Here is a 57,671-nt window from a genome sequence, read left to right on the forward strand (position 1 = left end):
CATCAACCCGACCGACCGCGAACAGCGCGTGCCGCCGATCCTCGCCGAGCTGCGCGATGCGCAGGGGACGATCGTCTATAGCTGGACGATCAAGCCGCCGGTGCGGATGCTGCCGCCCAACGAAAAGGTCAATTTCAGCGAGGCGAAGCTCGACATTCCGCGCCGCGCGACGCAATTGACCGTCAGCTGGGCGCTACCAAAGAGCTGACATCCCAACAGCTTGTCGTGACGTCACGGCGTCACAGGCTGAGCGCGGCGGCGAGCGAGAGCAGGAAACTCGTCAGCGTGGCGACGATGATCGGCGCGAAACTGCGCCATCCCTGGTCGAGCAACAGATGGAGCCGTGCCTTCATCGCCGTCGCGACGATGGCGAGCAGCAACAGCGCCTGCGCGCCCGTCGCAGCGGCATCCTGCGCCTGCTTGGGGATGGCGATCAGCGAATTGAGCGCCGCTATGCTAAGGAAGCCGAGAATGAACCATGGGAGGCGCAGCGGAATCCGCCCTGCGCCGTCGCCCTCGCCGCTGCGGCCGAGCCAGAGCGCGACGAGCATCAGCATCGGCGCGAGCAGCGCGACGCGCGTCAGCTTGACGATCGTCGCGACCTCGCCCGCCGGCTGCGAGAAGGAAAAGCCGCCGCCGATAGCCTGCGCGACGTCATGGATCGACGCGCCGATCAGGAAGCCCGCCTGAGCATCGGTGAGGCCGAGCTCGGCGGCGAGCACCGGATAGAGCGTCATCGCGAGCGCGCTCGCGACGGTGATCCCCACGAGCGTCAGCGTGAAACGCGCCTGATCGACGCGCTTGTCGCCGATCAGCGAATAAAGCGCGAGCGCCGCCGATGCGCCGCAGATCGCGGTCGCGCCGCCCGCGAGCAGCGCGGCGTGGCGATCCTGCGCGAACAGCCGCGCGCTGGCCACGGTGACGATGATGACTGCCAGCATGATCAGAACGAGCAAGGCGAAAGGCAACGGTCCGAGTTCGACGAGCTGTTCGGCGGTGATTCGCGCGCCGACGAGCACGATCCCGACGCGCAGCGCGGTCTGCGACATCAGGTCGAGCCCGGCGTGGGTGCGCTTGTCCTGCGACAGGAAGCTCATCGCGAGCCCGATCAGCAGCCCCATCAGCACCAGCGGCGCGGCATAATGGTCGGCGAGCCACGCCGCGGCGAGCGCGGCGATGGCGGTAACGAGGACGCCGGGCAGATAATCGCGCCAGCGGCGGTGCGCCGGCGGATGCGCCTCGAGCTGCATTTCGCCATAAAGGTCGGCGGCCATCGGCCAGCTTTGTTCGGATGGCGTCACGCTATGTCCCCGATGTCCATGGCGCCGCTTCGCACATCGCCGCGCGCCGGTCGATAGGCCATTGCTGGCAAGGCGCGGGCTTGCTAGAGGCCGCGCTCTATCAGCACCCGTAGCTCAGCTGGATAGAGCGCTGCCCTCCGAAGGCAGAGGCCAGGGGTTCGAATCCCTTCGGGTGCGCCATTTCTCTTTACATTTCATATACTTGAAGGTTCCCCGGATAGGGGTGTTGAAGCTTGGATTTTGCCAAGTAAGCATCTCGCTCGTTGCGGGAGCCCGCTACGCGCTGAATTGGTCCCGTTGTCAATCGAATCGAAGGAAGCGCTGGTTCGTGATTTCAATGCCTTAGAGGTATTCTCAAGGCCTTTGGGGATCGGCCACTGCCTTCTTCGGAAATGCTTCCGAACACATCGGCTGTTACCAATCATGATCGCCCGATCGCCGGGAACTGTGCATGCTCAGACGTGGCAGCTTTGCGTCCAAAACTGGGCCGTCGGTACTTACGCTAAATCGATGGAAACAGCCGTGGTTTGGTGGAGGGATGTCCGGAGCGATCAAGAAGAGCCGATTTGGTCAAAGCTAAGACAAGTGCGGATCCTGCTCGAACCTACGTGTAGAACGCCAGTTGGTCCAAGGTGAGCAGCGCGTGTAGCGCGCGAGGCATCGTGTAGAGGTCGCTCGCTACAGCTCCATGGCTGACGGCGTGCCGGGAACCCGCTCTCCCAATGTCGCCCGGACTGAAGCCGGCGTAGGTATAATTCTTCAGATATTGCCCGAACTCGACCGGGAAGAAGAGGGTGTCACTCCCGCCGGCTCGTTGCTCGGCGAGTGTCATCATGAACTCCAGTAGTTTCGGGATCTTGTGCGTCCGGATGCCGTTCGCCTCGTAATGGGCATCCGACATCACCCCTTCGATCTCGCTCAGCACAATCTTGATGACGGTGACCGGCTCTTTCGCGCCGAAGGCTGCGATTGCAGGTCGCAATATGGCTTCGCGAGATTTCAAATGCGGCCGGCCCATCCATCGATCGAACATGCGGTCGAGCCGCTCCGCGTCGAACTTCTCGATAAGAGCATGCTCGGTATCGTCGAGCTCGAAGCCAGCCTCCTGCGCGTCGAGGAGGCTGCGAAATTCTCCTTTCATCAACTCAAGGAAGGGGAACCACCCTGCGGCGACAATCGAATCAAAGGTCGGCTCGTGGGCAAGCGCCGCATACAGATCCGCGTAACGCATTTTCCGGACCATTCGGCCGATCGAGCGCTTGGCGTCCTCGATGGATAGTTCTTGCCCTTCGCTCCGATCGAAATCGAAGAACAGACCGAAGCGCCATCCCTCGCGGATGATGCACAGGATGCGATCCGCCGGGCCGATGTCGACGCGAGGGAACCAGATGCCGGTGATATCAACCGTATCATTCTCGAACAGCACCGTGCCGGCCTTGATCGGCCCGGGGCGCTTCAACGTCGTAGACATCGTCATCGCCGCACGATCGATCCAGAGTTCCGCGCTATTGTCAGGCTTGATTACGAGGAGGACCGTCGAAGCCCGTTCTAGCCGATCGTAAGCGCCAGCTGCCTGGGCGCGGTTCTCGATCGCAGCAGCCACGTTGGCGATGAGCTTGTGGAAGAGTGCCTCGTCCGACGTAATCTCCATCCGGGTCCAGACCGTGACCGTCTCGTCAGCTCGCGCCGCAGTTGCCGAGATACCGGCGAAGTTCACATCCGTCAGCAGGATCGGTTCGCCGAGATTGCCCACCTTGAGTGCGGTGTTGCCGGACCCCTCCTCCGGGACCGCTTCTGTCATTGGAAAACTTTCATCTGTCTAAGATCCATCCGGAAGAGCCCCCTCGAACAAGCTGGCCTTGCCCTCGATCGTCTGTCGCAGCGGCAGCAGGAACCATGGCGTCCGATCGGGAAACAACAGGCTGGCGGCAAGGGCGGTCATTGCCACTCCCGGACCGTCGGGGGCGGGGTTACCAGGCCAGGCGGCCTCGATGTCGGCAACGCTCCAGACATCATGGCCAATTTGGAATACGGCATTTTTGCCACCCCGGATGATCGCGTCGCCAAACTCCTGGAAGTTCTCTGGCAGATAGGCATTGAGGGCCAGATGATCGACCTGTTCGAGCGCGGCGTCGAACTCATCGGCGAGGTCGAAATGCGGTGCGGCGCGAAGGAGGGCGAGCATGAGTTCCGTCGGCCTAGCGATGAATTTCGCGCGAACCCCACCGGGCTGAGCCGCCCGGGCAATCAGATATCCGAGAATTTGATCGGGCTCGAGATGGGCCAACGCAACCTTGCCTTTATTGGCAATTGAAGATGAGAAGAGATGGCCGAGGAGCTGTTCGCCCTGATCGCGCAGGCCGATCCGCGACATGGCTGAAATAGTGCTCATGACGGCTGGCGATTGGGCGTCGCTCATTGCCACCAGAGAAAGGGAATAGGTCTCGAAAATGCGTGACAGCAGCGACGTGAAGCGGGCTGCGGCAGCCGAACTATCCTCTCCATTCCAGAGCCGGGTGTGGATCGCAAATCCTGCCCAGCCGAGAAGCTGCGATATCCGGATCGGGAGATGATAAAGCTCGTTCAGTCCGCCTGTCACCAGCGAGAAGCGGTAGTTGTCGAGCGCCGCCACCGCATCGGCGATCATCGTTTCGACCAGCGACGCGATTCCGGAGCAAGCCGCGGAGAGATGGTCTGCAACGGCGGCTTCGCGGGACCAGGGCAGCAGCGCGACGGCGCATGCCGCGCGGACCTCGATCTCCCTCCCGCGATCCGCAGATTGCTGGGCTTGCACGGCGCAGGCCTGAGCCATTCGCTGCGCGAAAATGACCTGCGCTTCGGGTTCGCCTTTCAACTCTTCGAGGATCGCGCCCAACCGGTCAACGAATTCGCGAGCGTCCCACCGGTTTGATATGGTGACATAGGGTGCCCACAGTTTTGGCAAACCCTCGCGGATGGATGAACCGATCTTCGCGTCGGGCCATCCGGCCTGAACGCTGCGGAGCGGCGCGTCACCGGTCCCGGCATGCGGATTCTTGCAGAAGCCGGCTGGTCCATAGAGGTTGAGGCCCCAGACGACGGGCGTCTGTTCCCCCGCGGCGCTGACGCGCTGCGAGACGGCGCGGCCGATTTCGACGAGGTCGAGTGTTGCGCTCGTATCCTGGAGGAACATGTCGCCCCTGATGCACTCCATCAGGGCCGTGGTTCCGACCCCCCTGCCGTCAATCTCGATCGCCGACTGGTCGGATGCCGATGTGGCGAGCAAGCTCACTCCCGGCGTCCCGAACTCGCCCATGACTTCGGATTTCAGGATGACGTTGAGGTCGGAGATCAGGCCACCCGACTGACAGGCGTCGATAACGATATAGGTTTGCCGCGGTGCGGCCTCGGAGATCATGCGGAAAAGATCGGCAAGCGATAGCGCGGTGGCGGACAGGGCATCTGCCCGGCTGTCGCGCATGGCCATGTAGAAGCTGCCGCTGCCGACGGCGCCATGACCAGCAAAGACCACCGTGAGGGTGTCCAGCGTCTCGCCCGTGAACAGGGTCGAGGTCAGTGCCTCGCGGACTTCGCCGAGGGTCGGAGACCGAAGGAGCTGCGAGTTGCCGACGTCATAGTCGCCAACCTGCGGCGCGATCAGCAGATCGAATATCCCGGAGGCGTCGGCCTCGGCGCCAAGCAGCGGCGCCAGATGATCGTAACGGTCGCAGCCGATTGCGAGGAGCGCCCTGCTGCTCACGGCTTGGCCGTCTTGAATCTGGCCTTGCGTTCAGCCTCCTTGTGGAGCGCTGCTTGAACCTTCTCCGCCTTGACCCTCTCGAATTCAGCTTCAAGTTCGGGCGACACATTTTCGAACTCCGACTTCATGCGTTCGAATGTTTCGGCGCTGACATGCGTCTGCGGCATGCTGACATTGCCGTCGCGGTCGACACCCAGCTCGATCTTCTTCATCATTTCCAGCATCGACTGGGGAAAGGATCCGGCGGCGCGCGCGTCGACGACATTTCCGACCTTCTCCGCAGCTGCGCCGACAACGCCATACATATTCTCGGCGAACTGCCGCTGCATACCCTCGCTTATCGGAAGGATGGAGCGGGCGATGAGGCCAAGGTCGTTGTCAGCGAGATCCTTGAAGGGGATCACCCACTCGGCCGAAATCTGGTGCATCGTCGTGTCCGGATCTTCTTCGCGAGCCGAATGGATCCAGCCGGCGCCATGGTTCATTCGAAGGATATTCCCTTCATCCACGAACATGGCTTGCGACTGCATCTGCAATTTTCCGAGCAGCTTGGCGACCGACTTCTCGACCGCTGCCGCCTCATCGGGGCGCTCGAAGCAGCGAAAGCGCGGGTCGGGCTCGGGTGATGTCGTGTCTGCGTCGTCCATATCCCGCTCTATCATGTTCCGCGGTGCCGCGAAGCAGGTCAGGCATTGAGGTGCTGGAAATCGTGACCGTTTTGATCCGGAACTCCGACATCATTTCTGATGGGGCGTGATGGCCGGCAGATCCTTCAGCTTGTCGAACACCGGGTCGATGCCCGGCGCTTTCAGCACGGGCTTCCTCCGCCCGGAAAACTCTCCGAAATTGTCCGCCTCGCATGCGATCGTCCGGTGCAGGAAGATCTGGCAGACGCTCATGCCCGGGTAAATCTCCAGCGGCACTTCGCCCACATTGGCGAGTTCGAGCGTGAGGCATCCCGAAAACATCGGGTGCAGCCCGGCGGCCGTCTCGATGACGAGACCGTGACGGCCGAGCGAGGATTTTCCTGTGACATAACCCGACAGCGTTCGCGGCAGGTGAAGCCATTCCAGCGTGACGCCGAGGACGAAGCGGCCCGGATGCAGGACATAGCTTGAACCGAATGGCACGAAATGCTGCTTGGTTGGCGACTCTTGCGCGGCGCCGCTTCGCTCCTGGATCGGAAGGGCGACCAGCGACACCGACTTGGTGCTCGTCTGACGGAATGAGCGGAACCACCGCCCGAGGCGGAGATCGATCGAGGTCGCGCCGCGTGCTCGAAGGGCATCCGGATCGGGACCCGGAACGACGGTCAGCCGATCGTCGGTATCTGCATCGAGCGCGTCGATGATCTGTTCGGCGCTAAGCATGGCCCAACCTCAATCTATATTCCGATACTTCGACCGACTTCAGCATCAGCTCGTTCAGCATGCCAAGTTCGGGCTGGTCGGTTTCCGTGGACAGGCCGCCCTTGCCGCGAAGGTGCAACCAACCGGCCGTCACGATTTCTGCGAGAGTCGCCCCGTCGCCGTCGGGGATGCCAATCGTAAGCGCCCCACGGACACGGTCGACGGCCGCATCGCGGCACATGGGAACAGAGGATCGCTTGAGAATGTCGAACGCCAGATCGCGCACCATGGGGAACATCGCCTCGACCGCGTCATCGGCAAAAAGAAGAATGTCGCCAGCAATCCCCACCCGCAGCGACGAGTCCTGCCAGTTGGCAAAGAGATCGTCATCGACCGCAAACTTCAGCTCGCGAACGCCGTCGAGCAGATATCGCACGCGGTTGAGGCTCGAGGGATAGGTAACGCTCCGGTTGCTTTTCCCGGGCGCCAGGAAATATTCGTAGGCGAACGCAAAGGAGGGGCCGAAGACGTAGAGGGCGAACATGTCGCAGAAGATCTCTTCGAGCTGCTTTGCCGCGGAAGCAAAGCATTGATGTTCGAGCCAGGACAGATCATGCCCGTCGCGAGCCAGCTGCGACGTGAGGCGGTCCCTGTCGTCGGGACGGTTCGCGATGGCCTGCGCGATCGCGGCGATGAGCCGCGGGGTAATCTTGAGCGCTATGTCCGCCTGGCGCCACGCCGAATGGCCTATCTCATGGCCGGCGAGCGGGATGATCAGCACATTCCCCGATTCCGGCGCGGGTCCGCCGACGAGGACGAAGTCGCCGAGGACATCGAGATTCATCGGCCATGTGAACGGAACGAAGTTCCATTCGGACGACATGATGAGCTTCGCCTCTTCTCCGATCACGCGCTGGATGAGGCGCTTGAGCGGAAAATGGACCTCGAAGGCGTTGCGCACGTTCGTCGAGCGCAGGATGAAACCGAGAATGTCGGTATAGCGCTCAAGAAATATGCTGGTGTCGGCACAGACTTCGTCGACCGTGGCGTCGGAAACAGTGTCTGGGATCCGGCCGAGCGAACGCTGCCGAAGTTCGAATTCCCGTTTCAGGAGCGCGAGCGCCTCCTTGCCGTCGGGGTGAGGAAAGTCTGCATTCTCGAGCTCAGCGATCTGGTCGAGAAAGGCCCGAACCCTACGACGCGCGGACGCGAGTCGAAGCGTTTTCGTAGACGGACGGCCAATCGTTGACGTCAAAGGCGACCTCCGAGTTGATCTCCTGTACCAGTTCGCGGTGGAGCCTCGTGCACGCGGGGATGAGCTTGCCCACCGGGGCGGCATCGCCTCCCACGACGAGGGACAGGTCGTCGCTCATGCTCTTGATATATGCCTGGATCCGCTGAACCTTCGGCTGACCCGCCGGACCGCACTCGCGCACGATGCGCTCATAGGGCTCGTAGAGGCTGGGCTCGACAAAGGTGAAAGCCGCGGTGCCGGTGTTTTCGCCCGAGCTCTCCAGCAGTGCGGTCGACAGATGGGCAAGAACGTCGGTCTCATAATCGAGACCGGCATTCGCCCTCTCAAGCTCGATCATCGAGCGCAGCGTCAGATCGGTGAGCGCATATTTCGAAGGTGACTGAGCAAGCACTCCCATGAGCTATCCCCCTTGCGGCGACTCGAAACATTGTCGGTCGCCGCACTGTACTTGGTCGAACCGCTACTACAGTACGAATTAACGGATGCTATAGTTTGACTCGATTTGAGTCAAATCTTTAGACTCAATCCGAGTCAAGGTGGCTAAGCGATTGCTTTAGCCAGATTTCGGAGAGCTCGGCCCGAAACAAGATGCTCGCAGCGATGCCGGGGCGCAATTTGTGACGCTGTGCTGCAGCTTCGAACGCCGTCTTGGTGGACTGGTCTGCGACGTGTGCCGTAATCTTCATGCATTGGGCACGCGGTACATCGTGGCGATACTTGCCGAGGTCGCCGAGCCGATCGAGCAGGAGTTCGCGCTTGATGAGCAGATTGGCGAGGGAGCTTTTGTCGATGCCGAGCGATGCGGCATAAAGATGGAACTGCTCGGCTTCCTCTTTCGCGATATAGGCTGTGATCTGGACCGACATCAGATCAGCAGCAACTGGCGATCGGGAACGATGATTTGCGGCGCGATGGCATCGGTACAACTGATCAGCATGATGAAGTGGCGCGACGTACGAAAGCCTTCGCCTAGAAATTCATGGCGCACCCCGTTTGCGTCGGCCATTGCGAACGAGCGCTGCAGTGTCATTCGCTTCGTCGGGATGAGGCGTCCCAGCCCTTCTTTCGCCGCGATCCATTCAGGCCAGGCATAGTTGCCGAAGCGCTTCGCAAAGGCGGGGGAGACGGCGACCCTGCGAATGCGGGCGATCACGCCAAGGTCTGCGTGAATTTCGAAGGGATCGAGAATGACGGCCGCACACGCGCGCTCGTGGGTCGCCGCGTAGCGCCGGGCGGTCGCATAGATGGATGCCCCATAGCGCTTTGCGAGCGCGAGGATGGCGTTGATCCCGAATGGAAGGTCACGTGCGTCGCGTGCGAGACCGTCGATCTGGAAGAGCGCGTCTGACGCAAAGACATTCGCTTGGCGCTCGAACTCATCCTTGATCTCGGGCGAGAGGGTTTTGCGGCAATCCTCGAAATGGCCGAACACGCTTTGCCAGGGAAGCAGGGCATGCCCGCTCTCATGAAGCTTGAGAAAAGGCAGCTTCTCCGCCGGCGTCTCGGGGTCGATATAGGCAATGCGCGCGTGCGGATCGAAGACACCCCATAGTTTCGACAGCGCGGAAAGGAGCGCCTGGCTTGCCCGTTCCGCCCGCTGGCGAAGCCAGGCAAGCCGCCGTTCGTCGATCGCGATCGGCACCACCTCGATCTTCGCGGCGTCCATGATCTGGTCGACCGGGGTCGGATAAATGCCGAACGCATCCGCGTTCAGAAGGGCAAGCCGCGCTTGGCGGGCGACCTCCTCTCTTTCGTCTTCGGGAAGGGAGGAGTCGTCCGCCAGCACTACTTCTTCTGGCTCCGTAAAAAGCTCAGATATTGAAGCAACTGTTCTTCTTCCTCGTGTGAAAGCTCACCGAGGATCGAAGTTGCGACCCGATTGATCGGCGTCGCCGATTCCGTGACGAAGCCGGCGTGCTCCATCAGCGTGTTATAGTCGACAGCGTAGGCGCTCGCGAGACGATGAAGCTTCATCGCGGAGGGCTTCTCGATGCCGCCTTTTTCGAGCTGGCTCAGATAGCCGTTCGAGATTTGCCCGTCCGTAATTCTCTCCACATCCCTTAGCGTGAATCCTCGCGACTTTCGTATGTCATTGAGAATTTTTCCAAATGTCGCACCCCTGTCAGTCTCCTCATTCGTTTTGGTCATAGGTCACCCAATTCTAGCCCTCCAGCAGTTCGGTTCTGATAGCAGATTTGCTAAGTTTAGCAAGCACTACTTAGTGCACTTGACACTTAGCGGCGCTAAGCATACTTAGCAGGCGTCGGGTTCATTTCGGCCCGCGAATCGAAGGAACGACCATGGAACGCCCTGGTAAGAACGAAGAAGATGTGGTGATCATCCACGACAAGGTCGGCGTCGACGTCGAAGTCGAAGTCGAAGTCCGCCACGAGAACGGCCGCGACATCATCGAGGTCGACATCGTCGACATCGAGGAATGCGGCCGCGAAAACCGCTGCCCGCCGCCCGCGCGCCGCTACCGCGTCAAGATCGACCACAACCACTATGTGATCGAGAAGCGCTTCATCACGGCGCGTGAGCTGCTCGAACTCGCCGGCAAGACGCCGCCTGAGAAGTATGAACTCGAGAAGCGCATGCACGGCGGCCACTATGTCTCGCTCGAACTCGACCAGAAGGTTGACCTCGGCGAGCCGGGCATCGAGGTGTTCGAATCCTTCCCGCTCGACGAGACGGAGGGCTGAGGACAATGCGCCGGGATTTCGAACTCGGCCCCAGCGACACCCGGGCGCTCGACGCGCTCGGGTGTCGCTGGGAAGCGGCCAATCTGGCCGGGGCGTTGTGGATCATCATCCACGATTTTCCGATCCCCGCGGGCTATAATGTCGTGCTGGCAAGGGTCGCGATCCGCGTCGACAACTATCCGTCGGGCGGCATCGACATGGCCTATTTCTATCCGCCGCTGAGCCGCAGCGACGGGCTGCAGATCAACAATCTCTCGGAATTCCAGCTCGAGGGGCTGACCTATCAGCAGTGGTCGCGGCACTATGGCTGGAATCCCGAAGTCGACAGCCTCGCCACCCATATCCGCCGTGTTCGCGGGTGGCTGAAGCACGAATTCCGCAAGCGCTGAAAGGAATAGCTATGGACATTCTCCGCATGATCGACGCGCAGCACGCAAGGCTGAAGACCCACCTGCACGACGGGTCGGGCCTGGAAGCGGTCGCGGTCGGGCTCTGCGGCCGGGGCGGGACGCCTGAGCGTCCGCTCTTCGCCCTGCACGAGATCGTCGAAATTCCGCACGGTGATTGCTGGCGCAGCCCTGTCTCGGTCAGATGGCCGACACGGGCGCTCCGTGCATTGCTGGCTCGCGCAAAGGCCGAAGGCCTCGCGGTCATCAAATTCCATTCGCACCCGAAGGGCGCGCACTTCTTTTCGGGTACCGATGACATCTCCGACGCCGATCTCTTCTCGGCCGTCGGGCTCAAGGTGCCGGGCGATCACCTCAGCGCAATCATGCTTCCCGATGGCGAGGTCTTTGCCCGCCGGCTGGCGAGCGGCGCCGTGGTTGGAGAGGTTGCGCGCGTCAGCGTGGTAGGCGACGACCTTCTGTTCTGGGATGCCTCAGGGCTCGACAGCGATCGCACGCGCGATTTTGACCTTCGTCATCGCCAGGCGTTCGGCGACCGGACGACGCGCATTCTCTCGCAGTTGTCGATCGCGATCGTCGGGGTTTCAGGGACGGGCAGCCCGATCGTCGAACTGCTCGCGCGGCTGGGTGTCGGCCGGATCGTGCTCGTCGAATTCGATGTCGTCGAGGCGAAGAACCTGAATCGTATCTGGGGGACGCGCCGGGCGCATGCCGAGGCGAAGATCAACAAGGCGCACGCGATCAAGACCCATATCGACGCGATCGGCCTCGGGACTGTGATCGAAGTGGTCGAGGACCGCATCGAAGCGGCCGAAGCTATTGCCCGCGTGAGCAGCTGCGACATGGTGTTCGGCTGCATGGATTCGGTCGAGGGCCGCGACACCCTCAACCGCCTCGCGACCTTCTACGCCTTGCCCTATATCGACATGGGCGTGCGCCTCGACGCCGATGGCGACGGCGGCATCGCGAGCATCTCGGCGGGCGTGCATTATCTCGTGCCCGGCCGGTCCAGCCTCCGGTCGCGCGGCGTTTACAACGCTGACAACCTCCGCGCCGAATATCTCTATCGCACCGATCCGGTCTTCTACGCCGACCAGGTACGTCGCGGCTATATCAAGGGCGTCGACGTCGACCGGCCTGCGGTCATCAGCATCAACGCTGCGGTCGCGTCGGCCGCCGTGAACGAGCTGCTTGCCCGCCTGCATCCCTTCCGGACGCGGCTCAACGCGAATTTCGCCGTCCAGAAGATACTCTTCACCCACGGCCGGACGGTTAACCGCGCCGAAGGGGACGCGGATGCATCGCTCGCGGCGTATGTCGGCCGGGGCAACGCCTTGCCGCCGCTTCTGCTGCCGCGTCTGTCGAAGGCGGCCTGATGCTGAAGGCATTCATCGCGCGCCGCCGGGCCTGGCTTGCGCGTCTCATCGGGAGAATCCGCGGCGACCGCGGGCTCGTGATGGTCACGGTTGTCGAGGAGCGGCCGCAGCATCCGCGGGGCAACAGGCTCTATGTCACGGCGAACGGTGGTAAAGCGTCCTTCGCCGTCATGCGTTGTCCCTGCGGCTGCGGCGACAGTCTCAACCTGCGCTTCGTCGGATCGCGCCGGCCGATCTGGACGCTCAAATCGCTGGATGGTCCGGCCACCTTGCGGCCTTCGATCTGGCGCACGAGCGGCTGTCAAAGCCATTTCTTCCTGACCGATGGCGAGATCATATGGTGCCGCCACGATGCGTTCGCGGCGGACGAACTTTCGGACTCTTGACGGCACTATTTTGCCGGCTGCGAACCTGGTGGCGCGGCCGGCGCCTGCTTGGCCGGAGGGGAGGGTAGCTTCTCCTCTTGCCACTGTTCGCCGATGAGCGACTTCGCCACCCATCCGAGGGCTATGCTAGCGAGGATGGTAACCAGGAGAAAGAGGACAGGATGTCGCTCGGTCCATGGTTTGGCGGTCGGCGCGGCCCAGCCTTCGACAAAATCATCGATCAGTTCTTCATGACGCCCGCGTTCCTCGGCGAACAATCGCGCGGCGTGGCGGACGTCGCTGCCCAAGCCGACGCGGCCAAGGGCATCGCCGGCCCTCGCCTCGATGGCCGCATGGTGTTCTGCCAACGCTTCGCGAAGTTCGGCCATCATCGCCACGCGCTCCCCGCCTGCGTGACTGGTAACCGACCCGATGCCGGCGAGTGCAGATTGGATCGCCTCATACGTTGCTTCCGAAGTTGCCCTCACCGCTGCCTTGATCGTGGCGCCGGACTTGAGGACACCTTTTGCGCGTTGCGACGCTACGATGGCCCGCATCCGCCCGTCGAAGTCTTTGATCGCCCGTTCGAACAACCGGCGGTATCTCGCTCCAGCCTTCTCTCGCACGGATTTCTGTCCGAACATTGTCGCCCCCTATTTAGATTCCTCCCGCTGGACCTCTTCACACTTCGCCGCAAAACCATGGTCAACGAAAAGACAGACGTTTGTACGTTTGTATCCATGAACTACTTTGTCGACGACGGATTTGATATGGATGACCATGGCGACATTAGCAAACGCCCGCTTTTCTCGGCTTGATCTCAAGAGCCGATGGGTCGCCGTCATCTAGAAGTAGCCGCCGGTCCAAAGCCGGCACCGAATATACCAATGCCGGCTCATATATTGCTTAGTTAATTCTTCGTCACTTTGACGGGGGCATGAGGCGAGCCGTGTTTGGCAGGTCTCACTTCACCCAAACCCGGATCTGAGGTTGATCGCCGCGTTCCAAGCTCGGCCCAAGCCTCAAGATCGTCGATCGCATAGACCACCCGGCCGCCCAGCTTTCGATATGTTGGACCCGTACCGTAGCATCGATGCTTCTCGAGGGTTCGAGGCGATAGGCCCAGGTGTATCGCTGCATTCGGTGTAGTCACGTAGCGAGGCATGATTGCCGTATCGGTTATCGACGTTTTGGCGTCCTTGGTCATGTCTTACTCCTTGTAACCGGGCCATAATTGGCCCGATCAAAGGAACGGTTCTGGCTAGGGACGTGACCTTGCCCTCTCAAGCGGCGAGAGATTCTCCGCTCGCGTCGGCGGCGGGCTCCTCTGCAACAGCGGCCGCCAGAAAGCTCGCAAGGGCCTGTTTACGGGAAGCATGATCGAGGGCGTAGGCGGTCAGCTTGTAATGGGCTCCGTCAAGAAGGCCCTGGATATATCCGGCAACCGTGTCGGCGGCTGCGATGAGCGCGGCGTCCATTGTATGGATATAGCGGCCGGTTACCGACCCCTTGGCATGACCGAGCAGCGCTGCAACCGTCGTTTCGGTGAAGCCAAGATCATTTGCGATGCTCGCGAAACTATGTCGCAGCACATGCGGTGTGATGTCGTCCAGACCGCATCCGCCGAGTATCTTCGTCCAGTGATCGGGAAGAGCGCCGAAGGCGTTGTCGCTGCCTGTGCCGGGGAACACATAAGTTCGAGCCTCTGACATCCCCTGTTTTTGCAGGCATTCGATGACATGCAAGCCGACGGGCCGGACCGATTTTCCTTCCTTACTGTCTTCCAGGCGAAGGCAGCTGCTTTCGATGTCGACTTCGCTCCACCGAAGCTTGGTCAGTTCGCTACGTCGGCAGCCGGTGAGCGCCAGCAGTCTCATAATCTGTGCAGCTATCGCGTATTGCCCATCGGCCTCCGCGTCGCGAAGTTTGGTGCCGATCAAGCGATACTCCGCCTCCGATAACCGGCGGTCGCGAACATTGTCTTTCGGTTTACGGATACCGAACGCCGGATTGGTTTCGATGATGCCGAACTCGACGGCATAGGTCAGGATACCCCCCAGCAAGCCAATGGTTCTGGCGGCGGTTCCCGCGCCGCCTCTCACAATCGCCTTGCCTCGCAGCTTCGCTGTCCTGACGCTGACCGCCGTCTTGCCGGCCATGATGTCCTTCATCGCCTTGTTGATGTGGGCCTTGTCCAGATCCCTGACCCGCCGCGGTCCAAGCAGCGGCACGATGTGGCGCTGGATGCGACCCGTATCGGTGTCGATGGTCGATTGCTTCTTCGGTCTCCCGCCTTTGCCGAGGATCAGGCCGGCGTTGAGGTCGGTCAGATACAAGGTGCAAAGCTCTTTGACCGTTATCGCTTGCCTGTCGATCTGTCGCTCTTCCTGCGGATCTTCGCCTTGAGCCACGCGACCCAGTTGAATGCGCGCCTCGCGGCGCGCCATTTCGGGGGTCCAGATACCGTGCATGCCGATCGTCAGACGCCGCGATCGCCCTTGGGTGCGATACTGGATGATGTAGCTGCGCTTGCCAGACGCGAATATCCGGATGCCGAAACCCGGCAATTCGTCGTCCCAGATGATATAATCCTTCACCTCGGCGATAGCCGCCTCTACAAGGCGTTTTGTGATCCTGCCCATAGGCTGCAACCTCTTCGAACCGTACTGCTTCCGCGAAAGCACCGCGTAAGCAACAGGGGGTGTATTCTCGGCGGGCCTAGGTTAGCATCGGCGGCAGCGATTTTCATCTTTCCGATGCGATATTAGTAGCTTAGGGTAGGAAAACAGGCTCTGGCGTTGAATAGCGTAGCCTGTTGGTACCCGCTCCGAAGGCAGAGGCCAGGGGTTCGAATCCCTTCGGGTGCGCCATTCTTGTTGGACGCCAGGATGCGCCCGTCCGTCCTGCGTGGCGGAGCGGGGGCGCCGGCGAGCGAATGACGTCGAGGAACGCCTCAGACGCCGAATGAAGAAAATCACTCCCTCGCTTCGAGCATGCGGATATTCTCGCGAACTTGGATCCGTTCGGAGGCGAGAACCTCGAATCGCTCCGCGCGGCGGCCGTCCATGCCGCGTCCAGCGGCGGCCGTCCATGCCGCGCCCATGCGCGCCCGGCGGCCTCGAAGCCCGGGCGTGCTGGACGCTACCCGTCTGACCCTGTTGCCGGATCGATCGGAGCGGGCCGCGCCCGTCCGGCTTTCGTGTGCCCTTGGCGCAATCGTGCAAGATATATTCTATTTTGTTTGCAATATGGAATAATTGTGCCATTATGCCGCAACAGAAAAGCGACAGAGAGTCGCGCCGTTCGGGAAATGGGGAGGAAATTATGAACATAGTTGCCTGGCGCCGGGTCGCCATGGGATCGATGCAGGTGAGCCTTGTCGCGCTTGCCGGCGCGATCGCCTTGCCGGCATCCGCCCAGACCGTCTCGGCTGAGGCGGAAGGAAGCGACGATGCCATTGTCGTGACGGGACAACGCGCTTCGGATGCCGCCTCGCTCGACAAGAAGCGCAAGTCGGACACCACCAGCGAAGTCGTCTCGGCGAACGATGTGGGCAAGCTGCCCGACCAGAATGTGGCCGAGGCGGTGCGGCGGCTCAGCGGCGTCTCGGTCGCCACCGACAAAGGCGAGGGGCGCTATCTGATCATCCGCGGGATCGAGCCGAACCTCGCCAATGTCACGATCAACAATCAGACCGCCTCCGCGCCCGAGCCGGAGAACCGCAACGTCAAGCTCGACGACATTCCCTCGGGCCTGATCGGCTCGGTCACCGTCCACAAGACGCTGACCCCCGACCTCGACGCCAACGCCATCGCCGGGCAGGTCGATATCAACACGGTGTCCGCCTTCGACAAGAAGAACCGCCTCTTCGGCAGCGCGCGCGGCGTCGTCGGCTTCTTCGAGGATACGGGGCGCAATTCGCGTGAGGGCGATGTCTCGATCGGCGGAACCTTCGGCGCGGACCAGCAGTTCGGCCTGGTCGTCGCCGCCAATTATTCGAAGCGGCCGTCCTATTCCGAAGACGTCCTTGCGGGCGCGCGGCAGGAGGTAGACGGCTTCGATCTGCCCGAGGAACTGGACCAGCGTGTCTACGATCCCGCCTATCGCATCCGCAAGGGCGCGGTCGCGAACTTCGATTGGCGGCCCTCGGACACGGTCAACCTCTATGCCCGGTTCCTCTATTCGGAATTTTCCGACAGGGAAGAGCGTCAGCGCTTCCGCCTGTTCCTCCCGGAGGACGCGGGCGATTATTCGTCGCTGGATCAGAATGGCGGGACCACCGATTCGACCGACGCGCGCCGGCTGCTGCGCCGCCGCCAGGAAGTGACCGATACCACTACCTTCTCGCTGGGCGGCAAGTTCGACATCGGCCGGGCGGAACTGACGGTCGAGGGAACCCGATCGACCTCGAACAAGAAGGATCCGATCCGCGACGAGGTGGAATATCGCGCATCCGGGGTCGGCACCAGCTTCGAGTCCGGCGATGGGCTGCTCGATAGCTTCACGCCGAACGCCGCCGCGCTCGACCTCGCCAATTACCGGCTGCGCAGCTACAAGCAGGTGTCACGCCGGGCGCAGGAGAAAATGGACCAGTTGCGTGTCGATCTTCGGATTCCGGTCGACGCCCTGGGGGCCGACAGCTTCATCAAGCTGGGCGGCAAATATCTCGACCGCGACCGCTTCGCCGACCAGACCGGCCGCACGCTGCGGGCCAGAGGCGCCGCCGCCAGCCGCACGGCTGCCAGCGACAGCAGCGACAGCGTGCCCACGATCTTTGACGGGCGTTACGGTTTCGGCGGGTTGATCGATTTCGATACAATCCAGGATTATGTCTTTGCCAATGCCGGCGACACGAGCCTGTTCCGGCCCGAGTCGGACGAGATCGCCCAGTCGACATCGGAAGACTACCGGGTCGAGGAAAAAGTCGCCGCCGCCTATGTGATGGCCAACATCAAGGTCGACGAGCTGACCATCATTCCGGGCATCCGTGTCGAGCGGACCGAGGGCGATACGGCGGCGATCGCCTTTACCGGCAGCACAACCCTCGACAGCAGCTACGACACCTTCGGGCATTATGCCTATACCGACTGGTTCCCGGGCCTGAATCTCAAATATGAGATCAGCCGGAATCTTCAGGCCCGCGCCGCGGTGACAACCGCGATCGGTCGTCCGCCCTTCGTCCAGCTTGCTCCGACGATTTTCGTCAATGCGGGGGACAATGAGGTCGCGCTGGGCAATCCGAACCTCAAGCCGCAGAAGTCGTTCAATCTTGATGCCGGACTTGAATATTACTTCCCCAGGGAAGGCGGGATGTCGGTCGCGGTTTTCTACAAACGGATCTCCGATCCGATCTTCGGGACGACCAGCGTCCAAAGCGGAACCTTCGCCGGCGTGCCGCTGGTCGATGCCGACGTCAGCACCTTTATCAATGGCGACAAGGCGACCATCAAGGGCATCGAGTTCGCGGTGCAGAAGCCGCTGACCTTTCTGCCCTCGCCGCTCGACGGGTTCGGCATCAATGCCAATCTGACGCTCAGCAGCAGTGATCTCGAGGTTCCGGGACGGACGATCAAGACGCCGGTGGTCGGGCAGGCCGACACGATCGCCAGTGCCCAGCTCTATTACGAGAAGTACGGCATTTCCGCCCGCGTGGCGCTCTCCTACCGCTCGGCCTATCTCGACACCAGCGAAGGCATCGACGTCAGCGATCCCTCGGGCGAGTCGGATGGCTATTTCGGCGCGATCACCACGGTGGATGCTCGCATCGGCTACCGCCCCGCGAAGTTCCTCGAAATTTTTGTCGAGGGTACCAACCTGACCGATGCGGTCGACTATTATTATTTCGCCAGACCGTCGCGTTTCCGGGAAGCGGAAAAATATGGCCGTTCGATGCGCGTCGGGCTGACCCTGACATATTGAACGGGCTACCATGTTTCGCGAAATGGAGGGGGGTCGCGAAAGCGCCCCCTTTTCCATGTAGTCCCATCGCTAATCAAAGGGGGGCGGCCTTGCGGACGGTATTAAGCCATTGTCCCCAGTGCCGATCCCCGCGCCGGGGCGGCGCGCGCGCGCCATATTGCCGTCATGGTTTGCCAAACCAATGGCGAGCAGCGGGCGCGCGCTGCTCGCCACCCGATTACAGCGTCACGCGCTCGCCCGTCCGCGCCGATTGCGCCGCGGCTTCGGCCAGCGTCAATGCCGCGACGCCGTCAAGATAGCCGATCAGCGGCCGTGCGCCATCGAGGATGTCCGCGAAATGCTCGGCCTCGCGGGCATAGGCGACCGCGTAGCGGTCGAGGAAGAAATTCTGGAAGCGGTCGGCGGCGGCACCATCCTCGCCCCAGGTCTCGACCGTCGTCTCGAGCTGGTTCTGCGCACGGATCATCCCCTTCGATCCGAACGCCTCGATCCGCTGGTCATAGCCATAGCCGCTGCGGCGGCTCGACGAGATCATGCAGAGACGGCCCGATGCGGTGCGCAGGATCGTCTTCGCGGTGTCGGCGTCGCCCGCCTCGCCGATCGCGGGGTCTACAAGCACCGAGGCGCTGGCAAACACCTCGGCCACTTCCTCACCGAGCAGCCAGCGCGCCATGTCGAAATCATGGATCACCATATCCTTGAAGATGCCGCCCGACACCTTGACATAATCGACCGGCGGCGGCGCGGGATCGTGGCTGATGATATGCAATGTTTCGAGCGCGCCGACCGCGCCGCCGGCAAGCCGCGCCTGCAGCGCCGCGAAGTTCGGGTCGAAGCGACGGTTGAATGCGAGGAACAGCCGCGCGTTCAGCGCCTCGAACCGCGCGGCCGATTGGCGCGCGGCGGCGAGGTTCTGGTCGAGCGGTTTTTCGCAGAAGATCGCCTTGCCCGCTTCGGCGGCGGCGAGGCTATAGGGAAGGTGGGTATCGGTCGAACTCGCGACGACGACACCCGCGATGGCGGGATCGGCCAGCGCGTCCTCGATCGTCGAGACCTGCGCGCCATATTGCGCGGCGACCGCAGCCGCCGCTTCGGGAAAGGGATCGACTACCCGCGCGAGGCGCAGGCGCGGGTTGGCGGCGATATTCGCCGCGTGGATTTTGCCGATCCTGCCGGCGCCTATCAGTGCGATATCGTGCATTCAATCCTCTCCAGTTGAAATATCATTCCATGTCTTTTATGGGTGAAACATTCATTCTATAGCGTGGAAAATGGCAGAGGGCGACAGTTGCGTTACAAGTTTTGAACAGATATTCCGTTTTTATGGATGATGGGGGAGAATGAAGTTGACCGACGTCCCGACCGCCCCCGTTTCGGCGGAAGAATTGCGCGCCGAGATCGTGAGCCGATACGAAACGCTGAGCAAGCGGCTCAAGCAGATCGCGCGTTACATTCTCGACGAACCCAACGATATCGCGCTCGAAACATTGGCCGTCATCGCCGATCGCTGCGGTGTTCAGCCGTCGGCGATCGTTCGCTTCGCCAAGAGTTTCGGATTCGAGGGCGCCAGCCAGATGCAGCGGCTGTTCCGCGACGGGCTGCTCAGCAACAATGCCGCGCTCGGCTATTCGGAGCGCGTCCGCCAGCTCGATCAGGCTACGAACGCGCGCGAGGCGGAGCCCGAGAATCTCCTGGCCGAGTTCGTCGAAGGCAACAGCCTGGCGATTCAGAATCTGTTGCAGACGGTCAGCGCCGCCGACATGCGCGCGGCGGTCGATCTGTTGATGGCTGCGGACACCGTTCATGTCGCGGGCTTTCGCCGATCCTTTCCCGTGGCGTCCTATATCGCCTATTCCTTGCTCCAGGCCGGCAAGCGCACGGTCTTTATCGACGGCGTCGGCGGCCTCGGGTTGCAACAGGTCCATACGATCGGCCCCGACGATCTGCTGATCGCGATCAGCTTTCGTCCTTATTCCGAAGAGACGATCGCGGTGGTAAATTCCGCGAAGGCGAACGGCGGTCGCGTTCTCGCGATCAGCGACAGTCTGGTGAGTCCGGTTGCCAAGCCCGCCGAGCATGTTCTTCAGATTCGCGAGGCCGAAGTCAGGAAATTCCGGTCGCTTTCGGCGTCGATGTGCCTGGCGCAGGCGCTGGTGATCAACTTCGCCTTTGAGGCGACGCGCACCGACGGAAAGGCGCGGGATCATGTCGGAACCTGAGGCGTTCCATTTTGCGGCGCGTATGAAACATATGTTGCAAACATTCTAGAACTGGAATATGTGTTTCAGACCAAGGAAGGATGGTCTGGAAAGTGATGGCGCAACAGGGGGATAAATTGGGCGGGGAGGGCGCGCTGGACGTCGTCACGCTGGGGCGCGCCGGGATCGACCTGTACGGCGAACAGATCGGCGGACGGCTCGAGGATATGGCGAGCTTCGCCAAATATATCGGCGGCAGCCCGACGAACACCGCGATCGGCGCGGCGCGCCTCGGCCTTCGGACCGGCCTGATCACTCGCGTTGGTGCCGATCATTTCGGTCGGTTCATCGTCGAGGAGCTCGGGCGCGAGGGTGTCGTCACCGATGGCGTCAGCACCGACCCCGACCGGCTAACCGCGCTCGCCATCCTCGGCATCCGCGACCCTGACACATTTCCGCTGATCTTCTATCGCGAAAATTGCGCCGACATGGCGCTTTGCGCCGACGACATCGATCCCGGATTCATCGCTTCGGCGCGTGCGCTGCTCGTCAACGGCACCCATCTGTCGCAGCCGGGGGTGTTCGAGGCCAGCCTCAAGGCCGCGACGCTGATGAAACAGGGCGGCGGCCGCGTCATTTTCGACATCGACTATCGCCCCGTACTCTGGGGTCTCGCCGGAAAGGACAATGGCGCGGATCGTTTCGTCGCCGATCCGGGCGTCACCGAGGCGCTCCAGCGCATCCTGCCGCTTTGCGACCTGATCGTCGGCACCGAGGAAGAAATCCACATTCTCGGCGGGTCGACCGACACGCTGGCGGCGCTTCGCGCGGTCCGCGCGAAAAGTACCGCGCTCCTCGTTTGCAAGCGCGGTGCCGACGGTTGCGTGGCTTTCCCGGACGATATTCCGGGCGCGCTCGACGCCGGTGTCGTCGGCCGCGGCTTCCCGATTGAGGTGTTCAACGTGCTCGGCGCGGGCGATGCCTTCATGGCGGGGTTCCTGCGCGGGTGGCTGAAGAACATGCCGCTCGAAAAATGCTGCGAAATCGCCAATGCGTGCGGCGCGCTGGTCGTTTCGCGGCATGGATGCGCGCCGGCGATGGCGTCGTGGGACGAGTTGCAGCATTTTCTGGCCGGTCAATGGCCGCACCGCCTGCGCGAATGCGCCGAGCTCGAACAGCTGCACTGGTCGACCAACCGTAAGGGGAACCGCGCGGAACTGACCGTGCTCGCGATCGATCATCGCAGCCAGTTCGACGATCTGCTCGCCGAACTGGGCGAAGGCGACGAAGCGCGCATCCACCATTTCAAGAATTTGGCGCTCGAGGCGCTGCACCGGCTGGGCGAAGGCGATCCCTGCTATGGCGTGCTGCTCGACGGCCGTTTCGGCGCGCGCGCGCTCGAGGCGGCGGCCGATCACCCCTATTGGATCGGCCGGCCGATCGAAGTGCCCGGGTCGCGCCCGCTCCAGTTCGAAGGGACGCCCGATGTCGGCATGACCCTGCGCGACTGGCCGACCAACCATGTCGTCAAATGCCTCGTCTTCTATCACCCCGACGACGATGCGGACCTGCGCGCGCGGCAGGATCGTCAGATATTGCGGCTGTTCGACGCGTGCCGCCGAACCCGGCACGAATTCCTGCTCGAAATCATCGCCTCGAAGCACGGTCCGGTGAACAGCGGGACGATCGCGTCGGTGATCGATCATGTCTATTCGCTCGGCATCTATCCCGACTGGTGGAAGCTCGAACCCACCACCGACGCCGCTGCCTGGGCGGCGAGCGAGGCGGCGATCCTGCGTCACGACCCGCTCTGCCGCGGCATTGTCCTGCTCGGCCTGTCGGCGCCGCAGGACGAGGTGCTCGCGGGTATCGTCGCGGCGGCGCCCTTTCCGCTGGTCAAGGGGTTCGCCGTCGGCCGCACGATCTTTCACGATGTTGCGCAGCGATGGCTGACCGGTGCGATCGACGACGAAGCGGCGATCGCGGCGCTCGGCGAAAATCTCCGGATCCTCGCCGATGGCTGGCGCGAGGCGCGCCGTGCTAGGGTGGCGGCATGAGCGGACATATCAGATTGACGATGGCGCAGGCGCTGTCGCGCTGGCTCGCGGTGCAGCGGGTCGAGCTGGACGGCGTCGAGATGCCCTATTTCGCAGGGATATGGGCGATCTTCGGCCATGGCAATGTCGCCGGTATGGGCGAAGCGCTGGCCGGGCTGGAGGACGTTCTCCCGACTTTCCGCGGCCATAACGAGCAAGGCATGGCGCATGCCGCGATCGCCTTCGCCAAGGCGAGCCGCCGCCAGCGCGCGATGGCATGCACGACGTCGATCGGCCCCGGCGCGACCAATATGGTGACCGCGGCGGCGCTTGCGCACGTCAACCGGCTGCCGGTGCTGTTCCTGCCCGGCGATGTCTATGCGAGCCGCCGGCCCGATCCGGTGCTGCAACAGATCGAGGATTTCGCCGACGCGACGGTCAGCGCCAACGACTGTTTTCGCCCCGTATCGCGCCATTTCGACCGCATCACGCGGCCCGGGCAGATCCTCGACGCGCTGCCGCGCGCGATGGCGGTGCTCACCGACCCTGCGCTCTGCGGGCCGGTCACGCTCGCGCTCTGTCAGGACGTCCAGGCGGAGGCCTGTGACTATCCCGAAAGCTTCTTCGCGCCGCGCGTGTGGCGCCGGCGCCGCCCGCGTCCCGACCGCGCCGAACTGGCGAGGCTCGTCGAGGCGGTCCGCGCCGCGAAGGCGCCGCTGATCGTCGCGGGGGGCGGGCTGCTCTATTCCGAAGCCGAGGCGGTGCTGGCGGCTCTCGCCGCGCAAACCGGCATTCCGGTCGCCGAGACGCAGGCGGGGAAGGGGGCGCTGGCGTGGGATCATCCGCAGGCTCTCGGCAGCATCGGGGTCACGGGGACGAGCGCGGCAAACGCTGCCGCCGAAGCCGCCGACTTGATCATCGGCGTCGGCACCCGGCTGCAGGACTTCACCACCGGTTCGCGCACGCTGTTCGCCGGCAAGCGCCTGGTGCAAATCAATGTCGCGGCACCCGATGCCATCAAGCAGGGAGCCGAGGCGGTCGTCGGCGATGCACGCGAGACGCTCGAAGCCTTGGCCGCGGCTCTTGCCGGTTGGCATGTCGATGCGTCGTGGCGCGACGCGAACCGCGACGCGGTTGCCGAATGGAACAGCGCATGGGCCGCCGCGACCGCGCCCGGCAACGCGCTCCCGTCCGATGCGCAGGTGATCGGCGCAGTGTGGCGACAGGCGGACGAGGATGCCACTGTCGTCTGCGCCGCGGGCGGGCTGCCCGGCGAACTCCACAAGCTTTGGCGCTGCCATCGCCCCGGGGGCTATCATGTCGAATATGGCTTCTCGTGCATGGGGTATGAAGTGGCTGGCGGGCTCGGCGTCAAGATGGCCGACCCGGCGCGCGACGTCTATGTGATGGTCGGCGACGGCAGCTATCTGATGCTCAACTCGGAGCTTGCAACCTCGGTGATGCTTGGCCGCAAGATCACCGTCATCCTGCTCGACAACCGCGGCTATGGCTGCATCAACCGGCTCCAGCAGGGGACGGGGGGGCGGCCGTTCAACAATCTGCTCGCCGATACCGCGCACGATATATTGCCCGCCATCGATTTCGCCGCCCATGCGCGCAGCCTGGGGGCAACGGCGGAGAAGGTGAACGGCATCGCCGAACTCGATGCGGCACTCGTCCGCGCGAAGCAATCGGCCGGCACCTATGTGATCGTCATCGAGACCGATCCCGCGATCACGACCGCGGCGGGCGGCCACTGGTGGGACGTCGCGGTTCCCGAAGTGTCGACCCGCGCCGAGGTGCGGGCCGCGCGGCGCGACTATGAAACCCGAATCCACGGAGAGAGAAAATGACGATCCGCTGGGGCGTGAGCCCGATCGCCTGGTGCAACGACGATATGCACGAGCTGGGCGGCGACACGACGCTCGACGAACTGCTCGCCGACGTGCGCGGCATCGGTTTCGACGGCGTCGAGTTGGGCAATAAATTTCCGCGCGATCCCGAAGTGCTGGCGCCGGTCATGGCGAATTATGGACTCGACATCGTCGGCGGCTGGTATTCGTCGAACCTGCTCGTCCGCGACGCCGACGCAGAGATCGCGGCGCTCGCGCCGCATCTCGCGTTGCTCGAATATATGGACTCGAGCGTCTTCATCCTCGCCGAAACGTCGAACGCGGTCCATTGCGACCGTTATGGCGGCCGGCTCGACACCCACCCGATACTGCCCGCCGCCGACTGGAAGCAGTTTGGCGAACGGCTGAACAATGTGGCGCGCTTCGTGAACGATCGCGGGCTGCGCTTCGCCTATCACCATCATCTCGGCACGGTCGTCGAGACGAAGGACGAACTCGAACGCTTCTTCGACGCGACCGGCGATCATGTCGGGCTGGTGCTCGATACGGGGCACGCATTGTTCGGCGGGATCGAGCCGGTCGACATCATCAAGGCGCGCCCCGAGCGGGTCGCCCACGTCCATTGCAAGGATGTCCGCACTGCGAAATATGACGCATTCCGCGCGAACGGGACGAGCTTTCTGAACGGCGTCGTCGGCGGCATGTTCACCGCGCCGGGCGATGGCGATTATGATTATGCTCCGTTCATGCGCGCGCTTGCCGATATGGGCTATTCGGGCTGGATCGTGGTCGAGGCGGAGCAGGATCCGGCGATTGCAAACCCCCGCGAATATAGCCAGCTCGGGCTCGAAACGCTGAAGCGGCTGGCGCGCGCCGAGGCGCTGGTCTGATGTCGTTGCGCGTCCGTTCGCACACGCCGGCCGACGACGGCACCGTTCTTGACATCACACCCGAGAGCGCGGGCTGGAAATATGTCGGCTTCCGCGTGATCCGCCTCGCCGCCGGTGAGCGCTATAATGATGTCGAGGACGGGCGTGAGGCCTGTCTCGTGATCCTGACCGGCACGGCGTCGGTCGATGCGGGCGGCGAGCGGTTCGAGGGGATCGGCGGACGCAAGACCGTGTTCGACGGCGCGGCGACGTCGGTCTATGTGCCGGCCGGCCATCGCTATACGATCGAGGCATTGTCGGACGCCGAAATTGCGATCTGCACCGCACCGGGAACCGGCGCGGGCGAGGTGCGGCTGATCCGCTCGGACGCGGTCGAGGTGCGCGGGCAGGGCACGAACACGCGGCACGTCCGCAATATCCTGTCCGACATCGATGAAGCCGAAAGCCTGCTCGTCGTCGAGGTGATCACGCCGGGCGGACACTGGTCGAGCTATCCGCCGCACAAGCATGATCGCGATGCCTATCCCGACGAAACCTTCCTCGAGGAAACTTACTATCATCGCCTGTCGCCGCCGCAGGGTTTCGCTTTCCAGCGCGTCTATACCGACGAGCGCGATATCGACGAGACGATGGCGGTCGAGGACGGCGACGTCGTGATGGTGCCGCGCGGCTATCATCCCGTCGGCGCGCCGCATGGATATGACCTTTATTATCTGAACGTAATGGCAGGCCCCCGGCGCAATTGGGTATTCCGTAACGACCCCGCGCACGACTGGATCGTGCGCCAGTAAGGACACGCAATGAGACAGATTGACGCATTGATCGCCGGCGGCGGTTCCGGCACCCCTTCCGCGCGCCTGGGCGACATATTCAACCCCAGCACGGGTCAGGTTCAGGCCCGCGTTGGCTTCTCGAGCTCCGTCGATCTCGATCGCGCCGCCGCCGCCGCCCGGGCGGCACAGCCCGCCTGGGCGGCAACGAACCCGCAGCGCCGCGCCCGCGTGATGTTCCGCTTCAGGGAATTGCTCGAGGTCCATATGCAGGAGCTCGCCGAATTGCTGGCGAGCGAACATGGCAAGGTCGTCGCCGATGCGAAGGGCGATCTGCTGCGCGGGCTCGAGGTCATCGAATTTTCGTGCGGTATCGCGCACGCGCTGAAGGGCGAATATACGCAGGGCGCGGGTCCGGGCATCGACGTCTATTCGATGCGCCAGCCGATCGGGGTGGTCGCGGGGATCACGCCGTTCAATTTTCCGGCGATGATCCCGATGTGGATGTTCGGCCCCGCGATCGCGACCGGCAACGCCTTCATCCTCAAGCCGAGCGAGCGCGATCCATCGGTGCCGGTGCGGCTGGCCGAACTGATGCTGGAAGCCGGGCTGCCCGCAGGCATTTTGCAGGTTGTGCACGGCGACAAGGAAATGGTCGACGCAATCCTCGACCACCCCGACATCGGTGCGGTCAGCTTCGTCGGCTCGTCGGACATCGCGCATTATGTCTACAACCGCGGCGTCGCGAACGGCAAGCGCGTGCAGGCGATGGGCGGCGCGAAGAATCACGGTATCGTCATGCCCGACGCCGACCTCGACCAGGTCGTCAATGATTTGACCGGCGCGGCCTTCGGCTCGGCGGGCGAACGCTGCATGGCGCTGCCGGTCGTCGTCCCCGTCGGCGAAGACACCGCCAATCGCCTGCGCGAGAAGCTGATCCCGGCGATCGCCGCGCTGCGCGTCGGCGTATCGACCGATCCCGACGCGCACTACGGCCCGGTCGTGAACGCCGCGCACAAGGCGCGAGTCGAGGGTTGGATCCAGACCGGTGTCGACGAAGGCGCCGAACTCGTCGTCGATGGCCGCGGCCTCATTTTGCAAGGGCATGAGCAGGGCTTCTTCGTCGGGCCGACGCTGTTCGACCATGTGACGACCGGCATGCGTGCCTATCGCGAGGAAATCTTCGGCCCCGTGCTCCAGATCGTGCGTGCGCCCGACTTCGAGACCGCGCTCGAACTGCCCTCGAAGCACCAGTACGGCAACGGCGTCGCCATCTTCACGCGCAATGGCCACGCCGCGCGCGAATTCGCGGCGCGCGTCAATGTCGGCATGGTCGGCATCAACGTGCCGATCCCGGTTCCCGTCGCCTATCACAGCTTTGGCGGCTGGAAACGGTCCGGCTTCGGCGATCATAATCAATATGGGATGGAAGGCGTGCGCTTCTGGACCAAGGTCAAGACGGTCACCCAGCGCTGGCCCGATGGCGGCGCGGGGGACAGCGCCTTCATCATTCCGACGATGGCATGAAGGCAACGAAACAAATCTTCCATTTGAATTGAAAATGAAATAAATGGATTCGAGAGCGCGAACGACGCGCCGCTGCGGGAGAGGATCGATGCTCAAATATTTTGCGGCGGGACCCGAATTGCCGCTCAAGGAGGGGGGCGACGTCGACGACGTCTTCCGCCGGTATCGGATACGGATTATCGCCGCGATCACGCTCGCTTACGCCGTCAGCTACACATGCCGCCTCGCGATCAACGTCGTGAAGAAGCCGCTGATCGACCAGGGAATCTTCACTCCGCTCGAACTCGGAATGATCGGATCGGCGCTCTTCTATACTTATGCGGCGGGCAAGCTGATCAACGGCTTCGTGGCCGATCACAGCAATGTGAAACGGCTCTTCGCGATGGGCATGGCGCTGTCGGCCTTGTGCAACATCGCGATGGGCTTTTCGACGCTCTTCTGGGTCACGGTCATGCTGTGGGGGCTGAATGGCTGGTTCCAGAGCTATGGCGCCCCCTCGTGCGTCGTGGCGCTCGCCAGCTGGTTTTCGAACCGCGAACGTGGCCGTTATTACGGTATCTGGTCGACCGCACATTCGATCGGCGAAGGGCTGACCTTTGCGGTCGTTACGACGCTCGTCGCATTTGGCGGCTGGCGCTGGGGTTTCTGGGGACCGGGTGTCGCCACGATCGCGGCCGCGGTGGCCGCCTATTATGCGATGGCCGATCGTCCGCGCACGCTGGGTCTGCCGACCGTCGCCGACTGGCGGAACGATCATTATGCTCCGCCTGCCGAGGGAGCGCCCGAGCGCGGGGTCTTCGCGACGCAGCTTTCGATCCTTGCCATTCCGGCGGTCTGGATTCTGGCACTCGCGAGCGCCGCCAATTATGTAACGCGCTATGCGCTCAACAGCTGGGGCATCCTTTATCTGCAGGAAGCGCGCGGCTATTCGCTGGGCGAGGCGGGGGCGATGCTGACCGCGAGCACGCTGGCAGGGGTTGCGGGCGCGCTTGCCTTTGGTTTCGTCTCCGACAAATTCTTCGGCGCGCGCCGCCCGCCCGTCAATCTGCTGTTCGGTGTGGTCGAGATTATCGGACTGCTGATCTTCTTCTATGGCCCTGACGGCCACGCGTGGGTGCTGCTCGGCGTGATCCTGTTCGGGCTCGGCATGACCGGGCTCGTCACCTCGCTGGGCGGGCTGTTCGCGATCGACATTTGTCCAAAGCGCGTCGCCGGCGCCGCGCTCGGGATGGTTGGCGTCTTCAGCTATATCGGGGCGGCGATCCAGGAACAGGTGTCGGGCGCGCTGATCGACGCGAATATGCACATGGCGGGAACCACGCGCGTCTATGATTTCGAGCCGGCGATCTGGTTCTGGATCGGCTGTTCGGTCGTTGCGACATTGCTTGCGACGATGCTCTGGAACACCAAATTGCGCGACTGAAGGACAGGATGATGGAACGACGCAAGCTCCTCTGGGGAACGGGCGCACTTGCCCTGCTCGCCGCGCTGCCGCGCCGGCTCTACGCTGCCGCGATCGGCTATCCACGGCTGCTCGATGGGCCGATGATCGGGGCGACGACGCCGGACAGCTTTACGGTCTGGTCGCGTGCCAGCGGAGCGTTCGGGGTTGCCGTTGAATATGCGACGCGGTCAGATTTCAGCGATGCGAAGACGACCACGCCGATTGCCGCAACGCCGGACAATGATTTATGTACTGCGATCAAGGTGACGGGGCTTCGGCCCGACACCATATATCATTATCGCCTCAAGACCGACGGGATCGACGACCGGCATCTGCCGCTGCCGTTCCGCACCCGCACCGCGCCCGACCGGCCGCGCCCGATCCGTATCGCTTTCGGTTCGTGCGCGCGCGTTCAGCTTTACCCCGAACAGCCGGTGTTCGATGCGATCGCGGCGATGGAGCCCGACCTCTTCCTATGGCTCGGCGACAATATCTATGCCGACAGCGACAGCGAGACCGCCTATTCGGCGCTCTATTCGCGTCAGCGCAATGTGCCTGCGCTCGTTCCGCTGCTTCGTTCGGTGCCGCAGCTTGCGATCTGGGACGATCATGATTTCGGCCATAATGACTCGGACCGCCACAATGCCGTGAAGGCGATGACGCACCGGCTGTTCAGCCGCTGGTGGGCGAATCCCGCCGCCGGTCTGCCCGACACACCGGGAATTTTCTTCCGCCACAGCTTTGGCCCCATCGACATTTTCATGCTCGACGGGCGCTATCATCGCGACCCGCCGTCGGAGCCCGACCGCCCTGCAAAAACCATGCTCGGCGCGGGGCAGAAAGCGTGGCTCAAGCGCGAACTGAAGGCGTCGAAGGCGGCGTTCAAGATTCTCGCATCGGGCACCGGCTGGTCGCTCGCCGAAAAGGGCGGCGATAGCTGGGCGTCCTATCTCCACGAACGGAACGAAATTCTCGATTTTATCCGCGATGAACGGATCGGCGGCTGCCTCGGCATTTCGGGCGACGTCCATCAGGGCGAGGTCAATTGCGTGCCTTGGTCGGACAAGGGCGGTTATGATTTTTATGACCTCGTCAGTTCGGGGCTCGCGCAATATCTCGCGCCGAAATTCGTCGAACAGCATCCCGAGGTGCGGCTGCGCCAGCCATGGGTGCGCAGCGCGAATTTCGGACTGCTGGAATTTAGTTTCGATCCCGAACCGCGCGTCGAGCTCAGCATCCGCGACGTGATCGGGGCGCCCGCGTCGAGCGATCCCGTCGTCCTGCGCGCCGCCGATCTCGTCAATGGCCGGCAGAGCTGGCGGGCGGCGATCGATCCCGACGAACTTGTACGGCGCGAACGCGTCGAACGCGGCGGCAGCTATTATGGAGGCGAGTGACTTATGCGGTTCGAAATGGTCGCGCGGTTTCGCGGCGCGTTCGACCAGATGAGGCGCGCCCCGGCCGAAGGCGACGCCGGAAGGGTTGTTCGAGACCTGCGGGAACAGCCGGAATATATGGTACAAGCTGCGCCCTAACGGCGAAGCTGGCGGCGTTTCACCGGACGCTTGCTCTGAAGGGGGCGGGCGCCTGGTTCCCTACGGCGGCCGGCGGCCGACCGCTGAAGTCGTCACCTTGTTCTCGTCTAAACCCGCGCCAGCGCCGCCAGGAGATCGGCGTGAATCGCCGGCGTCGACGCCAGCACCGTCCCGTTCATCAGGTCGAGCCCATTGCCGCGCGTGTCGGTCACCACACCGCCGGCTTCGCGCACGATCGCGACGCCGGCTGCCATGTCCCATGCGCTGACGCTCTGTTCCCAATAGCCGTCATGGCGGCCGCAGGCGACCCACGCCATGTCAATCGCCCCGGCGCCGAGGCGGCGGATGCCCGACACGCGCGGGGTCAACCGCTCCATCTCGGCATAGAATAGGTGATGGTCCGGCTTGGTCGCGAACGGAATGCCGACACCCAGCACCGATTCCTCGATCGTCGTGCGGGCTGAAATCTTGATGCGTTTCTCGCCAAGCCAGGCGCCGCTTCCCGTCTCGGCCCAGAAAAGTTCATTCATGGCGGGAACATAGGTCACGCCCGCGAGGACATCGCCCTGTCTCGTGAGTGCGATGTTTACGGCGAACAAGGGGGATCCTGTCAGGAAGTTGGTCGTACCGTCGAGCGGATCGACCACCCACACATGGTCGGCGTCGCGGCCGCGCGTCAGCCCGCCTTCCTCGCCCAGGAAGCCGTAATCGGGGGCATGCGCCATCAGCCGCTCGCGGACGGCCGCCTCGGCCTTCAGATCGGCCTCGGTGAACATGTCGGCGGCGCCGGCCTTGCTGTGGATCGTGAGCGTGGCGATGCGCTCGCGGTCGGCGATCAGTCCTTCGCCCGCGGCGTGAGCGGCGGCGATCATGGCGGAAATAAGGGGTGACATGGTCATGGAATGAATATACGTTCTGTTCTACAATAAAGATAGAAAAAATATTCTGAAATGATATTCGGACGCGGTCACCCCCGCAGCCGCCGCTTTTGGCAACCGGCCTTGCCGGTCGCGATTTCGAATAGAGGGAGGGATTGAGTGAAAACGAGCTTGTTTGCAATTGCCGCCGTACTGGCCGGCATACCGGCTACGAATGCCGCCGCCCAGGGCAATGCCGCAATTCCATCCGTCGCCGCCTCGGCGGAAACACAGGCAACGCAGGGATCGGGTGCGGATGGCGCGGTCGTCGTCGCCGATCCCGGCGATACGTCGCGCTCGCTGATCCTCGCGGGTGCCGAATCGGCGGGGATCGACGTTTTCGACCTGAAGGGGCAGCGCGTCGCGACACACAGGGTCGGCAATATTCGCGGGCTCGACCTGCGCACGGACGCGCCGCCGGGCAGCGGGCCGCTGCTCGCGACGCTCGACGGCAAGGAGAATATCCCGAAATTCTTCCGTGTCGGTGCCGGCGGCGTTCCGACAGCGCTCGCCGCGTCGGGAGTCGAGCCCGGGATGACGATAGCCGGGCTTTGTTTGTCGCGCAGCCACCGCGACGGCACGCTCTATCTCTTCCTCGCCGGCGACAAGGGCGAGATCGAGCAATGGGGTCTGGCGCCCGATGCCGCGGGCGCATTGACCGGCCGCCTCGCGCGGCGCTGGTCGCTTGGATCGGAGGTCAAATATTGCGCGGCCGATGATCGCGGCTCGGTCTATTTCTCGCAGGAAGCGGTCGGCGTGTGGCGTTTCGCCGCCGAGCCCGAGGCAGAGATCCAGCCCGAGATCGTCGATATCGTGCGCCTGGGCCATATCACCGGCGAAGCGAAGGGCGTCGGTATCGCGGCCGACGGCCGGCTGCTCGTGTCCGATGCCACGGCGAACCGCCTGAACATCTATGATCCCGCCGACAATCACGCCTATCTCGGTTCGCTGACGTTGGCGGCTGGCGGCGACCGGGTCGAAGACGGGGGCAGCGTCACGGTAGCGGGGCCGATGGTGGTCGTTGCGGACGACGATAATTCGCCGGACCTTCCCAATTTCAAGATCGCAAGCTGGTCCGCACTGCTTGCCGCCGCGGGCTTGGCCGAGCGGCCGCCGGTGCCGGCACCCGAAACCATGCCGCTCGCCCGACCGTCAATCGAAACAGCGCCGGTGGAAACCGGCGGCGACGCGGCCGATGATCCAGCCATCTGGATCAACCCGGCCGAGCCCGCCCGGTCGGTCATCATTGCGACGCAGAAGAAGTCGGGCCTGTATGTCTATGGCCTCGACGGCAAGGTCATACAGTTCCTGCCGGATGGAAGGATGAACAATGTCGATCTGCGAAACGGTTTCCGGCTCGGCGGGCGCGACGTCACGCTGGTGACCGCCAGCAACCGCACGACGAAGGGCATAGCGATCTATGTGCTCGATCCGGCGACGCGCAAGCTGACCGATGTTGCCGACGGACTTCAGGCAACGGGCTTCGACGATCCTTATGGCCTGTGCATGTATCGCAGCGCGCGGACGAAGAAGAGTTATGTCTTCGTCAACCAGGCCGACGGGCAGATGCGCCAGTGGGAATTGGTGGCAACTGCGGCGGGCAAGGTCCGTACAAAGCGGGTGCGCGATCTGCCGTTTGCGACGCAAGTCGAAGGCTGCGTCGCCGACGATGCGACCGGGATGCTTTATACCGGCGAGGAAGATGCCGGCATTTGGCGCGAGGGCGCTGAGCCGCGCGGCGGCCCCGCCCGCACAATGCTTGCCGCCATCGCCGGCAACCCGGCGCTGAAGGACGATATCGAGGGGATAGGCCTTTATGCGAAAGCCGACGGCACCGGTTATCTGGTCGCATCGAGCCAGGGCAATGACAGCTATGCCGTCTTCCGCCGCGAGGGCGACAATGCCTATGTAGGCTCGTTCCGCGTTGGTGCCGACATGGCTGCCGGGATCGACGGTGTGTCCGAAACCGACGGCCTCGACGTCACCAGCCTGGCGGGCTCGGGCTTCCCCGATGGCCTGATGGTCGCGCAGGATGGCCGCAATGTTTCACCGCCCGAAAATCAGAACTTCAAGCTGGTGTCGTGGACGCGCATTGCCGAAGCCTTGGGGCTGGGTGCTGCAAAGTGATACCGCGCAGCGCGTCCAGGCGGCTCGCAGCCGCGGCGGCGCCTCCCTGTTGGGCAAGCGGCCGGTAGCAACCGGCGGTGAGCGCGCACAGCAGCGCGCTCACCGGCTTGGCTTGGTATGGCGTCAAAGCGTCCGGCCGGCCTGAACCGTCGGCGGGGCGTTCGTTCACGGTGCCAAGTCAGAAAGACTAGCCTAGAGTCCCACGGGCCACCCGTCTCCGGTCCAGCCAAGCGGTTGAATGCGCAGCGTCGGCCGGCCCTTTTGCTGCACGTCATACGCGTGGTAGACGATATATGTTCGCCCCTTTTCATCGAGGACCGCGGGATGGCCGGGGCCCGCGAAGCGCCCGCTTTCATCGAGTTTGGCGTGGAGAACCAGAAAGCCGCCGCCATCCATCATGTCCTTGCCATCGCGGTCCAGATAGGGGCCGGTCGGTGACCTGGAACGGCCGACAACGGTGTAATAGCTGCTCTTGGCTCCGCGGCAGCAGAAGTCGAACGAGACGAAGAGATAATAATAGTCGCCCCGGCGGATCACGAACGGCGCTTCCACGGCGCCCGGATTGCGCCGCCGGGCTAGCGAGTGGATCGTGCCGTCCTCTGCCGAGCGCAGGCCGGTGGCGGGATCGAGGCGCACCATCTTGATCCCGGTCCAGAAGCTGCCGAATGCCATCCACTGCCGGCCTTCGCCGTCGTTGAAGACATTCGGGTCGATGGCGTTGAAATCGTCGCCGCTGTCGGAGCGCATCACCGCCCCCTTGTCGGTCCAGACGGGATTCGCGAGCGAGGGCGTGGTGACGAGGCCGATCGCGGAACGGTTCCGCCCGAAAGTCGAGATCGAATAATAAAGCCGGTACTCGTCGCCGGTTTTCGAGATATCCGGAGCCCAGATACCCGCCGTCCTGGGCACTGCCGCTCGCGCCCATTCCGGCATCGTCGCGAACACCGGTTCGACGCGCGTCCAGCTTACCAGATCCCTGGACGTGCGGACATGGATCAGTCCTTTGCCCTCGCTCTCCTGGCTGGTGGAAAAGAGATAATAGGTGTCGCCCTGTTTGATGATCGCGGGATCGTGGACCGGTCCGATGTCGCCGGCCATGCGTTCGTTCAGGCGCGGCCGCGAAGCCGGATCGGCCTGCGATGCTCCTTCGCCGCCGGACGCGATGGCGAGAAGCACCGGAAAGAGAAAGCCCGCGAACCTCGGCATGGGACACTCCTACGCGAAACAGCCCGAACCTTTGCGCGATCGCGGACGGGCAGGGGCAAATGCCACGCCCGTCCGCGCCGGATCAGAAGCGAAACCGGACGCCCGCGCCAAAGGTCCGGTCATACTGGCGCGTGTCGCGCGGTGTTGCCGCATAGCCGCCGAAAGAATCCTGATAGGTTTCGTTGAGCAGGTTGGTGGCATCGATCGAGATCGTGATTTCGGGCGTCACGTCGTAGCTTGCCGAGAAATCGAGGAAAGCCAGCGGCGAGACCTCGACCAAGCCCCCCGGAATATTGCCGGCATAGGAGTCGACAAATTTGCTCCGCCAATTGTAGGCGAGGCGGGCTGAGAAGCCGTATTTCTCGTAAATCGCAACGAGATTGTACGAATATTTCGAGACCGGTGTGATGCGTTGCATCGTAGTGGGCTGGCCGGCGACCGGCGGTGCTTCCACTTTGCCGTCGGCATAGGTGAAGTTCGCCTGCACGCCGAGGCCGCTCAGCGGTCCGGGCAGGAAATCGAAGAATTGCTGATAGGCGAGTTCGATACCCTTGAGCGAGCCTTCGTCGGTATTGCGCGGCCGTGAAACCTGGTAGGTCTGAAGTGCCCCGCCCGGACCGGTCGGGAAGAGCTCCACTTCGGAATAGGTCTGAATATAGCCGTCGAGCTTGCGGTAGAATGCGGAGAGCGTCAGCGAACCCGTCCGGTTGAAATACCATTCGATCGCGCCGTCGAGATTCTGCGTCTTGATCGATCGCAGGTCCGGGTTGCCGCCGCTGCCGGCACCATAGGTCGAGGAGTTGCCCGTTGCACCCAGCGGAGCGATGTTCGTTGCGGGGTTCAGCTGTGCGAACTCGGGCGCCGTGACCGACTTGCCCGCGACCAGGCGCAGGATGAGGTCATCGGTAGGGCGAAACTTCAATGTTGCGCTAGGCAGGAAGTTCAGCTCGTCACGATTGCCGACTATTGGCGTAACGACGCCGTTACTCACCAGCGTCGCGCCAAGGCGCGTATCGTTGCTTACCACGCGCGCACCAATCAGAAGTTCGAGCGGCAGTCCGGCATCGGCGAAGTCGAACTGGCTCTGGGCATAGACGGCGAAGTTTTTCTCGACCAGATCGAAGTGAAGCGTGGGCGCAAAGCCCGGCGTCCCGGCGGGCCTGCCTGCAATCCCGCGAAGTGTGTCGATATTTTCCCTGATCCAGGCGGTGCTCGGCAGCGCGAACCCGTCCACGCCGACCCGGCCTCCCAGAATGTCCGTCGGACCCGCATTCCCGAATCCGGGGTAGGCGGTGCCCGCGCCGCTAAGTCCGAAGCGGTTCTCGCCGGTGCCGTCGGAGGTGCCTTCGCGCCGGGCAAGCCGGACGCCGACGGCAAAATTCTTCACCACGCTGGAATCGACGTCGAAGTGGATGTCCCCGCGCCACGCCCATTGTTCGCTCACCGCGAGATTGTTCTGGTCGAACAGCGCGAAGAGGTTGAGGTTCGCTGTGTCGGTCAGATCATAGGGAGTGCCCGAAGCGGTGAATGCCTGGATGTTGGGCGTACCATTCGCATCGAATGAATAATCGATGCGCGGGACGATGAAATTGGCATCGACGATATAGGAGGTGCTGGCGACACGGCTGTGATTGTAGGCAAGCTCGGTGCTGATCAGCGCCGGACCCGCATTCAACTTCATCCCTGCGGCGCCCTGATAGCCGTCGGTTTTCTGACGGAACGCCTGCTTGCTCGTAATCGTGAAATTATCGAGGGTGGTAACCGCACTGGCGACCGGGCGCTCCGCGCCAATCGACGGAATGACCACGCCTTCCGGCTGCAGGGTCACTGCGGCCACGTTGCCGGCCTTGGGCAGGCCGACGAAGAAGTTCACGCTATAATCGTTGCGATAGCCGGTGAAAAGACCATCGGCATAGATCTCCAGGTCCGGTGTCGGCTTCCACTGGAGCGAGGCGTTGATTGCGGGCCGTGTGCGATCGCCATCGGTCACCAAGGCACCGACAGTATCCGGAATCAGGACATCCTGTCCGCCCGTCGCGGCATTGCTGAACTGATTGAAGCCGAAGTTGAAGGCGGTTTGATCGCGGTAACGGCGTTTGTTGTACGATGCGCCGATGAGGACACCGAACTCCTGCCCTCCGTCAGTTTCCCAGCGCCCGCTGACCAGGCCACTGCCAATGTAGCTCCACTGCTCGCGCTTGTCGCTGTAGAGCGCGCGCACGCTACCGGCGACGGTCACACCGGGGTCGAAATCGAGCGGACGACGCAGATGGATGTCGATGCGGCCGGCGACACCGCCCTCGATCAGCTCGGGTGTCGCGGTCTTGTACACATCGACGCGGGAAACGAGCTCCGCCGGGATGTCCTGCAGTGCGACACCGCGTCCCGTGCCGGTAAATATTTCGCGACCGTTGATATAGGATGTCACATTTGGCAGTCCGCGGATCAGCACCGTGCCGGCTTCGCCCGCCCCGCGCTGGACCTGGATGCCGGTCACGCGCTGCAGCGCGTCGGACACCGTGTTGTCAGGCAATTTGCCAATATCTTCGGCGACGATCGCGTCGACGATCTGCGTCGATTCCTTGCGCACATTGAGCGCGCCGAGCATCGAGGCGCGCACGCCGGTGACGATGATATCCTCTTCCGCCTGCGTGGCGGCGCCGGGCTCGGCCGCTTCCTGCGCGCGAGCGACGCCCGACAGGCTCAAGGCCAGAATGGATGCGGTGCAGAATGCAATCGATCGAAACGCCATCGTCAAAACCCTCCCAGATAAGGCTGGCCCATACCATGCCCACCATGCTTTGGGCTCGATATTTGTCGGAGTTAATAATTGCAAGCGGAATCTGCAATCCCGCCAAAAGCCGTCCTGATAGGTAGCATTTGGGCAACACCATGCGGGAACGGCCCCCGTTTCCTAATGTTTTGTCAGAGTTTATGAATCGGGCTCAGGCGACCGTCCAGATCGCCGCCGCCTCCGCCGCTGGCGCGAGGCGAAGCGCCTCCCCGGCGACCGCCATCGCCCGGCCGGGATAGGCTCGCGAGACGAAGCGCACGCGATCGCCCGCACCGCCATCGACGCGCTCGAAGACGTCGGCGTTGGGCAGCGCGGCGGGCGCGTCCTGCGGCGCGATTCCGATCGAACCATCGGGGCGGGCGGCGAGGCGGTGGCCGGGCATCAGGATCGGCGAGAGGTGGATGCCGCCGCCTGCGGCCGGCGCGGCGCGGAACTGCGTCGCCGCGAGCGGTGCGGTCCCCACGAAGGCGCGGCCGCCTTCGTGGGCGAGCCACGCGCCGGGATGCACGAGCGGCGCGAAGCGATCGGGAAGCGGGCCGTTGCCGACCGGGACGCCGAAATCGGGCGCACCCTCCGCGTCATAATAGAGGCGCTGGATGCGCGTGTGGCGGTCGGGGTTGAACAGCGGGTCGCCTTCGATCGCTTCATAGTCGCGGCCATGATAGACGAGGATATCGCGGCCCTGCTCGTCAACGGTGAAGCTGTTGTGGCCGGGGCCGTAGACCGAGGTTTCGGGACAGGTCGTAAATACGGGGGCGGGCGACTTCGTCCAGGCGTGCGGGTCCATCAGGTCGGCGTCCTCGTCGATGGTCAGCAGGCCGAGGCAATAGCGCGCGTCGGTCGCGCTGGCCGAATAGGTCATGAACAGCCGGCCGTTGCGGTGAAGCACGGCGGGCGCCTCGTTGACCTTGAAACCGCGGATTTCCCAGTCGAGCGTCGGCACCGTCAGCCGCGCGGGCTTTGCCGCCAGCGTCAGCGGCGTCGCGAGCGGGGCGATATAGAGGTTGGAATTGGTTTCGATCCCTGGTTCGCGCTGCGCCCAGGCGAAATAGCGCGTGCCGCGATGCGAGAAGACCGTCGAATCGAGATTGAAGCTGTCCCATGGCGTCTCGAACTGGCCGAGCACCGACCATTGGCCCGTCATCGGGTCGGGGCCGTCGCAGACGACGGCATAGGTGCGGATGCGGAACACATCCTCGCCGCCGCCGCTGGGTCCCGCTGCGAAATAGACGATCCAGCGGCCGTCGATCAGGTGAAGTTCGGGCGCCCAGATGAAGCCCGACATCGGGCCGCTGGCCTGATGCCGCCACAGCACGACCTCCTCGGCCGCGGAAAGCCCGGCGAGCGTGCGCGAGCGGCGCAGGACCAGCCGGTCATATTCGGGCACCGATCCGGTCATGTAATAATAGCCATCGTCGTGCCGGAAAACCTGCGCGTCGGCGCGCTGACGGACGAGCGGGTTGGCCGGACCGGCAGCGGCGGGCGGGGGCGCGGCGTTCAGGGCCGACCGTCCGGCGGGGGTGCAGGCGATCGGCAGCAGGGCGGCGGTGGCGGCGAAGGCGCGGCGCGAAAGATAGTGGGTCATGACGGTCCTCTCTTGAAGATTGCGGGTCGCTGTTCGGTTCGGGCGGGTCAATATTCGGCAACGGGCCAGCCGTCCGCGCCCCAGCGGACAGGGGCGAGGCGCAGCGTCGGTGCGCCGTTCGCCTGCTTGTCATAGGCGTGCCAGACGACATAGGTGGTGCCGTCGCGGTCGGTGAAGGCGCCGGCATGGCCCGGCCCGCGAAAGCGCTCCTGTTCCTGAAGGTCGGCGCGCAGGAAGATCGTGCCGCCGCCCTCCATCAGCTTGCTGCCGTCCTTGCCGAGGTAGGGGCCGGTGATGTCCTGCGCGCGGCCGACGACGGTGTAATAGGTGCTGTTCACCCCCTTGCAGCAATAATCATAGGACAGCAGGAGATAATAGAAGCCGCCGTGCGGGATGATGAAGGGCGCCTCGACCGGGGCGGGGCCGCCCGCGGGGGCGGGGCGGCGCGCGATCGAATAGGGCGTTGTGCCCGGCGCCGGCTTGCCGCTTTCGGGGTCGAGCGCGAACAGCTTGATCCCGCTCCAGAAGCTGCCCAGCGCCAGCCAGTGCCGCCCCTGCCGGTCGATGACGAAATTCGGGTCGATCGCGTTGAAATCGTCGGCGGGGGTCGACATGACCACCAGCCCACGGTCCTTCCAGCCATAGTTCTTTGCCTTCGGATCGAGCGTCGGACTGGTCGCGAGCCCGATCGCCGAGCGGTTGGAGCCGAAAGTGGAGACCGAATAATAAAGCCGATATTCGCCATCGACGAACGCGATGTCGGGCGCCCACAGGCCGGTCGCGCCGGGAATGGCCTCGCTCGCCCAGGCGGGGATCGCGGGCAGCACCGGCCCGGCGCTGGTCCAGTGCCGCAGATCCTTCGACGTCTTCGCCGCGATCCGGTCCCCGGTGGCGAAGACATGATAGGTGTCGCCCTCGCGGATGATCACCGGATCGTGCGTCGGGGCCAGATCGCCCGAAAGCCTGGCGCTCATCGCGGCTGCGGGTTCGGGCGGTTCGGCCCGTCCTTCCGCCACGGCGAGTGCGGACAGCGCGAGGCCGGCGATTGCGACATTGCGCAAGAAAGTAGTTTTCATGGCCATCTGAGCCCTATTTCGCTTTCGTTGCGCGCCGTCGCCGGCCTATTCGGAGAAGGCCTTGAATTCGACAAGGCGGATGGAATGCCCAGGGGACGGGGTCATGCGGACGCGCAGCCGTGAGGCGGGCCGCGCTGGCCAGGTGAAGGGCGTGACGCCGTTGGCTACCGGCTTTGCCGTCGCCAGCACCTGCCAGCGGCCGTCCTGCCAGGCTTCGATCCGCGCGCTGACGGGGGCGGCGAAGCGCGTTGCATCGTCGAAGAAGGCGAGTTCCGCGCTGCCGAGAAGGATCGACCGGCCGAAATCGACCGAATACCACGGCTGACGGGCCGACGGCGGGGCATCCCAGCCGTTCGGCAACTCGGGGAAAAACCAGACCCGCCCGTCGATCGCGTCGTGCAGTTTTTCGGGCTGCTCGTTGCCCGACCCGCTCGCCTTGGGAAACTGCCCGCGCACGATCTGGACGGCGTGGTTCACCGGGCGTCCGATCACGGGATTGGCTGCCCGCGAGACCGGCACCGTCAGTCGCCCCAAGGATCCGCGCCGCGCGGCTTCGCGGCCGTCGACCTCGACCGCCAGCCCGGCGCCCCGGCCATAGCGGCTGCCGTCGGCGTCCCACGTCACTGCGATGCGGCGGCCGTGATAGGGGATATTTTCCGCCCGGAACCAGGCGAGCGCTTCGCGGTCGCCTGGTTCCGGCAGCAGCGGGTTGACCTCGAGAATATCGTCGGCACGCGGCCTGATGCCGACCAGGCCGGTCATGATCAGATCGATATAGCCCGAGTGGAAATAATGGTGGCTGCGGTCGAGCCCGACAATCGGCTCGCCCGTCTCGGGGTGATAATCTTCTTCGAGGTCGAGACGGCCGCCCTGATAATGCAGCGCGCCATATTGGCGCAGCAGGCGCATATAGACACTGCGCGTGACGGGTCCCCTGTGGTCGTAATGATCGAGCAGATTCGCCATCGCGGTCAGCACCTGCGTCGTCTGATAGGGCCAGACAGGGCCGTTCCACTGGCACTCGGGCGCGTCGCCCAGATAGCGATACTGGCGCATATAATGTTCATAACCCGCCTCGACGGTGCGCATTCCGGCGCGGCCGGCGAGCGAGGCGGGGTCGAGCAGATGCTTCCACGCGCTCGCGTAGCGCCCTTCATCCGGGACGAGATCGAACATCCACGGCAGATATCCCACCAGCTCGCGGGCGCGGATCGGTTCCCAATATTTCACATGGTCGTTGTTCACGCGATACCGATCGGTGAAGTGGGCGAATCCGGCATTCCACAAGCCCGCCACCATTCGGTCGCGCAGCGCGTCGGCGCGCGCCGCATATCGCCGCGAAAGGGCCGTGTCGCCCGCCAACGCCGCGATGCGCGCGATCGCCCGGGCGTTGGCGGCCATATAGCTGTTGATCGACGGACGGAAGGAATCGCCGCCGGTGAAGCCGTCCTTGCCGCCCGATGCGTCGATCGACGAAACGGTATATTCGGTCGCGTCGAGCAATGGCTCGATAAAGTAAAGACCCTTTGAAAAGTCGAATTTCTCGTCCCAAAGGCCGTAGACATGCTGCATGACCGGCAGATGCCGGATCGCCGCTTCGCGATCGCCATCGACGAGGTAGCGGCCCCATACCGAATCGGCCATATGGTCGCTGAAATGGCGGTCGTTGCCGCCGGTGTACATGAAACGGATATAGTCGTCGGTGAATCGCCGGTCGTTCAGCCAGCGCCCTTCGGCGATATGAAAGCCGCTGGCGTCGTTCAGGCTGGCATAGGGTTCGCGCTGCCACGAAACATCGTCCGCGAATTCGGTGGTGATGAAGCCCGCTTCGCCGAGATCGCGCTGATGCGCGCGAAAGATCGACCAGCGATAATAATAGACCGCGTCGATTCCGGAGTCCGCCGATTCGAAAAAGGGGATGCGATCCTCATACCATGGAGCGTCGTTGCCGAAATGGGTGCGGGCGATTTGATGACGGTCGATGGCCTGGGCGGCGGCCGGCCGCGCCGCGCCGAGGGCGACGAACAGGGCGGCGGCGGCCACCGTCCCTGTCCACCCGCGCCCCGGCCCGCGGGGCGGACGGATTGCGCGGCCGGCGATTGCAGCGCTCGCTCTTCGCATGTGCTTTCGCCTCCCTTGGCGTCCGGCCGCGGCCGTGCTTATCGCAGTTCGAGCACCACCACCGATCGCGCGGGCAGTGTCACGACCAGATCGCCGCCCTTGAGGCTGGCTCCGTCGAAGGCGACCGGCCTGACGGCGTCGGGCGCGTCGAAGCTGTTGTGCGCGTTGATCGCGGGCGCGGTCAGCAGGCGGCCGGCGACCGCCGACGCCTTCACGCCGTCGAGCCGGACGGTCACGCGGTTCGTTTCGTTCGGATCGAGGTTCGACAGGGCGACATGGATCTTTCCGTCCCTGCCCCGCACCGCCGAGCCGCTGACCGCGGGGACCGCGAACGCCCCCTTGGCATAGCGCGGCGTGTCGATGGCGATCGGCAGCACGGTGGCGTCCTGCCACGGCTTGTACATTTCGAAGACATGATAGGTGGGGGTCAGCACCATCCGCTCGCCGTCGGTCAGGATCATCGCCTGCAGCACATTGACCATCTGCGCGATCGCGGACATGCGCACGCGGTCGGCATGTTTCGCGAAAATGTCGAGATGGACCGAAGCGATCAGCGCGTCGCGCAGCGTGTTCTGCTGGCGCAGGAAGCCGGGGTGCGTGCCGGGGTCCTGCGCATACCAGGCGCCCCATTCGTCGACCGCGAGGAATATCCGTTTTTCGGGGTCATATTTGTCCATGATCGCGCTGTGCAGCGTGATCAGCTCGTCCATCCGCCACGCCTGCTGGAGCGCGTCGGCCCAGCCGCTTTCGTCGAAATTGACGGGATCGGCCTTGGGCGGCCAGCCCCCTTGGGGCAGCGTGTAATAATGCAGCGAAACGCCGTCGAGCTGGCCCGCCGCGACGCGCATCATCGTCTCGGTCCAATTATAGTCGTCGACATTGGCGCCGGCTGCGATTTTCATGATCTTCGTCCCCGCCGGCGCCTTGATGAAGGTGGCGTAGCGGCGGGTCAGGTCGGCGGCATATTCGGGGCGCATGTTGCCGCCGCAACCCCACAGCTCGTTCCCGACGCCGAACCAGGGCACCGCCCAGGGCTCCTTGCGGCCGTTCTTCGCCCGCTCGTCGGCCAGGCTGCCGGCCGGCGCGGTCATATATTCGACCCATTCGGCCATTTCGCGCGGCGACCCGTTGCCGACATTGCCCGCGACATAGGCCTCGGCGCCGATCTGGCGCACCAGTTCGAAAAATTCGTGCGTGCCGACGCTGTTGGGTTCGGTCACGCCGCCCCAATGGGTGTTGATCTTGACCGGACGCTGGCCTTGCGGCCCGACGCCGTCGCGCCAGTGATATTCGTCGGCGAAACAGCCGCCCGGCCAGCGGATTACCGGCACCGACAGTTTGCGCAGCGCGCCGACGACATCGTTGCGGAAGCCGTTGGTGTTCGGAATTTTGCTGTCCTTGCCGACCCACAGGCCGCCATAGATGCCATTGCCCAGATGCTCGGCGAACTGGGTGAAGATTTCCTTCTTATAGACCGGCCCGGGGACGCCGGCGCGGATCGTCGCCGCGGTCGGCCTGTCCTGCGTGTCGGCATGGACCGTTCCCGCCAGCGCGGTGGCGCAAAGCAGGAGGGCGGCGCTCGTGCGGCGCAAAGCCTTCAACATCATCTTCTCCCTTTTCCCAATATCAATCGTGAAAGGCTTCGACACTCTCGCGCCGCCCCCGCAGAAAGGCGTCGGCGACGAGGCGAAGCGGGTCGATATCGACGTCGCTGCGCCCCCCGCGAATGAGGTTGGCGAAGCGCGAATAGAGGCCGGGATATTCCAGATCCTCATTATGTTCGGTGCCCGTGGGAAGCGAAAGCACCGCGCCTCCCTGCGACAGGCGGAGCGTGCCGGCGTCGGTCTCGACAATGATGTCCCAGCTCTGCGGCCCGGTCTGGCGCCAGTCGAGGTCCATGTGGATCGGCGCCCCCGTCGTGTCGCAAAGCGCGAGGTCGGCGGCGATCGGCGCGGCGCGGTTGGCCGGAATGCTGAGGGTCGCGGTCTTCAGAAAGACCGCGCGCGGAAGGATGTGGGTCAGGATCGACAGCGCGTTGATCCCCGGATCGAACACGCCGAGCCCGCCGGGTTCCCAGATCCAGGCCTGCCCGGGGTGCCAGACGCGCACATCCTCACGCCATATGATCGACACCTTTGCGATGCGCCGTTCGGACAGCCAGGCGCGCGCCGGCGCGACGCCGGCGGCGAAGCGCGAATGCCAGGCGGCGAACAGCGTCGCGCCGACCTTGTCGGCGCGCTCGCGCAGCGCGGCCACTTCGGACAGGGTGGCGCCGGGCGGCTTTTCCAGAAAGACGTGAATGCCGCGGCGGAGCGCCATCGCGGCGAGCCCGTAGCGGACCTGCGGCGGGGTGCAGAGCGCGACGGCGTCGATCGCGGGCCCCTTGTCGAGCAGCTCCTCGAGGCTTTCGAGGTGCGCGATGCTGTCGTCGGGGCCGCGATCGTCGGGGCTGACCGTCGCGGCAAGGCTGAAGGCCGGCGTGCCGGCGATCGCGGGCAGATGCTGTTCGCGCGCGATCTTGCCGACGCCGACCACGGCGATGCGGATCGGATCCATCGGTCAGAGCGCCCGGACGTCGACCGGCCGCGCGGCGGCGCGGACGAGCGCGTTGGCGACCGGCAGGGTGAAGGGCGCGGCCGAAATCTCGAACATATCGCCTTCGCGCGGGGTTACCCCGTCGCTGAAGGACAGGGTGGCGGTGCCGAAGAAATGGACATGCACGTCGCCGGGCCGGCGGAAGAGGTCATATTTGAAATGATGATGCTCCAGATTGGCGAAGCTGTGCGACATATGGCCTTCGCCCGACAGGAACGGCTTTTCCCAGACCGGATGGCCGTCGCGCAGGATACGGCTTGTCCCTTCGATATGTTCGGGCGGCGCGCCGAGCAGGAGTTCGGGGCCGAGCGCGGCCTGGCGCAGCTTTGAATGGGCGAGCCACAGATAATTGTGGCGTTCGGTCACATGATCGCTGAATTCGTTGGCGAGCGCGAGGCCGAGGCGCCAGGGCGTGCCGTCCGCGCCGACGATATAGATGCCGGCCAGCTCCGGCTCCTCGCCGCCGTCCTGTGCGAAGGACGGCATCTCCAGCGGATCGGCGGGGCCGACGAGCTGCGACCCGTCGCCCTTGTAGAACCATTCGGGTTGCTGCCCGACGCCGCCGGGCGCGGGCTTCCCGCCCTCCAGCCCTTCGAGGAACATGCGCATCGAATCGGTCTGCTTTTCGCCCGATGCGGCCGCCTGGTGCATCTTGTCGCGGCCCTCGGCCGATCCGAGATGGGTGAGCCCGGTTCCGGTCATCAGCAGATGCGCCGGATCGGGATGGTCGATGGGCGCCAGCAGCCGGCCCGCCGCGAACGCCGCTGCGATGTCGACCGGATCGCCGCGCCCGCACGCCCGCGCGGCTTCCGCGAGGGTCGTGCCTGCGGCGATAGCGCGGAGTGCGAGCTCGCGGACGCTGTTCGCGCCGGGCAGGAAATGGGCGCTGTCTCCTTCGGCGAGGATAACCGAGCGGGCGCCGTCGGGCGCGCGATGTTGAAGCAGGCGAAGGCAGGTCATATTTCTCTCCCTACCGCGGGCCGAAGCTGAAGAAGGCGCCGCGGGATTGCTGGTTTGTCAGTCGAGCGTCAGGCGCCCGTCGATCAGGCGGGGCGCGCCGTCGCCAAAGGCTTTGTCGCGCAGTTCGGGCGGCAGCACCGGCTGGGCCAGATTCTGGTAGCTGACCGGGCGCAGGAACCGGTCGATCGCGAGGCTGCCGACCGACGTCGTGCGCGGATCGGAGGTCGCCGGAAAAGGACCGCCGTGGACCATCGCGTGGCACACCTCGACCCCGGTCGGCCAACCGTTGGCGAGGATGCGGCCGGCCTTGCGTTCGAGCAGCGGCAGCAGGCGCGCGGCGAGCCCTTCGTCGGCATCGTCCATGTGCAGCGTCGCGGTGAGCTGGCCCTCGAGCCCGGCGAGCACGCCGGCAAGCTCGGCTTCGTCGGCGCAGCGCACGACGAGCGAGGAGGCGCCGAAGACTTCGTTCCCCAGCGCCCGATCGGAAAGGAACGCCGCGGCGCGGGTCTGGAACAGCATCGCGCCGCCATGCGTCCGGTCGCCCTCGGCGCCGCACGCGAGCGTCGCAACAGCCGGATTACCGGCCAGCGTGGCGGCGCCGCGCGCATAGGCGTCGCGGATGCCGGTGGTGAGCATGGTCTGCGGCGCGGCTTCGGAAACCGCACCGGCCGCGGCGGCGGCGAAGGCGTCGAGGCCTTCGCCTTCGATCGCCAGGACCAGCCCCGGATTGGTGCAGAATTGACCAGCCCCCATGGTGAGCGAAGCGACGAAGGCGGCGCCGAGCGCCGCCCCGCGCGCTTTGAGCGCGGCGGGCAGCAGCAGCACCGGATTGATGCTCGACATTTCGGCATAGACCGGAATCGGCACCTCGCGCGCCTGAGCGAGTTTGACGAGCGCGAGCCCGCCCGCGCGCGAGCCGGTGAAGCCCACCGCCATGATGCGCGGGTCGCGGACCAGCGCGGCGCCGAGATCGTTCGACGGGCCGCTGAGATGCCCGAACACGCCGGCGGGAAGGCCCGAGGCCGCCACCGCCCTGGTGATCGCGCCCGCGACGAGCGCGCCGGTCGCGGGGTGGGCCGGATGGCCCTTGACGACGACCGGACATCCGGCGGCGAGCGCCGAGGCGGTGTCGCCGCCCGCTGTCGAAAAGGCGAGCGGGAAGTTCGAGGCGCCGAACACCGCGACCGGGCCGAGCGGGATCATCCGCAGCCGGAGGTCGGGGCGCGGCAGCGGCTGGCGGTCGGGAAGCGCGGGGTCGATGCGGATCTGGCGCCAATATCCCTTGCGTAGGACGTCGGCGAAGAGGCGGAGCTGGCCGACAGTGCGGCCGCGCTCGCCCTCGAGCCGCGCCCGCGGCAGGCCGCTTTCGGACATGGCGGTCTCGATCAGCAAATCGCCGATCGCGAGAATCTCTTCGGCGATGCGGTCGAGGAAAGCCGCGCGCGTGTCGCCGTCGGTTGCGCGATATATGTCGAACGCCGCCTCCGCCGCGGCGCAGGCGGCGGCGACGTCGGCCGGGCCATGGACGGGAATCGGCCGGCCTTGCGGCTCGCCGGTCTCGGCCGCCACGGAACGAAAATCTGACATTGGATCCTCCTTATTACTCCGACATATTATGGGTGGACGAGAAACGCAATCTTTGTCGTTCCTTCGCGAGGCGAGGGCTGTTAGGCTCCGGTCAGGAGGACTATCGACCGGATATGGAAAACAAGCTCGCGAAAGTGAAGCATACGGCCAAGGCTTCCGAGGAGGCGCGTGGTCCCGGACGGCGGCTGCATGGCGCGATCGCGCATCGGCTGGGAACCGATATCTTGTCCGGCAAATATGCACCGGGCGATATCCTGTCGGGGGAGGTGGCCTTTTCGGAGGAGTTGCAGGTTTCGCGCAGCGCCTACCGCGAGGCGATCCAGGTTCTGACCGCCAAGGGGCTCGTCGCGAGCCGGCCGAAAGCGGGAACGCGCGTGTTGCCGCGCGACCGCTGGAACCTGCTCGATCCCGAGGTGCTGGGCTGGGCTTTCGCCGGCGAGCCCGACATCGACTTCGTCCGCAGCCTGTTCGAACTGCGCGCGATCGTCGAGCCGGCCGCCGCCCGCCTGGCCGCAGCGCGCCGCGACAAGGCCGATATGAAGGCGATGAAGGACGCGCTCGCCGCGATGCGGCGGCACACGCTGACCACCGAGGCGGGGCGCGCCGCCGACCGCGATTTTCACAATGCGATCCTGCATGCCACGCGCAACGACGCGCTGATGGTTCTGAGCGCCAGTATCGGGGCGGCGGTCAACTGGACCACGCAGTTCAAGCAGCGCACCCGCGCGCTGCCGCGCAACCCGATACCCGATCATGCGCGGGTCTATGACGCCATCGCCGCCGGCGACGGCGACGCGGCCGCGCAGGCGATGAACCAGCTCGTCGATCTGGCGCTCGAGGACACGCGCAGCGCGATGGACGCTTAGGACCGTCCTTCCCGATTGTATCGTCATCCCGGCCTTCGCCGGGATGACGGGATAGGAACCCTTATTCCTCCGCGGCGCCCTCTCCGCGCGGGAGCCCGGCCGTTCAGGCGCGCGCGTGCGAGGCGTCCGCCTCCAGCGCCGGCTCGGGCAGAGCCTGCGTCGGCTTGCTGCCCCACAGCGCATAGAAGAGCACATAAAGCTCGCATGCTGCGGTGAGCCAGAAGCTGTTCTGCAGGCCGACGGTGTCGGCCAGCCAACCCTGTACGACGACGAGCGCACCGCCGGCGATTGCCATGATCAGAAGGCCCGATCCTTCCTCGGTCAGCGGACCGAGACCCTTGATCCCCATTGCGAAGATCGCCGGGAACATGATGGAATGGCACAATCCGACGAGGATCAGGCACCACATCGCGACCGGCCCATGCAGGGTGGCGGCCCCGATCATCACCAGAAGGGCGGCCGACGCATAGACGGCGAGCACCTTGTTGGCGGGAAAGGCGCGCATGATGAAGGCTCCGGCAAAGCGGCCGACCATCATTCCGCCCCACAGCAGCATCAGATAGTGGGCGGCCTTGGCGGGGGTGATGCCCGCGATCTCGGGCAGGATGGCGAAATTGATGAAGAGGTTCGCCACGCCGATTTCGGCGATCAGATAGATGAAGATCGCAGGGATGCCGAAGGCCAGATTGCGATGCTTGTAGATCGGGTGTGCCCAGACTTTCCACAGCGGGATGGTCGTGCGCTCGGAGGCGTGGGCGCGGCGGGTTGCCGCCCCGAGGGCGGGCAGCTTTGCGCGCCAGAAGACCAGGGCGATGACGACCAGCACCACCGCGACCATGATATAGGGCAGCTGCGTCGCCTGCGCGTCGGCCAGCCGCTCCGCCGCGGTGAGCTGCGCGCCCTCGAGCGAATTGCCACCGGTCGTTCGGCTGAGGATGAGGTAGCCGCCGAAATAGGGCGCAAAGAAGGTGCCCATCGAATTGAAGGCCTGCACCAGCGTGAGGCGCGATTCCGACGATTCGGGCGGCCCGATCACCGCGACATAGGGATTGGCCGCCACCTGCAGGAGCGCGATGCCGCACGCGATCACGAACAGCGCGAGCAAGGTGATCTCATAGGAGGGGATGCGCGCCGCCGGGACCATGCCCAGCGCACCGGCCGCCATGATCAACAGCCCGATGATGATCGCCCTTTTATAGCCGACGCGCTCGATCAAAAAGGCCGAGGGCATGGAGGCGACGGCATAGGCGATGAACCACACCGACTCGATCAGCGTCGTCTGCGTATAATCGAGCTCGAACACGCTGCGCAGATGCGGCAGCAAGGTATTGTTGATGACGGTGATGAAGCCCCACATGAAGAAGAGGCTGGCTAGCAATGCCAGCGCCGGGCCGTACCGGATGTCGGCGCTGTGCGAACCATCGGCCGATGAGCCGGATGAAGGGATGGGTGCGGGCATATCTGTCCTCTCGGTCGTGGCGCGGTGCGTGCCATGACGAACCGGCTTGCGCTTTTTCTATTTGTCGGAGTATATGCGCAAAGCCATTCCGTCAATGGGGCGGCGTTGTTCAAACCATGTCGGGAGCAATCGGGGATGCGGATTCGGAAAAAGGCACTGGCCACGGGAGCGGCGATCGCGATGGTTTCAATCCCCGTTTCCGGGGCGTTGGCCGCCGAAGCGACACGGGCTCCGGCGGGAACACTCGCCGACGGCACCGTGGTGGAGGCGATCACGCTCAAGGCGAACAACGGCGTCTCCGCCGTGATCCTGAGCTATGGCGCCACGTTGCAGAAACTGTTCGGACCCGACCGCGAGGGCCGGATCGCCGATGTCGTGCTGGGTTACGATCGCCTGTCGGACTATGTCGACCATCCCAATTATTTCGGGGTCACCGTCGGCCGCTATGCCAACCGGATCGGCGGCGGCAAGTTCACGCTCGACGGCAAATCCTATCAATTGCCGCAGAATGACGGCGACAACAGCCTTCATGGCGGCGGGAAGGGCTTCGACAAGGCCGCATGGACCGTCGTCTCGGTGAAGTCCGGGCCAAAAGCGGAGGTCGTTCTGGGGCATAGGAGCCCCGACGGCGATGCCGGCTATCCGGGGACGCTGTCGGCGACCGTCACCTATTCGCTCGACGAGGCGGGAAATCTCGGCATCGCCTTCGAGGCGCGGACCGACAAGCCGACGATCGTGAACATGACCAACCATGCGATCTTCAACTTGGCGGGCGAAGGCGCGCCGCAGGGCGCGATGGATCACCTCCTCACGATTCCCGCGGGCCATTATACGCCGGTCGATGCGAAGCTGATCCCGACGGGCGAGCTGCGCCCGGTCGCGGGCACGGTTTTCGATTTCCGCGCGCCGCGGCGCATCGCCGACGGCCTGCGCGACGGCACCGACCAGCAGATCGTATATGGCCGCGGCTATGACCATAATTTCGCGCTCGACGCGGGCCTGACCGCCAAGCCGAAGCTGGCCGCCCGGTTGGAGGATCCCCAGTCGGGCCGCGTGCTGGAGGTGCTGACGACCGAGCCGGGCGTCCAGTTCTACGCCGGCAATTTCCTCGACGGCACGCTCGTCGGAAAGGCGGGGCATCTTTATCGCATGGGCGACGGGATCGCGCTCGAGCCGCAGAAATTCCCCGACGCGCCGAACCATCCTGATTTCGTGCCGGCGCGCGTCGATCCGGGCAAGCCGTACCGGCATGTCATGATCTATCGCCTGTCCACCGCGCGCTGACCAACATCAACATGAACGGAAAGACTATGCCCAAGCTGCGCAGCCGCGCCTGGTTCGACAATCCCGACAATATCGACATGACGTCGCTCTATCTGGAGCGCTACCTCAATTTCGGCCTCAGCCTCGAGGAATTGCGGTCGGGCAAGCCGATCATCGGCATCGCGCAGACGGGCAGCGACCTGTCGCCCTGCAACCGCCACCATCTCGTGCTCGCCGAGCGTATTCGCGAGGGCATTCGCGAAGCGGGCGGCATCGCGCTCGAATTTCCGGTCCATCCGATCCAGGAAACGGGCAAGCGCCCGACCGCGGGGCTCGACCGCAACCTCGCCTATCTGGGGCTCGTCGAGGCGCTCTATGGCTATCCCATCGACGGCGTGGTGCTGACCACGGGGTGCGACAAGACGACCCCGGCGTGCCTGATGGCGGCGGCGACGGTGAACATCCCCGCGATCGCGCTGTCGGTCGGGCCGATGCTCAACGGCTGGCACAAGGGCGAACGCACCGGGTCGGGGACGATCGTGTGGAAGGCGCGGCAGATGCTGGCGGCGGGCGAGATCGGCGACGAGGATTTCATCCGGCTGGTCGCCTCCTCGGCGCCCTCGACCGGCTATTGCAACACCATGGGCACCGCGACGACGATGAACAGCCTCGCCGAAGCGCTGGGCATGATGCTGCCCGGTTCGGCCGCGATCCCCGCGCCCTATCGCGACCGCCAGGAATGCGCCTGGCGCACTGGCAAGCGGATCGTCGAAATGGTCCACGAGGATCTGAAGCCCTCCGATATTTTGACGCTCGACGCCTTTCACAACGCCATCGCGGTCAATTCGGCGATCGGCGGCTCGACCAATGCGCCGATCCATCTGGCGGCGATCGCACGGCACATCGGCGTCGACCTGCCGCTCAGGGACTGGGAGACGATCGGGCATGATGTGCCGCTGCTCGTCAATCTTCAGCCGGCGGGCGAATATCTGGGCGAGGATTATTATCGCGCCGGCGGCGTCCCAGCGGTCGTCGCGCAGCTTATCGGACAAGGGCTGATCCGCGAGGGCGCGATGACGGTCAACGGCCGCACCATCGGCGACAATTGCCGGGACGCCGCGATCGAGGACGAGCGCGTGATCCGGCCCTTTGCGCAGCCGATCATGGACGAAGCCGGGTTCCTGGTGCTGTCGGGCAATCTGTTCGACGCCGCGATCATGAAGACCAGCGTCATTTCCGACGAGTTCCGCGACCGCTATCTGTCGAACCCCGACGATCCGGATGCGTTCGAGGGGCCGGCGGTCGTGTTCGACGGGCCCGAGGATTATCATGCGCGCATCGACGATCCCTCGCTCGGCATCACCGACCGGACGCTGATGTTCATGCGCGGCGCCGGCCCGATCGGCTATCCCGGCGCCGCCGAGGTCGTGAACATGCGCCCGCCCGCCTATCTGATCACCGAGGGCGTTTCGGCGCTGCCGTGCATCGGCGACGGTCGCCAGTCGGGCACCAGCGGCAGCCCGTCGATCCTCAACGCGAGTCCCGAGGCGGCGGCGATGGGCGGGCTCGCGCTGATCGAAACGGGCGACCGGGTGCGGATCGACCTGCGCCGGCGAACCGTCGACCTGCTCGTCTCGGACGAAGAAGTCGCGGCGCGGCGCGCGGCGTTGCAGGCGAGGGGCGGCTATGCCTATCCGGCCTCGCAGACCCCTTGGCAGGAGATGCAGCGCAGCGTCGTCGGGCAGATGAGCAGCGGCGCGATCCTCGAAGGCGCGGAAAAATACCAGCGCATCGCCCAGACGATGGGCCTGCCGCGCGACAATCACTGACGCCGAAGCGGGCGAGGAAACGATGGTCCACTGGCGGATGATCGATCGCGGCATCCGCGACAGCCTTGGCGAAGGCGCGCTGTGGAGCGTGCGCGACAATGCGGTCTATTGGGTCGATATTCTCGCGCCGGCGCTGAGCCGGCTTTCGCTCGCCGACGGCGCGATCGAACGGTGGGATATGCCCGAACCGCTCGGCTGGGTCGTGGAGGACGCTACCGGCGGGCTGATCGGCGGATTTCAGGGCGGCTTTGCCCGGATTTCGCTCGATCCGCTGGCGGTTCGGCCGATCGCCGACCCCGAACCGCATTTGCCCGGAAACCGCATGAACGACGGCAAAGCCGACCGCCACGGCGCGATCTGGTGCGGCACGATGGACATGGCCGAACGCGATGCGTGCGGTTCGCTCTACCGCCTGGCGCCGGACGGGGGGTGGCAGGTCATGGACAGCGGCTATCTGGTCCCCAACGGCCCCGCATTTTCGCCGTGCGGCCGCTGGTTCTATCATTCCGATACCGCGCGGCGGACGATCTATCGCTTCGAACTTTCCGAAGCGGGTATCGGCGGCAAGCAGCCGTTTATCCTTTTTGCGGAGGAGGATGGCTATCCCGACGGCATGACGACCGACAGCGAAGGCTATCTGTGGGTCGCCCACTGGGACGGGGGACGCATCAGCCGCTTTTCGCCCGATGGCCGGCTGGATCGCGCGATCGCTCTGCCGGCCCGGCGCGTCACCAGCATCTGCTTTGCGGGCGAAGCGCTCGACCGCTTGTTCGTGACCTCCGCCGCGACCGGTCTGCCGCCGTCGGATCAGGACGGCGCCCTGTTCGAGCTCGAAGCCGGGGTTTCGGGGGCCAAGCCAGGAATTTATGGCGGTTGATACGGTCCCGTCCTGAACGGCCGTTATTCGAGACGATGGTCCGTTCGGGATGGATGATTTGGCCGTGGCGGCAACCGGTCCGTGCGATGGGGCGGATGATGTCGCTTTTGCCGGATCATTCTGACCGTCAATTCGCGTAAGCGCGACGGTGCGGCCGGGAAAAATCGGGGCGTAACAGGGTTGCGCCAACTTGCTATAGCGTTGACTGGCGCAACGATGTTAATACCCCCTCCGAAGGCAGAGGCCAGGGGTTCGAAACCCTTCGGGTGTGCCAGATGGCTTCCCATGGTTTTTAGAGCCGGGGTTCGCGGGATGCTCTCGGGGAGATTGGCGCCGGATGTACGACCTGCTGGCCGGCCTGTCGGTGATCGAAGCTTCGTCCTTTGTCGCCTCTCCGACCGCCGGGCTTTACTGCGCGCAAATGGGCGCCGAGGTGATCCGCGTCGACCAGATCGGCGGCGGCCCCGACTTTCGTCGCTGGCCGGTGACCGACGCCAATGACTCGCTCTATTGGGAAAATCTGAACCGCGCCAAAAAGTCGGTCGCGCTCGATCTCGGCCGGCCCGAGGGGCGCGAGTTGCTGCAGGCGCTGGTGCGCGCGACGGGGCAGTTGGTCACCAATTTTCCGGCCGGCGGCTTCCTGTCGCATGAAAAGCTGGCCGAAGGGCGCCCCGACCTCGTCACCATACGCGTAATGGGGTGGGCCGATGGGGCGCCCGCGCTCGACTATACGGTGAACAACAGCGTCGGTTATCCGATGCTGACGGGTGCCGGTCCCGATCCGGTCAATCATGTGCTGCCGGCGTGGGATTTGCTGACGGGCGCCTATGCCGCCTTTGCGCTGCTCGCGGCGATCCAGCGCCGCGCCGTGACCGGCGAAGGCGGCGAGGTGCGCCTGCCGCTCTCCGACGTCGCGATCGGCACCGTCGCCAATCTCGGCGGCGTCGCCGAAGTGCTTTATACGGGTGCGAACCGCCCGCGGCTCGGCAACGCGGTTTACGGCCTGTTCGGGCGCGATTTTGTCACGGCCGACGGCCAGCGAACGATGATCGTCGTCGTCACGCCGCGCCAATGGGCCAATCTGATCGCCGCGTTGGGTCTCGCCGAAGCGATCGCGGCGATCGAGGCGGCGCGCGGCGTGTCGTTCGCGACCGATGACGGGCTGCGTTTCACGCATCGCGACGCGCTCTATCCGCTGTTCGAGCGCGCGATCGGCGCGCGGTCGCATGCCGATCTCGCCGCCGCCTTCGACGCCGGGGGCATCGTCCATTCGCCCTATCGCACGATGCACGACGCGGTGCAGGATCCGGCGTTGGTCGGCGACAATCCGATCTTCGGGCAGGCAGACAATCCTAGCGGTTTCGCTTATCCCGCGGCGGGCGCCTTTGCGACATTGCCGCAGCAGGAACGCCAGCCGCCGCGTGCCGCACCGCGCAACGGTCAGCATAGCGAGGAAATCTTGAGCGAGCGCCTCTCGCTTTCATCAGGTGAGCTTGCCCGGCTGATCGATGCCGGTATCGTCGGTATCGACTGACCATGGAGAAATGAAGACATGACCCTGCGCCGCGCCGCCATCGTCGCCCCGATCCGCACCGCCGTCGGCAAGTTCGGGGGCAGCCTGTCCTCGATGACTGCGGGCGAATTGGGCGCGGTGATCCTGAAGGCGCTGGTCGAGCGGGCGAAGATCGATCCTGCGCGCGTCGACGACGTCGTCTTTTCGCAAGGTTACGGAAATGGCGAGGCGCCCAGCATCGGCCACTGGTCGTGGCTCGCCGCCGGACTGCCGCTCGAAGTGCCGGGATACCAGCTCGACCGCCGCTGCGGTTCGGGGCTGCAGGCGGTGATCAACGCCGCGATGATGGTCCAGACGGGCATGTCCGATGTCGTCGTTGCGGGCGGCGTCGAATCGATGTCGAACGTCGAACATTATTCGACCGATATCCGCAAAGGCGTGCGCGCGGGCAATCTCACCCTCCACGACCGGCTGACGCGCGGGCGGATCATGTCGCAGCCGGTCGAGCGCTTCGGCGTCATTTCGGGCATGATCGAGACCGCCGAAAATCTGGCGAAGGATTATGACATCAGCCGCGAGGCGTGCGACGCCTATGCGGTGCGCAGCCACCAGCGCGCCGCCGCCGCCTGGGCGAATGGGCTGTTCGACGACGAGCTGGTGTCGGTGTCGGTGCCGCAAAAGAAGGGTGATCCGGTCGTCTTCGCGCATGACGAGGGTTACCGCGCTGACGCGACGCTCGAGACGCTCGGCAAGCTGCGCCCGCTCGAGGGCGGCGTCGTCACCGCGGGCAATGCAAGCCAGCAGAATGACGCCGCGGCGGCCTGCCTTGTCGTCGCCGAAGACAAGCTCGGCGAACTCGGGTTGGAGCCGATCGCCTGGTATCACAGCTCGGCGGCGGCGGGCTGCGACCCCAGCCGGATGGGTATCGGGCCGGTGCCCGCGGTCGAGCGGCTGTTTGCGCGCAATGGGCTCGGCTGGGGCGACATCGACCTTGTCGAACTCAACGAAGCCTTCGCGCCGCAGGTGCTCGCGGTGCTGAAGGGCTGGGGCTGGTCGGCGGACGACGGCCGGAACGAGATTCTCAACGTCAACGGCTCGGGCATCTCGCTCGGCCACCCGATCGGCGCGACGGGCGGGCGCATCCTTGCGAACCTGACGCGCGAGCTCGTCCGCCGTGACGGCCGCTACGGGCTCGAGACGATGTGTATCGGCGGCGGGCAGGGCATCGCCGCGATCTTCGAGCGCGCCGCCTGAACATGACCAATTTGCGGAAGGCGCTGGCGGCGGCGCAGGTCTATCGCGCCGCGACCGAGGCGGCGCTCGCCGAACGGCTGGCGCAGGCGCCGATCGACCGCGAGCAGCGCGCGGCGCATGGCTTTGCGTGGGTCGCGACGACGGTCGCGGCGCTGGAGGCGGTGCTGGCGTGGTGCGAGTCCGGCCAGGATACGAACCCGCTCGATGCGAAAGTCGCCACGCTCGCCTTCGCCGAGGGGATCGGTCAGCTCGTCGGCGGACTGCCGATGGGGCAGAATGAGATTTTCCGCCCGTCCGATCTTGGGCTGGGAGCGGCTGCGCGGATGCTCGCCGATGCCTGCGCCGATCTGCTCAACGCTGACCATGCCGCGATGCGCGCCGAAGTCGCGATGGCGCTCGCCGACGGCAACTGGCCGAGCGAGACGTTGCACGACGCCGATCTCGATTCAATCCGCGACCAGTTTCGCCGCTTCACCGATGCCGAGATCGTTCCGCACGCGCATGGCTGGCACCTCGCGAACGCGCTGATCCCCGACGACACCGTGCAGGCGATGGCCGATCTCGGCACCTTCGGCGTCTGCATTCCCGAAGAATTTGGCGGGCTCGGCCTGTCGAAGCTGGTGATGTGCATCGTCACCGAGGAATTGTCGCGCGGCTGGATCGGCGCGGGTTCGCTCGGCACGCGGTCCGAGATCGCGGGCGAGCTGATCGCGACGGGCGGCACCGACGCGCAAAAAGCCGAATGGCTGCCGCGGATCGCGAGCGGCGAGATACTGCCGACCGCGGTGTTCACCGAGCCCGATGTCGGATCGGACCTCGGCTCGCTCCAGACGCGCGCGCGCCGCGACGGCGATCATTGGGTGATCGACGGTGCGAAGGCCTGGATCACCCACGCCGCGCGCTCGGACCTGATGACGCTGCTCGCGCGCACCGTGCCCGACGCCAAGGGCTATGCCGGCCTGTCGATGCTGCTCGT

46 protein-coding genes, 1 tRNA gene and 1 pseudogene (1 of these 48 running past the window's edge) are annotated in these 57,671 nt (G+C 64.5%); 23 read left to right on the forward strand and 25 right to left on the reverse strand.

The annotated features are described in order from the left end of the window. Positions 1-208: pseudogene (locus VJ811_RS17990) on the forward strand (thioredoxin); the annotation flags it as partial. A gap of 31 nt (positions 209-239) precedes the next feature. Here the strand turns inward: VJ811_RS17990 and VJ811_RS17995 are convergent. Next, positions 240-1,274: a YeiH family protein gene (locus tag VJ811_RS17995; RefSeq protein WP_414711976.1), complete on the reverse strand. Its 1,035-nt coding sequence runs from the start codon at positions 1,272-1,274 to the stop codon at positions 240-242. Positions 1,275-1,404: 130 nt separating this feature from the next. On the opposite strand from VJ811_RS17995, the gene VJ811_RS18000 reads away from it, so the two are divergent. Further along, a tRNA-Arg gene (locus VJ811_RS18000) sits at positions 1,405-1,481 on the forward strand. Positions 1,482-1,905: 424 nt separating this feature from the next. Here VJ811_RS18000 and VJ811_RS18005 read toward each other — a convergent pair. The 9 genes from VJ811_RS18005 to VJ811_RS18045 form a co-directional block, all read right to left on the reverse strand. Next, the gene (locus tag VJ811_RS18005; RefSeq protein ID WP_324074914.1) at positions 1,906-3,102 is read right to left on the reverse strand and encodes a hypothetical protein; all 1,197 of its coding nucleotides are present in this window, start codon (positions 3,100-3,102) and stop codon (positions 1,906-1,908) included. A gap of 18 nt (positions 3,103-3,120) precedes the next feature. Then, complete coding sequence (locus VJ811_RS18010; protein ID WP_324074916.1) at positions 3,121-5,040, reverse strand: hypothetical protein; 1,920 nt, start codon at positions 5,038-5,040, stop codon at positions 3,121-3,123. Continuing rightward, the gene (locus VJ811_RS18015; protein WP_324074920.1) at positions 5,037-5,576 is read right to left on the reverse strand and encodes a hypothetical protein; all 540 of its coding nucleotides are present in this window, start codon (positions 5,574-5,576) and stop codon (positions 5,037-5,039) included. The genes VJ811_RS18010 and VJ811_RS18015 overlap by 4 nt, the downstream gene beginning before the upstream one ends. A 201-nt stretch (positions 5,577-5,777) precedes the next feature. Then, positions 5,778-6,410, reverse strand: coding sequence for a dCTP deaminase (dcd, locus tag VJ811_RS18020; RefSeq protein ID WP_324074922.1), 633 nt, complete (start codon positions 6,408-6,410; stop codon positions 5,778-5,780). After that, entirely contained in the window at positions 6,403-7,644 is a 1,242-nt protein-coding gene (locus VJ811_RS18025; RefSeq protein ID WP_324074924.1) for a hypothetical protein, read from the reverse strand. The genes dcd and VJ811_RS18025 overlap by 8 nt, the downstream gene beginning before the upstream one ends. Beyond that, positions 7,583-8,041, reverse strand: coding sequence for a hypothetical protein (locus VJ811_RS18030; protein WP_324074926.1), 459 nt, complete (start codon positions 8,039-8,041; stop codon positions 7,583-7,585). The genes VJ811_RS18025 and VJ811_RS18030 overlap by 62 nt, the downstream gene beginning before the upstream one ends. A gap of 124 nt (positions 8,042-8,165) precedes the next feature. Then, positions 8,166-8,510: a hypothetical protein gene (locus tag VJ811_RS18035; RefSeq protein ID WP_324074928.1), complete on the reverse strand. Its 345-nt coding sequence runs from the start codon at positions 8,508-8,510 to the stop codon at positions 8,166-8,168. Further along, positions 8,510-9,430, reverse strand: coding sequence for a hypothetical protein (locus VJ811_RS18040; protein WP_324074930.1), 921 nt, complete (start codon positions 9,428-9,430; stop codon positions 8,510-8,512). The genes VJ811_RS18035 and VJ811_RS18040 overlap by 1 nt, the downstream gene beginning before the upstream one ends. Then, positions 9,430-9,792, reverse strand: a complete 363-nt coding sequence (locus VJ811_RS18045) for a helix-turn-helix transcriptional regulator (RefSeq protein ID WP_324074932.1) — start codon at positions 9,790-9,792, stop codon at positions 9,430-9,432. The genes VJ811_RS18040 and VJ811_RS18045 overlap by 1 nt, the downstream gene beginning before the upstream one ends. 152 nt (positions 9,793-9,944) lie before the next feature. Between VJ811_RS18045 and VJ811_RS18050 the strand changes: the two genes are divergently transcribed. Genes VJ811_RS18050 through VJ811_RS18065 form a run of 4 tightly spaced genes read left to right on the forward strand, consistent with a single transcriptional unit; the run spans position 9,945 to position 12,515 of the window. Beyond that, positions 9,945-10,346 carry a multiubiquitin domain-containing protein gene (locus VJ811_RS18050; protein ID WP_324074935.1) on the forward strand — a complete coding sequence of 134 codons (402 nt, stop codon included), beginning with the start codon at positions 9,945-9,947 and terminating at the stop codon, positions 10,344-10,346. A gap of 5 nt (positions 10,347-10,351) precedes the next feature. Then, positions 10,352-10,735 carry an E2/UBC family protein gene (locus tag VJ811_RS18055; protein WP_324074937.1) on the forward strand — a complete coding sequence of 128 codons (384 nt, stop codon included), beginning with the start codon at positions 10,352-10,354 and terminating at the stop codon, positions 10,733-10,735. Between the two features lie 11 nt (positions 10,736-10,746). After that, positions 10,747-12,129, forward strand: coding sequence for a ThiF family adenylyltransferase (locus VJ811_RS18060; protein WP_324074939.1), 1,383 nt, complete (start codon positions 10,747-10,749; stop codon positions 12,127-12,129). Continuing rightward, positions 12,129-12,515: a DUF6527 family protein gene (locus VJ811_RS18065; protein WP_324074941.1), complete on the forward strand. Its 387-nt coding sequence runs from the start codon at positions 12,129-12,131 to the stop codon at positions 12,513-12,515. Before VJ811_RS18060 ends, VJ811_RS18065 begins: the two co-directional genes overlap by 1 nt. A 5-nt stretch (positions 12,516-12,520) precedes the next feature. Here VJ811_RS18065 and VJ811_RS18070 read toward each other — a convergent pair whose 3' ends face one another. From VJ811_RS18070 to VJ811_RS18080, 3 genes are all read right to left on the reverse strand, one after another. Beyond that, positions 12,521-13,138, reverse strand: coding sequence for a hypothetical protein (locus VJ811_RS18070; protein ID WP_324074943.1), 618 nt, complete (start codon positions 13,136-13,138; stop codon positions 12,521-12,523). Between the two features lie 266 nt (positions 13,139-13,404). Further along, positions 13,405-13,701, reverse strand: coding sequence for a helix-turn-helix domain-containing protein (locus tag VJ811_RS18075; protein ID WP_324074946.1), 297 nt, complete (start codon positions 13,699-13,701; stop codon positions 13,405-13,407). Positions 13,702-13,777: 76 nt separating this feature from the next. Then, complete coding sequence (locus VJ811_RS18080; protein ID WP_324074948.1) at positions 13,778-15,136, reverse strand: site-specific integrase; 1,359 nt, start codon at positions 15,134-15,136, stop codon at positions 13,778-13,780. Positions 15,137-15,818: 682 nt separating this feature from the next. Here VJ811_RS18080 and VJ811_RS18085 point away from each other — a divergent pair. Next, the gene (locus tag VJ811_RS18085) at positions 15,819-18,413 is read left to right on the forward strand and encodes a TonB-dependent receptor (protein WP_324074949.1); all 2,595 of its coding nucleotides are present in this window, start codon (positions 15,819-15,821) and stop codon (positions 18,411-18,413) included. A gap of 217 nt (positions 18,414-18,630) precedes the next feature. Here the strand turns inward: VJ811_RS18085 and iolG are convergent, their stop codons facing one another. Continuing rightward, the gene (iolG, locus tag VJ811_RS18090) at positions 18,631-19,614 is read right to left on the reverse strand and encodes an inositol 2-dehydrogenase (RefSeq protein WP_324074951.1); all 984 of its coding nucleotides are present in this window, start codon (positions 19,612-19,614) and stop codon (positions 18,631-18,633) included. 145 nt (positions 19,615-19,759) lie between these two features. On the opposite strand from iolG, the gene VJ811_RS18095 reads away from it, so the two are divergent. The 8 genes from VJ811_RS18095 (at position 19,760) to VJ811_RS18130 (ending at position 30,528) form a co-directional block, all read left to right on the forward strand. Further along, positions 19,760-20,632 carry a MurR/RpiR family transcriptional regulator gene (locus tag VJ811_RS18095; RefSeq protein ID WP_324074953.1) on the forward strand — a complete coding sequence of 291 codons (873 nt, stop codon included), beginning with the start codon at positions 19,760-19,762 and terminating at the stop codon, positions 20,630-20,632. 95 nt (positions 20,633-20,727) lie between these two features. Further along, positions 20,728-22,668, forward strand: a complete 1,941-nt coding sequence (locus VJ811_RS18100; RefSeq protein WP_324074955.1) for a bifunctional 5-dehydro-2-deoxygluconokinase/5-dehydro-2-deoxyphosphogluconate aldolase — start codon at positions 20,728-20,730, stop codon at positions 22,666-22,668. Continuing rightward, on the forward strand, positions 22,665-24,500 hold the full coding sequence (gene iolD, locus VJ811_RS18105; RefSeq protein ID WP_324074957.1) for a 3D-(3,5/4)-trihydroxycyclohexane-1,2-dione acylhydrolase (decyclizing): 1,836 nt from the start codon (positions 22,665-22,667) through the stop codon (positions 24,498-24,500). The genes VJ811_RS18100 and iolD overlap by 4 nt, the downstream gene beginning before the upstream one ends. After that, positions 24,497-25,390 carry a myo-inosose-2 dehydratase gene (gene iolE / locus VJ811_RS18110; protein ID WP_324074960.1) on the forward strand — a complete coding sequence of 298 codons (894 nt, stop codon included), beginning with the start codon at positions 24,497-24,499 and terminating at the stop codon, positions 25,388-25,390. Before iolD ends, iolE begins: the two co-directional genes overlap by 4 nt. Then, entirely contained in the window at positions 25,390-26,181 is a 792-nt protein-coding gene (gene iolB, locus VJ811_RS18115; protein ID WP_324074962.1) for a 5-deoxy-glucuronate isomerase, read from the forward strand. Before iolE ends, iolB begins: the two co-directional genes overlap by 1 nt. 9 nt (positions 26,182-26,190) lie before the next feature. Beyond that, positions 26,191-27,687 carry a CoA-acylating methylmalonate-semialdehyde dehydrogenase gene (locus tag VJ811_RS18120; protein ID WP_324074964.1) on the forward strand — a complete coding sequence of 499 codons (1,497 nt, stop codon included), beginning with the start codon at positions 26,191-26,193 and terminating at the stop codon, positions 27,685-27,687. Positions 27,688-27,775: 88 nt separating this feature from the next. Further along, positions 27,776-29,110, forward strand: a complete 1,335-nt coding sequence (locus tag VJ811_RS18125; protein WP_324074966.1) for an MFS transporter — start codon at positions 27,776-27,778, stop codon at positions 29,108-29,110. 11 nt (positions 29,111-29,121) lie between these two features. Further along, a complete protein-coding gene (locus VJ811_RS18130; RefSeq protein ID WP_324074968.1) occupies positions 29,122-30,528 on the forward strand; it encodes an alkaline phosphatase D family protein in 1,407 nt (468 codons plus the stop codon). A gap of 245 nt (positions 30,529-30,773) precedes the next feature. On the opposite strand, the gene VJ811_RS18135 is transcribed toward VJ811_RS18130, so the two are convergent. After that, positions 30,774-31,565, reverse strand: coding sequence for an inositol monophosphatase family protein (locus VJ811_RS18135; protein ID WP_324074970.1), 792 nt, complete (start codon positions 31,563-31,565; stop codon positions 30,774-30,776). A gap of 138 nt (positions 31,566-31,703) precedes the next feature. Here VJ811_RS18135 and VJ811_RS18140 point away from each other — a divergent pair, with 138 nt between their 5' ends. Continuing rightward, complete coding sequence (locus VJ811_RS18140) at positions 31,704-33,710, forward strand: phytase (RefSeq protein ID WP_324074972.1); 2,007 nt, start codon at positions 31,704-31,706, stop codon at positions 33,708-33,710. 192 nt (positions 33,711-33,902) lie between these two features. Here the strand turns inward: VJ811_RS18140 and VJ811_RS18145 are convergent, their stop codons facing one another. From VJ811_RS18145 to VJ811_RS18185, 9 genes are all read right to left on the reverse strand, one after another. Then, entirely contained in the window at positions 33,903-34,916 is a 1,014-nt protein-coding gene (locus VJ811_RS18145) for an arabinan endo-1,5-alpha-L-arabinosidase (protein WP_324074974.1), read from the reverse strand. An 82-nt stretch (positions 34,917-34,998) separates the two neighbouring features. Continuing rightward, positions 34,999-37,668: a TonB-dependent receptor gene (locus VJ811_RS18150; protein WP_324074976.1), complete on the reverse strand. Its 2,670-nt coding sequence runs from the start codon at positions 37,666-37,668 to the stop codon at positions 34,999-35,001. Between the two features lie 193 nt (positions 37,669-37,861). Further along, the gene (locus VJ811_RS18155) at positions 37,862-39,295 is read right to left on the reverse strand and encodes a glycoside hydrolase family 43 protein (protein ID WP_324074978.1); all 1,434 of its coding nucleotides are present in this window, start codon (positions 39,293-39,295) and stop codon (positions 37,862-37,864) included. Between the two features lie 47 nt (positions 39,296-39,342). After that, positions 39,343-40,371: an arabinan endo-1,5-alpha-L-arabinosidase gene (locus VJ811_RS18160; RefSeq protein ID WP_324074980.1), complete on the reverse strand. Its 1,029-nt coding sequence runs from the start codon at positions 40,369-40,371 to the stop codon at positions 39,343-39,345. Positions 40,372-40,416: 45 nt separating this feature from the next. Beyond that, entirely contained in the window at positions 40,417-42,414 is a 1,998-nt protein-coding gene (locus VJ811_RS18165) for an MGH1-like glycoside hydrolase domain-containing protein (RefSeq protein ID WP_324074982.1), read from the reverse strand. Positions 42,415-42,530: 116 nt separating this feature from the next. Beyond that, positions 42,531-44,096, reverse strand: a complete 1,566-nt coding sequence (locus tag VJ811_RS18170) for an alpha-N-arabinofuranosidase (RefSeq protein ID WP_324074984.1) — start codon at positions 44,094-44,096, stop codon at positions 42,531-42,533. A 22-nt stretch (positions 44,097-44,118) separates the two neighbouring features. Continuing rightward, positions 44,119-45,048 (reverse strand): Gfo/Idh/MocA family oxidoreductase, encoded by a 930-nt coding sequence (locus tag VJ811_RS18175; protein WP_324074986.1) that lies wholly within the window; start codon positions 45,046-45,048, stop codon positions 44,119-44,121. A 3-nt stretch (positions 45,049-45,051) separates the two neighbouring features. Next, on the reverse strand, positions 45,052-46,047 hold the full coding sequence (gene araD1 / locus VJ811_RS18180) for an AraD1 family protein (protein ID WP_324074988.1): 996 nt from the start codon (positions 46,045-46,047) through the stop codon (positions 45,052-45,054). 57 nt (positions 46,048-46,104) lie between these two features. Continuing rightward, the gene (locus VJ811_RS18185) at positions 46,105-47,634 is read right to left on the reverse strand and encodes an aldehyde dehydrogenase (NADP(+)) (RefSeq protein WP_324074990.1); all 1,530 of its coding nucleotides are present in this window, start codon (positions 47,632-47,634) and stop codon (positions 46,105-46,107) included. A 113-nt stretch (positions 47,635-47,747) separates the two neighbouring features. On the opposite strand from VJ811_RS18185, the gene VJ811_RS18190 reads away from it, so the two are divergent. Next, positions 47,748-48,500: a FadR/GntR family transcriptional regulator gene (locus VJ811_RS18190; protein ID WP_324074993.1), complete on the forward strand. Its 753-nt coding sequence runs from the start codon at positions 47,748-47,750 to the stop codon at positions 48,498-48,500. Between the two features lie 103 nt (positions 48,501-48,603). Here the strand turns inward: VJ811_RS18190 and VJ811_RS18195 are convergent, their stop codons facing one another. Further along, complete coding sequence (locus VJ811_RS18195; RefSeq protein WP_324074995.1) at positions 48,604-49,959, reverse strand: sugar MFS transporter; 1,356 nt, start codon at positions 49,957-49,959, stop codon at positions 48,604-48,606. A gap of 180 nt (positions 49,960-50,139) precedes the next feature. Between VJ811_RS18195 and VJ811_RS18200 the strand changes: the two genes are divergently transcribed. The 6 genes from VJ811_RS18200 to VJ811_RS18225 all read left to right on the forward strand — a co-directional run. Continuing rightward, complete coding sequence (locus VJ811_RS18200; protein ID WP_324075040.1) at positions 50,140-51,243, forward strand: aldose epimerase family protein; 1,104 nt, start codon at positions 50,140-50,142, stop codon at positions 51,241-51,243. Positions 51,244-51,254: 11 nt separating this feature from the next. Then, entirely contained in the window at positions 51,255-53,051 is a 1,797-nt protein-coding gene (locus VJ811_RS18205; RefSeq protein ID WP_324074997.1) for an IlvD/Edd family dehydratase, read from the forward strand. 22 nt (positions 53,052-53,073) lie between these two features. Next, the gene (locus tag VJ811_RS18210) at positions 53,074-53,928 is read left to right on the forward strand and encodes an SMP-30/gluconolactonase/LRE family protein (RefSeq protein WP_324074999.1); all 855 of its coding nucleotides are present in this window, start codon (positions 53,074-53,076) and stop codon (positions 53,926-53,928) included. 337 nt (positions 53,929-54,265) lie between these two features. Beyond that, complete coding sequence (locus tag VJ811_RS18215) at positions 54,266-55,462, forward strand: CoA transferase (protein ID WP_324075001.1); 1,197 nt, start codon at positions 54,266-54,268, stop codon at positions 55,460-55,462. 18 nt (positions 55,463-55,480) lie between these two features. Beyond that, positions 55,481-56,695 (forward strand): acetyl-CoA C-acetyltransferase, encoded by a 1,215-nt coding sequence (locus VJ811_RS18220; protein ID WP_324075003.1) that lies wholly within the window; start codon positions 55,481-55,483, stop codon positions 56,693-56,695. Between the two features lie 2 nt (positions 56,696-56,697). Beyond that, positions 56,698-57,671, forward strand: partial view of an acyl-CoA dehydrogenase family protein gene (locus VJ811_RS18225; RefSeq protein ID WP_324075005.1) — the 5' portion only. 619 nt of this gene lie beyond the right edge of the window; 974 of the gene's 1,593 nt are visible here — the first part of the coding sequence; it begins with the start codon at positions 56,698-56,700; its stop codon lies beyond the right edge, outside the window.

The organism is Sphingopyxis sp., from assembly GCF_035250425.1.
Lineage (GTDB): Bacteria > Pseudomonadota > Alphaproteobacteria > Sphingomonadales > Sphingomonadaceae > Sphingopyxis.

Coding starts and splice junctions, on each gene's coding strand:
- VJ811_RS18130 (WP_324074968.1), top strand. CDS start 29,122: ATGGAACGACGCAAGCTCCTCTGGGGAACGGGCGCACTTGCCCTGCTC.
- araD1 (WP_324074988.1), bottom strand. CDS start 46,047: ATGACCTGCCTTCGCCTGCTTCAACATCGCGCGCCCGACGGCGCCCGC.
- VJ811_RS18005 (WP_324074914.1), bottom strand. CDS start 3,102: ATGACAGAAGCGGTCCCGGAGGAGGGGTCCGGCAACACCGCACTCAAG.
- VJ811_RS18215 (WP_324075001.1), top strand. CDS start 54,266: ATGTACGACCTGCTGGCCGGCCTGTCGGTGATCGAAGCTTCGTCCTTT.
- VJ811_RS18085 (WP_324074949.1), top strand. CDS start 15,819: ATGAACATAGTTGCCTGGCGCCGGGTCGCCATGGGATCGATGCAGGTG.
- VJ811_RS18120 (WP_324074964.1), top strand. CDS start 26,191: ATGAGACAGATTGACGCATTGATCGCCGGCGGCGGTTCCGGCACCCCT.
- VJ811_RS18070 (WP_324074943.1), bottom strand. CDS start 13,138: ATGTTCGGACAGAAATCCGTGCGAGAGAAGGCTGGAGCGAGATACCGC.
- VJ811_RS18205 (WP_324074997.1), top strand. CDS start 51,255: ATGAACGGAAAGACTATGCCCAAGCTGCGCAGCCGCGCCTGGTTCGAC.
- VJ811_RS18080 (WP_324074948.1), bottom strand. CDS start 15,136: ATGGGCAGGATCACAAAACGCCTTGTAGAGGCGGCTATCGCCGAGGTG.
- VJ811_RS18045 (WP_324074932.1), bottom strand. CDS start 9,792: ATGACCAAAACGAATGAGGAGACTGACAGGGGTGCGACATTTGGAAAA.
- VJ811_RS18170 (WP_324074984.1), bottom strand. CDS start 44,096: ATGTTGAAGGCTTTGCGCCGCACGAGCGCCGCCCTCCTGCTTTGCGCC.
- VJ811_RS18195 (WP_324074995.1), bottom strand. CDS start 49,959: ATGCCCGCACCCATCCCTTCATCCGGCTCATCGGCCGATGGTTCGCAC.
- VJ811_RS18185 (WP_324074990.1), bottom strand. CDS start 47,634: ATGTCAGATTTTCGTTCCGTGGCGGCCGAGACCGGCGAGCCGCAAGGC.
- iolG (WP_324074951.1), bottom strand. CDS start 19,614: ATGCACGATATCGCACTGATAGGCGCCGGCAGGATCGGCAAAATCCAC.
- VJ811_RS18035 (WP_324074928.1), bottom strand. CDS start 8,510: ATGTCGGTCCAGATCACAGCCTATATCGCGAAAGAGGAAGCCGAGCAG.
- VJ811_RS18145 (WP_324074974.1), bottom strand. CDS start 34,916: ATGCCGAGGTTCGCGGGCTTTCTCTTTCCGGTGCTTCTCGCCATCGCG.
- VJ811_RS18210 (WP_324074999.1), top strand. CDS start 53,074: ATGGTCCACTGGCGGATGATCGATCGCGGCATCCGCGACAGCCTTGGC.
- VJ811_RS18150 (WP_324074976.1), bottom strand. CDS start 37,668: ATGGCGTTTCGATCGATTGCATTCTGCACCGCATCCATTCTGGCCTTG.
- dcd (WP_324074922.1), bottom strand. CDS start 6,410: ATGCTTAGCGCCGAACAGATCATCGACGCGCTCGATGCAGATACCGAC.
- iolE (WP_324074960.1), top strand. CDS start 24,497: ATGACGATCCGCTGGGGCGTGAGCCCGATCGCCTGGTGCAACGACGAT.
- VJ811_RS18030 (WP_324074926.1), bottom strand. CDS start 8,041: ATGGGAGTGCTTGCTCAGTCACCTTCGAAATATGCGCTCACCGATCTG.
- VJ811_RS18060 (WP_324074939.1), top strand. CDS start 10,747: ATGGACATTCTCCGCATGATCGACGCGCAGCACGCAAGGCTGAAGACC.
- VJ811_RS18050 (WP_324074935.1), top strand. CDS start 9,945: ATGGAACGCCCTGGTAAGAACGAAGAAGATGTGGTGATCATCCACGAC.
- VJ811_RS18075 (WP_324074946.1), bottom strand. CDS start 13,701: ATGACCAAGGACGCCAAAACGTCGATAACCGATACGGCAATCATGCCT.
- VJ811_RS18055 (WP_324074937.1), top strand. CDS start 10,352: ATGCGCCGGGATTTCGAACTCGGCCCCAGCGACACCCGGGCGCTCGAC.
- VJ811_RS17995 (WP_414711976.1), bottom strand. CDS start 1,274: ATGGCCGCCGACCTTTATGGCGAAATGCAGCTCGAGGCGCATCCGCCG.
- VJ811_RS18160 (WP_324074980.1), bottom strand. CDS start 40,371: ATGAAAACTACTTTCTTGCGCAATGTCGCAATCGCCGGCCTCGCGCTG.
- VJ811_RS18135 (WP_324074970.1), bottom strand. CDS start 31,565: ATGACCATGTCACCCCTTATTTCCGCCATGATCGCCGCCGCTCACGCC.
- VJ811_RS18065 (WP_324074941.1), top strand. CDS start 12,129: ATGCTGAAGGCATTCATCGCGCGCCGCCGGGCCTGGCTTGCGCGTCTC.
- VJ811_RS18190 (WP_324074993.1), top strand. CDS start 47,748: ATGGAAAACAAGCTCGCGAAAGTGAAGCATACGGCCAAGGCTTCCGAG.
- VJ811_RS18100 (WP_324074955.1), top strand. CDS start 20,728: ATGGCGCAACAGGGGGATAAATTGGGCGGGGAGGGCGCGCTGGACGTC.
- iolD (WP_324074957.1), top strand. CDS start 22,665: ATGAGCGGACATATCAGATTGACGATGGCGCAGGCGCTGTCGCGCTGG.
- VJ811_RS18155 (WP_324074978.1), bottom strand. CDS start 39,295: ATGACCCACTATCTTTCGCGCCGCGCCTTCGCCGCCACCGCCGCCCTG.
- iolB (WP_324074962.1), top strand. CDS start 25,390: ATGTCGTTGCGCGTCCGTTCGCACACGCCGGCCGACGACGGCACCGTT.
- VJ811_RS18220 (WP_324075003.1), top strand. CDS start 55,481: ATGACCCTGCGCCGCGCCGCCATCGTCGCCCCGATCCGCACCGCCGTC.
- VJ811_RS18175 (WP_324074986.1), bottom strand. CDS start 45,048: ATGGATCCGATCCGCATCGCCGTGGTCGGCGTCGGCAAGATCGCGCGC.
- VJ811_RS18200 (WP_324075040.1), top strand. CDS start 50,140: ATGGTTTCAATCCCCGTTTCCGGGGCGTTGGCCGCCGAAGCGACACGG.
- VJ811_RS18125 (WP_324074966.1), top strand. CDS start 27,776: ATGCTCAAATATTTTGCGGCGGGACCCGAATTGCCGCTCAAGGAGGGG.